Source organism: Pseudomonas sp. 8Z (assembly GCF_902506535.1).
Classification (GTDB): Bacteria; Pseudomonadota; Gammaproteobacteria; order Pseudomonadales; family Pseudomonadaceae; genus Aquipseudomonas.
The window spans coordinates 57,672-114,322 of the sequence record NZ_LR733825.1 but is presented as its reverse complement, the minus strand read 5'-3'; the positions used below and the strand labels follow the sequence as shown (position 1 = coordinate 114,322).

Sequence of the window (56,651 nt, the reverse complement as noted above, 5' to 3'; positions counted from 1 at the left end):
TGCTGATGGTTCCCGTTTCGCCTCCCGGCGACCTTCTTTTGTCAAACGCCACAAAAGAAGGCAAAAGGTCTTGGCCCTGCCATCCGGCCCCGGCTGCGCCGGGGTTCGTTCGCTACATCGTTACTCCGAGGGTCGGCTTACAAGGGCCGTCCCTGGCCCTTTAAGCCTCTCGCGGCATCCATGCCGCTCGCCCCTCTGCGCAACGATTCCACTCACCCTCCTGAAAGGGCCATACGCGCGCCTGAAACTATTGGTTTAACTCCGAAGCCATGGCGGTTGCTCTTGCTACTGCTAGACCATTCCGAACAATCTCTGGGTTACCTCGCGTTCAGGCGCGCGCAGAGCCCGCCCAGGAGGGCGAACGGAATCGTCGTGGAAGAGGTCGAGCGACATGGATGTCGCGAGAGCCGCGATGGGCCAGGGATGGCTCTTCGCGGCGGGCCTCTGGAACGGCGATGGAGTGAGCGAACCCTGGCTACGCCAGGGCCGGATGAACGGGCGGAGGGTTTTGGTTACTTTTGCCCGCAAAAGTCACTCGCCCGGGAGGGCGAAACCAAAGACATCAGCAAAAACGCGGCAAATCGGAACAGACACAAGAACAACCAGCAAGCCAACACAAACGCACCAATCCGGCATGCCCCCCACAAAACGCAAAAAGCGCCCCTAAGGGCGCTTTTCATACAACCGAGCCGCGCTTAGTGAGCGGTGGCTTCGCCAGCCTGCTGCATACGCTGCAGTTCCTGGGCGTACAGCGCATCGAAGTTCACCGGCGACAGCATCAGGGCTGGGAACGAGCCACGGGTCACCAGGCTGTCCAGCGCTTCACGCGCGTACGGGAACAGGATGTTCGGGCAGAACGCACCCAGGGTGTGGCTCATGGAGGCGGCGTCCAGGCCCTTGATCAGGAAGATACCGGCCTGCTGCACTTCGGCGATAAAGGCGACTTCTTCACCGTTTTTCACGGTCACCGACAGGGTCAGCACGACTTCGTGGAAGTCACCTTCCAGCGCCTTCTGGCGGGTGTTCAGATCCAGGCCGACGCTCGGCGTCCACTCCTGACGGAAGATTTCCGGGCTCTTCGGCGCTTCGAAGGACAGGTCCTTGACGTAGATGCGCTGCAGGGAAAATTGCGGGTTCAGCTCTTCAGCGGCGCCGCTGTTGGCTTGCTCGGTCATGGCTCGTGCCTTCCTTAAAGTGGTGGTTTCAAGCAGTGCCCTGCAGCAACGCATCGAGTTTACCGGCGCGCTCCAGGGCGTAAAGGTCGTCGCAGCCCCCAACATGGGTGCTGTCGATCCAGATTTGCGGCACAGAGGTTCGCCCAGCCTTGCGGGTCATCTCCGCGCGCAGGGCGGGTTGGCCATCAACATTGATCTCTTCGAATGCCACCCCTTTGCGGCTCAGCAACTGCTTCGCACGCGTGCAAAAGGGGCACCAGTCACTGGAGTAGATGACCACACTGGCCATATCACTTCACCAACGGCAGGTTGTCAGCACGCCAGGTGGCGATACCGCCGGCGAGCTTGGCAGCGGTGTAACCGGCCTTGCTCAGCTCTCGCACGATGCTGCCGGCATGTTGACCCATGGCATCGACTACCACGATGGTCTTGGCCTTGTGCTTTTCCAGTTCGGCGAGGCGTGCGGCTACTTTCTCATAAGGAATGTGCAGCGAGTCGACGATATGCCCCGTGGAGAAATCCTTCTTCGAACGTACATCGAGCACCACACCCTTGTCGCCGTTGACCAATGCGGTCAACTCGCGGCTGGACAGGCTCTGCCCGCCCTTGCGCAATTCAGTGACGATCAGCAGTACCAGCAGGACTACGAACAATCCACTCAGAACATAGTGATTAGTGACGAACTCAATCAGGTTGGCGAACATCTATATGGCCCAGGACGGTAAAATGTCGGCCAGTATACACAGCCCCACAGGTCGGCCAAACCCCGTCTGGCAGTGACGCGCCAGGCACTTCCCCCTAAAATGCAGGGCGATTCCAGCCCCTTCAGACGTAAAGCGAGCCAGCTTAATGAGCGCCACGCCCAAACCCTTGGTTCTGATCATCCTCGACGGCTTCGGTCACAGCGACAAACCCGAGTACAACGCCATCTACGCCGCCAACACGCCGATTTACGATCACCTGCGCGCCACCTACCCGCATGGCCTGATCTCGGGCAGCGGTATGGACGTCGGCCTGCCAGACGGGCAGATGGGCAACTCCGAAGTCGGCCACATGAACCTCGGTGCAGGGCGCGTGGTGTATCAGGACTTCACCCGCGTGACCAAGGCGATCCGCGACGGCGAGTTCTTCGACAACGCCACAATCAACCAGGCCGTGGACAAGGCCGTGAGCGCCGGCAAGGCCGTGCATATCCTCGGTCTGCTTTCCGATGGCGGCGTGCACAGCCACCAGGATCACATCGTCGCCATGGCCGAACTGGCTGCCAAGCGCGGCGCCGAGAATATCTACCTGCACGCCTTCCTCGACGGCCGCGACACCCCGCCGAAGAGCGCGCAGCCTTCCATCGAACTGCTCGACGCCACCTTCGCCCGCCTCGGCAAGGGCCGCATCGCCAGCCTCACCGGCCGCTACTTCGCCATGGATCGCGACAACCGCTGGGATCGCGTCGAGCAGGCTTACCACCTGATCGTCGACGGCGCAGGCCAGTTCAACGCCGCCAGCGCGGTCGAAGGCCTGCAGGCCGCCTACGAACGCGGCGAGAGCGATGAATTCGTCAAGGCCACCACCATCGGCGAGCCAGTGCAGGTCGAGGACGGCGACGCCGTGGTGTTCATGAACTTCCGCGCCGACCGCGCCCGTGAGCTGACCCGTACCTTCGTCGAGCCCGACTTCAAGGAGTTCGAGCGCAAACGCGCGCCGCAGGTTGGCTTCGTCATGCTCACCCAGTACTCGGCAAGCATCAAAGCGCCAAGCGCCTTCGCCCCGGAAGCACTGACCAACGTGCTCGGTGAATACCTGGCGAAGAACGGCAAGACCCAACTGCGCATCGCCGAGACCGAAAAGTACGCCCACGTCACCTTCTTCTTCTCCGGCGGCCGTGAAGAGCCGTTCGAAGGTGAAGAACGCATCCTGATTCCGTCGCCGAACGTCGCCACCTACGACCTCCAGCCGGAAATGAGCGCGCCGGAAGTCACCGACAAGATCGTCGATGCCATCGAAAATCAGCGCTATGACGTGATCATCGTCAACTACGCCAATGGCGACATGGTCGGCCACACCGGCGTGTTCGAGGCGGCGGTCAAGGCCGTGGAAACCCTCGACGCCTGCGTCGGCCGTATCACCGAGGCACTGGCAAAGGTCGGTGGCGAAGCGCTGATTACCGCCGACCACGGCAACGTCGAGCAGATGGAAGACGAGTGCACCGGCCAGGCGCACACCGCCCACACCTGCGAGCCAGTGCCGTTCATCTACGTCGGCAAGCGCCCGGCGCGCATTCGCGCAGGCGGCGTACTCGCCGACGTGGCACCAACCCTGCTCAACCTGATGGGCCTGCCACAGCCAAACGAGATGACCGGCAAAACCATCGTCGAGTTGGAGTAGAGTCGCTTCAGGCCACGGGCATCGTAGCCCAGATGCAATCCGGGGAGTCCGCTCCCGGATTGCAGGGCTACAGGTCGCTTTCGCTCTTCTTGCAGCTTGTGGCTTGCAGCTTGCCGCTGCTTTTTTAGGCATACTAGGCGCCATTGCCGCCCCGTCTCAGGTGTCGCTCACTCCATGCGTCGTTTTCTCATCCTCGTCCTGCTCAGCAGTCTTATCGCGCCTGCCTTGGCAGACCAACGCACAGACACCCAACGTCAATTGGAATCGGCGCAGCAAGACGTTGCCGAACTGAAAAAGCTGCTGGAGAAACTGCAGCAGGAGAAATCCGGCGTTCAACAGCAGTTGAAGAAAACCGAAACCGATATGGGCGACCTGCAGAAGCAGGTCAACGAGCTGCAGCGCGAGCTCGACAGCAGCGAAGCCGAAATCCAGCGACTGGATCAGGAGAAAAAAAAACTCCAGAGCGCGCGCAATGAACAACAACGACTGATCGCCATTCAGGCTCGCGCCGCCTACCAGAGCGGTCGTCAGGAATACCTCAAGCTGCTGCTCAATCAGCAGAACCCGGAAAAGTTCTCGCGCACCCTCACCTACTACGACTATCTGAGCCATGCGCGCCTTGAGCAACTCACGGCGTTCAACGAAACCCTGCGTCAGTTGGCCAATGTCGAGCAGGAAATCACCAGCCACCAGACCCAACTGCAAGCGCAAAAGGCAGAGCTCGATCAGCGTCACTCGCAACTCGCAGAAGCGCGCAAGGAGCGCCAACAAGCATTGGCCAAGCTCAACAGCGAATACGCCAGCCGCGATCAGCGCCTCAAAGCCCGCGAGCAGGAACAAGCTGAACTACGCCGCGTACTCAAGACCATCGAGGAAACCCTCGCCCGCCAGGCGCGCGAAGCCGAAGAAGCCCGTGAGCGCGAACTGGCCGCCCGCGAGGCACAGCCCAGAGCGCGCAGCCAACGCCATAGCGATGGCCCGCTGGTCAGCCCTGGCGCCGTTTACGGCGGGCCTTTCGCCAGTGCGCGCGGTAAGCTGCCATGGCCAGTCACTGGCAGATTGGTGGCAAGCTACGGAACCCCGCGCGGTGATGACGCTCGTACTAAATGGGATGGCGTACTGATCGGTGCCCAAGCAGGCAGTCAGGTACGCGCCGTGCATGGTGGACGCGTTGTATTCGCTGACTGGTTGCGCGGGGCAGGCCTGTTGGTCATCCTCGACCATGGCAACGGTTACCTGAGCCTCTATGGACACAACCAAAGCCTGCTCAAGCGGGCAGGTGATGTCGTCAAGGCTGGGGAAGCCATTTCCACGGTCGGCACCAGCGGTGGTCAGGATACGCCTGCACTGTATTTCGCCATTCGCCAGAACGGTCGCCCGAGTGATCCGGCACAATGGTGCCGCGCGCAGGGATAATCAGGTCTCCAGCCTGGTGGCGCCTCATTCATTTAGGAGTTGTGTTCATGCCCCATCGCTTCCGCCCCACCTGCCTGGCTCTGGCTCTTGGCCTGCTACTCAGCACCCCCGCCCTGCAGGCCGCAGAGCCCGCACCCGCGCCGGCGGCGAGCAGCAAGGCGGCCCCGCTGCCACTGGATGAGCTGCGCACCTTCGCCGAGGTGATGGATCGCATCAAGGCCGCCTATGTCGAGCCGGTCAGCGACAAGGAACTGCTGGAAAATGCCATCAAGGGCATGCTCAGCAACCTCGACCCACACTCGGCCTACCTTGAGCCAGAAGCCTTCGCCGAGCTGCAGGAAAGTACCAGCGGCGAGTTTGGCGGCCTGGGCATCGAAGTGGGCATGGAGGACGGCTTCGTCAAGGTGGTCTCGCCCATCGACGACACTCCGGCGTCCAAGGCTGGCATCGAAGCCGGCGATCTGATCGTCAAGATCGACGGCCAGCCAACCAAGGGGCTGTCGATGATGGAAGCCGTGGACAAGATGCGCGGCAAGGCTGGCAGCAAGATCGAGCTGACCCTGGTGCGCGATGGCGGTCGCCCATTCGATATCACCCTGACCCGCGCCGTAATCAAGGTGCGCAGCGTCAAGAGCCAGTTGCTGGATGACGGCTACGGCTACCTGCGGATCTCGCAGTTCCAGGTCAACACCGGCGAGGAAGTCGGCAAGGCGCTGAGCAAGCTGCGCAAAGATAACGGCAACAAGAAGCTGCGCGGCCTGGTAATGGACTTGCGCAACAACCCCGGCGGCGTGCTGCAGGCCGCGGTGGAAGTGGCCGACCACTTCCTCAAGAGCGGCCTGATCGTCTACACCGAAGGCCGCCTGGCCAACTCCGAGCTGCGCTTCAACGCCGATCCTGCCGATGCCAGCGAAGGCGTGCCGCTGGTGGTGCTGATCAATGGCGGCAGTGCCTCGGCCTCGGAAATCGTCGCTGGCGCCCTGCAAGATCACAAACGCGCCGTACTGATGGGCACCGACAGCTTCGGTAAAGGCTCGGTACAAACCGTGCTGCCGCTGAACAACGACCGCGCACTAAAGCTGACCACCGCGCTGTACTTCACCCCAAGCGGCCGCTCGATCCAGGCCCAGGGCATCATCCCCGACATCGAGGTGACACGCGCCAAGGTCACCCGCGAGCAGGACGCCGAAGGCATCAAGGAAGCCGATCTGCAAGGCCATCTGGGCAACGGCAATGGCGGCGCCGACCGCCCGAGCAGAGGTCAGGCAGCCCGTGCAGAACGCCCGCAGGATGACGACTACCAACTGAGCCAGGCGCTAAACCTGCTCAAGGGTCTGAACGTCACACGCGGTGACTAAGGCAAGACCGTCGAGACAAAAAAAGCCCGGACAGCGATCCGGGCTTTTTCTTGAAGCGGTGCTTTACAGGTAGTTGTTGGTCGCTTCTTCGATATAGCCCTCGGCGCGCATGGCATCCAGGGCCTTCTGCAGGCGCTGCACCACTTCGTCCGGGGTGTCCTTGTTCAACGCCAGGTATTGATCCACCTCGCTGAATGTCAGCACGATATTGAGGCCAGTGACATCCTCCTGCTTAGCCAGATAACGCCCTACCGGGTCGTTGGTGGCCCACAAGTCGATCTGCCCGCGCACCAATTTGGTCACATTCTCCTGATCGCGCAGGGCATTGATCGGGACCAAGCCCTGGCCTTCCAGATGCTGGCTGACGGCATCGTTCTTGTAAGCCCCGATGCGGTACTTGGCAGCTTCCTTCAAGCTCGACACCTTGATATCGCTACCCGGTGCAGTGAGCAGCACCCAACGCGTCTTGGCAATGGGGCCGACCCACTTGAACAATGGTTTGCGCTCCTCGGTGTAGCTGGTGGAGAACAAACCATAGTTGGGCTTCTCCAGAGTCAGGCGGTACAGGCGATCCCATGGAAAGCGCAGAGTTAGGGTGTACTGGATGTCGGCACGTTTGAACATTTCACGCACGATGTCGGCACTAATGCCATCGATCGAATCGTCACGAGCGAAGTTCTTGTCGTCTACCGCCATATTGAAAGGCGGGAAATTTTCTGTCAGCAGGATCATCTTGTAATCCGGCGGCAGCTCTGCACGAGCCAGACCCGCTACGCAGAGCAAGGCGAGAAACAAGCTTTTCTTCAGCATTTTCATCATAGACGTACCGCTCGCATGATTTGTGGTTATGCCTGCGGCATCCCAGCCCTGATCCGAGTCAGGCTATCGCTGCTCAGAAAAACCGCCATCCCTGGCAAGCGACCGGCCAAAGCCGGCGCGCCGATTCTTATAAGTACCGCCCCTGAATTTCGTCGATGACGCCCTCCTTGCGCATGCTGTCGAGTGCTGCCTGCAGCTTGGCAACGAGATCGTCAGGTGTTTCACGATTCAACGCCAGATAAAGCTCGGCACTGTCGAAACGCAGCACCGTTTTCAAACCACTGACTCCTTCCTGCTTCGCCAGGTAGCGCCCGGCAGGATCACCTGTCGCCCACAAGTCGACTTGCCCAGATTCCAGCTTGCGAGCGTTTTCCTGATCACGCAACGAAGTGCTGTGCTCGATGCCCTTGTCAGTCAGGTACTGCGAAATAGCATCACCCTTATAGGCTCCGATGCGGTATTTAGCTGCCTGCTGCAACGTATCGATACGCAACGCGCTACCAGCCTTGGCCAACATCACCCAATCATCCGGGCCGATAGGCCCGACCCACTTGAACAGCGCCTCACGCTCCGGCAAACGCGCGGTGACGAACACGCCGTGCCCCGGTTTTTCCAGGGCCAGCTTGTAGATACGGTCCCAGGGGAAACGCAAGGTCAAGCTATAGCTAACCTCTGCGCGCTTGAACATCTCCCTGACCACATCCACAGCGATGCCACTGATATTTGCATCCTGAGCGAAATTCTTGCCATTGGTCGCCATGTTGTATGGCGGGAAGTTCTCGGTCAGTAGCACCAATGGCTCAGATGGGTTCACCTCGGCGCGAGCAGCGCCAGCCAGCACCATAAAAGTGCCACCCAGCACTATCAGCAAGCGTTTTAGCATGGTATTTCTCGTATTGATCATAAGCACATCGCACGAGGATACCCGCCATATCTATCAGCGCCCAGCGCTCGCTAGCAGACTGCCAGCAAGATAGGCACGAACAGGCCAACGAGTGCTGCATAGCGTGAGCCGGTTCACACAGCAATTTTTGCACCAGGCATGCTCTACGACAGAGGCGAGGAAGGCTGCAGCAGAGGCACCTGGCATGCCCCTGCTCGATGCGGCGTCAGCGTACGACGATGCCGCGGCTGGCCAGGTAGGCCTTGGCTTCCGGCACGGTGTATTCGCCGAAGTGGAAAATGCTCGCGGCCAGCACAGCGTCGGCCTTGCCTTCGAGGATGCCGTCGGCCAGGTGCTGCAGGTTGCCGACACCACCGGAGGCGATCACCGGCACACGTACGGCCTCGCTAATGGCGCGGGTCACGCCCAGGTCGTAACCGCTCTTCACGCCGTCCTGATCCATGCTGGTGAGCAGGATCTCGCCGGCGCCCAGGCCTTCCATCTTGCGCGCCCACTCCACGGCATCCAGACCGGTCGGTTTGCGCCCGCCGTGGGTGAAGATCTCCCAGCGGCCCGGCTCACCCGGCGCGGAGACGCGCTTGGCATCGATGGCGACGACGATGCACTGCGAACCGAAACGCGCAGCAGCCTCGCCAACGAACTCGGGGTTGAACACCGCGGCCGTGTTGATCGACACCTTGTCAGCACCGGCATTGAGCAGGTTGCGAATGTCCTGCACGGTGCGTACGCCACCGCCGACGGTGAGCGGGATGAACACCTGGCTGGCCATGCGCTCGACGGTGTGCAGCGTGGTGTCGCGGCCATCGACGCTGGCGGTGATGTCGAGGAAGGTGATCTCGTCGGCGCCCTGCTCATCGTAGCGACGGGCGATCTCCACCGGATCGCCGGCGTCACGGATGTTCTCGAACTTGACGCCCTTGACCACGCGGCCGTTGTCCACGTCGAGGCAGGGGATGATGCGTTTAGCCAGTGCCATACGGAGCTCCGCAGGGTGGGTGCAACCCACCGATAAAGATTGCGTCAGTGGCGGCGGGTTTCACCCGCCCTACGGTTTAACCCTTGTAGGAATCGCAGAAGGCCTGCGCTTCGGCCACATCCAGGGTGCCTTCGTAGATGGCACGGCCGGTGATGGCGCCGATGATACCGGGCGAACGCGCCAGCAGCAGCTTCTCGATATCGCCAAGATTGTGGATGCCGCCGGAAGCAATCACCGGAATCTTGCTGGCAGCGGCCAGCGCGGCGGTGGCTTCGACGTTGCAGCCCTGCATCATGCCGTCTTTGGCGATATCGGTATAAACGATGGCCGACACGCCGTCTGCTTCGAAGCGCTTGGCCAAGTCGGTGGCCTGCACGCTAGACACTTCAGCCCAGCCATCGGTAGCGACGAAACCGTCTTTGGCATCCAGACCGACGATGACCTTGCCGGGAAAAGCCTTGCACGCCTCGGTGACGAACTCGGGCTCTTTCACCGCCTTGGTGCCGATGATCACGTAGCTGACGCCAGCGCGCACGTAGTGCTCGATGGTTTCCAGGGTACGGATACCGCCGCCGATCTGGATTGGCAGATTCGGGTAGCGTTTGGCGATAGCGGTGACCACTTCGCCGTTGACCGGCTGCCCTTCGAAGGCGCCATTGAGGTCGACCAGGTGCAGGCGACGGCAGCCACCCTCGACCCACTTGGCGGCCATGCTCACCGGGTCATCGGAGAATACCGTGGAGTCTTCCATGCGACCCTGGCGCAGACGTACGCAGGCGCCGTCCTTGAGGTCGATAGCGGGGATAATCAGCATGTCTTTTTTCCTAACGTCAAAAAGAGCGGCAAGCTGCAAGCCTCAAGCTGCAAGCAGGCGCATTCATTTCTCTTGCAGCCGAGCGACGACGCTTCAGCTACCTTTTTCGAGTGCCCAAAGGTCGCTCTCGATGCTCTCGAACCTGTCTTTCAGGTGCGCCTGCACGTCGAGAATCGCCTTGTTGTAGTAGTGCGGTGCCAGCTCGCGGGTGATCAGATCGAGCACTTCCTGCACCTCGAAGGTGCCCAGCTTCAGCTCGAAGCGCTCATCAAGAAAGCGCTGCAAAACCAGTAGCGCGGCCTGCTCCTGAGCAGGTTCCAGCGCCAGGCTCGGCACCTTGGTGCGGGCCATTACCAGCGGCCATCCCAGGCGACGAAGTTCTGCAGCAGTTGCAGGCCATGGGTATGGCTCTTCTCTGGGTGGAACTGCACAGCGAAGCGCGAGCCATCCGCCAGCGCGGCAGCGAAGTCCTTGCCATAGTGACCGCGACCGACCACCTGTTGTGGCTTGCCGGCCTCGATGTAATAGCTATGCACGAAGTAGAAGCGCGCATGATCCGGGATGTCGTGCCACAGCGGGTGTTTGACCGCCTGCGCCACTTCGTTCCAGCCCATGTGCGGCACCTTGAGGCGCTCGCCGTCTTCACTCAGATCCTTGCCGAAGAAGCGCACCTGACCGGGGAACAGGCCGATGCAATCGACCCCGTCGTTCTCCTCGCTGCGCTCAAGCAAGGCCTGCATGCCGACGCAAATGCCGAGGAACGGGCGGTCGGCGCTGACTTCGCGCACCAGCTCATCGAAGCCCAGGCGCTTGATCTCGGCCATGCAGTCACGAATCGCGCCGACGCCGGGGAACACCACCCGGTCGGCCTCGCGGATCACCTTGGCATCCGAGGTCACCAGCACGCGGCCAGCGCCGACGTGCTCCAGCGCCTTGGCCACCGAGTGCAGGTTGCCCATGCCATAGTCGATGACGGCTACGGTCTGCATCAGAGGGTTCCTTTGGTCGACGGCATCTGCCCGGCCATACGCGGATCCAGCTCAACGGCCATGCGCAGGGCACGACCGAAGGCCTTGAACACGGTTTCGATCTGATGGTGAGTGTTGTGCCCACGCAGGTTGTCGATATGCAGGCTGACCTGGGCGTGGTTGACGAAGCCCTGGAAGAATTCCTGGAACAGGTCGACGTCGAAGCCGCCGACCACAGCGCGAGTGAACGGCACGTGCATCTGCAGGCCTGGGCGACCGGAGAAATCGATCACCACGCGCGACAGCGCTTCGTCCAGCGGCACGTAGGAATGGCCGTAGCGAGTCATGCCCTTCTTGTCGCCGACAGCTTTGGCAAAAGCCTGGCCAAGGGTAATACCGACGTCTTCCACCGTGTGATGGTCGTCGATATGCAGGTCACCCTTGCAGTAGATATCCAGGTCAATCAGGCCGTGGCGGGCAATCTGATCGAGCATATGCTCGAGAAAAGGCACGCCAATATCGAATTTGGCCTTACCAGTGCCATCCAGGTTGATCGAAACCTTGATCTGGGTTTCCAGGGTGTTGCGCTCGACGGATGCCGTACGTTCGGCCATCACCAGCTCCACGAAATTGCCAACGGAAAAAGGCCAGTATTATAGGCGTGCCACGCCCGCAACGGCTACCGGCGATGGCTGGACGGCAGAAACGAAAAAGCCCGCACAGGCGCAAGGCCTGTACGGGCTTTTCCGAAGAATCGAGGTTACTGGAACAGTACGACGGTCTTCTGCAGGGTGATCCACACACCCCAAGCCAGCGGAATACCCACCGCCAGCCAGGCAGCGATGACCAGCGGCTTGCTCGACGGATCAGCCGACCACTCCAGCTCGCTCGTAGCTGGTGCCGACTTCTCGCCATGGGCGCGTTCGGCGGCCAGCTCTTCTGCGGTCATGAAGTACTTCTGCGCAACTGGACGCACCATGGCATTGCAGATAAAGCCCAGCACCAGCAGACCGGCGAGGATGTACAGGGTGATGTCGTAGGCGGCCGCCTTCTCCACACCGATGCTCAACTGGTACTCGCGCAGGTAGTTGACCAGCACCGGACCGAGGATGCCTGCAAAGGCCCATGCCGTCAGCAGACGACCATGGATTGCACCGACCATCTGCGTGCCGAACAGATCCGCCAGGTAAGCCGGAACGGTGGCGAAACCGCCGCCATACATCGACAGAATCAAGCAGAAGCAGAACACGAAGAAAGCGACGCTACCCAGATGCCCCGTCCAAGGCACCAGCGCATAAAGCACGAAGCCGAGAGCGAAGAACACAAAGTAGGTTGCCTTACGGCCGATCAAATCGGAGAAGGACGCCCAGAAGAAGCGACCACCGATGTTGAACAGACTGAGCAGACCCGTAAAGCCGGCAGCGATAGCAGCAATCTGCGCAAGTTGACCGGCATCGAGCTGGTTGAAGCTCAGGTTGTTGCCAATCAGTTTGCCAGCGAAGACTTCCTGCAACAGCGGCGAAGCCATGCCGATGATGCCGATACCGGCAGATACGTTCAGGCACAGCACAGCCCAGACCAGCCAGAACTGCGGAGTTTTCAGCGCCGTATTAACGTGCACGTGGCCTTTGGTAATCATCGCGTTATTGGCTTTGGCTGCAGGTGCAGTCCAGCCAGCCGGCTTCCAACCGGTCGGCGGCACGCGGTAAGCCAGAGCGCCACCCATCATGAAGATGAAGTAGATCGCCGCGATGACCACGAAGCTCTGCCAGACGCCAACGCTTTCCGGGGTAGCGAAATGGTTCATCAGCATCGCTGCCAGCGGCGCACCGACCATAGCACCACCGCCGAAGCCCATGATCGCCATGCCGGTCGCCATGCCACGCTTGTCCGGGAACCACTTGATCAGGGTCGAGACAGGCGAGATATAACCCAGGCCGAGACCGATACCGCCAATCACACCAGAGCCCAGCCACAACAACCAGATCTGGTGGGTGTAGATGCCCAGCGCAGAAATCAGCAGACCGCCGCACCAGCACACAGCCGAAACGACACCCGCCTTACGCGGGCCGGCATGTTCCAGCCAGCCACCCCATACGGCAGCCGAACATCCGAGGAAGACGAAGAACAGGGTATAGATCCAGCCGAGCATCGAGATCTGCCAGTCACAGTTGCTGGCAAATACCTGCTCGAAGAACCCCATGCCTGGAGCACAAGCCGTGGCGGCGGTGATACCAACCGCCTTGGACAACGGCAGCCAGAATACCGAGAAGCCATAAGCCATGCCGATACACAGGTGAATGGCCAGAGCGGCTGGCGGAACCAGCCAGCGGTTGAAGCCGGGTCGGGCGATGATGCGTTCCTTGGAGAGGAATGCAGGCTTCGCCGCGACGCCGTCCAATGCAAGCGCGTCAGTCATAGCAGAGTCTCTTTTTATGGTTGCAGACAATAGGCGCACGCGACAGCTAAACGGCGCCAAAGCTTGCAAAGAGTAGCACCAAGGCGCGACAAAACGCCGCGCTGCATGCATTTTTTTTAGATTTCTTTGCACGTTAGCCGCGATTTCGGCAAATTTCGAAAGCCTCAATCTATGACATGATAGACGGTATCAATCTAAAGCCGCACACCCACCCGCCAACGCTCAGTAAAAAGCCCAAATCCGCCACCTGCCCGAACACCCTCAACCAGCATCCAGAAGCGGAACCGCCGGGTGAAATTTCAATCAAAAAACTGCCCTTAGCCCGGCAATCGATTGCCGGAAATCACTCGCGAGCGGGGCGCTGAAGCGCGGTGACGCTATACTCGGCGCCCCTTATTCCAGCCATCGAAACAAGGACTCGTCCATGAAAGCGCTCGGCAAGATCCTGGGCCTCTTCCTTCTCGGATTGCTGCTGATCGTAGTGGCGCTGTTATTCGCCCTTACGCATCTGTTCGACCCCAACGACTACAAGGACGAGATTCGCCAGATCGCCCACGACAAGGCCAATCTCGACCTGCAACTCAAGGGCGACATCGGCTGGAGCCTGTTCCCCTGGCTCGGCCTGGAACTGACCGACGCCACCCTGGCCAGCGCCGACACACCGGACAAACCTTTCGCCGATCTGCGCATGATTGGCTTGTCGGTACGCGTAATGCCGCTGCTACGCAAGGAAGTGCAGATGAGCGACATACGTGTCGACGGCCTCAGCCTCAGTCTGCAGCGCGACGCCAAAGGGCACGGTAACTGGGAGGGCGTCGGCCGCCCAGCCAAGGCTAACGCAGACACGCCGCAGCCCGGCGAACAACCTGCCGTGGCCGACGCCCCCAGCACCGAGCAACCCAGCAAGCCCGCCAGTCAGCCGCTCAAGTTGGATATCGACAGCCTGACCCTGAGCAATTCGCGCGTTGACTACGACGACGCGCAGAAGGGTCAGCAATTCACCGTCGAGAACATCGAGCTGAAAACCGGTGCGATCCGCGAGGGCGCCAGCATCCCGGTCAAATTCAGCGCCTTCTTCGGCACCAACCAACCCCTCCTGCGCGCCCGCAGCGAAGTCGAAGGCGCACTACGTTTCGACCGCGCCCTCAAGCGCTACCAGTTTGAAGACCTTAAACTCACCGGCGAGGCCTCGGGCGAGCCACTCAAAGGCAAGACGGTTAATTTCTCAGCTCAGGGCCAATTGCTGCTCGACCAGGCGGCCAACATCGCCGAATGGAATGGCCTCAAGCTCTCCGCCAACCAGCTACGCGCCCTAGGCGAGCTGAAGGTGCGCGAACTGGACAAGGACGCCAAGCTCGCCGGCGGCATCTCCATCGCCGCCCTCGACCTGCGCGATTTTCTCGACGGCCTCGGCGTCGAGCTGCCGGCCATGCGTGACGCCAACAGCCTCAAGCAGTTCGAACTGGTCAGCCGCCTCAATGGCTCCAGCAAAGGGCTGATGCTGGAGAACCTCGACCTCAAACTGGACGGCAGCAGCTATACCGGCAGCCTGGGCGTTGCCGACTTTGCCAAACAGGCCCTGCGCGCCGACCTCAAAGGCGACAAGCTCGACCTCGACCGCTACCTGCCGCCCAAGAGCAAGGACAGCGCAGGCGCCGCCCGCCAGGCAGAGGTCAAGGAAAGCATCGCCGACGCTGGCTCCAACGGCACCACACCACTACCCAATGCCCCCACCCAGCAAGCCTGGAGTGACGAGCAGATATTGCCCGTCGACCGCCTGCGCAGCCTCGATCTGCAACTGGCACTGAGCCTGGGCCAGCTCATCTACGACAAGCAGACGTTCACTGACGTCAATCTCAAAACCAACAGCCGAAGTGGCCTGATCACCCTGGAAGAGGCACGCGGCAAACTGCAAGGCGGCAACTTCATCAGCAGTGGCAGCATCGATGTGCGCCAGATCGAGCCAATCATCAGCCTTGAAAGCCGACTCAATCGCATCCCTATCGAGCCATTTCTCAAGAAGCAAGAGCAGCCCGCCCCCCTGCGCGGCTTGCTGGATCTGGACGCCAAGTTCAACACGCGCGGCAACAGCCAGAAAGCCTGGGTCGAAGCGCTCAACGGCAACGCCAGCTTCCTGATCAACGATGGCGTACTGGTCAATGCCAACCTCGAACAGCAACTGTGCCGCGGCATCGCCACCCTCAACCGCAAGACGCTGAACAACCCGCCGACCGGCAAGGACACCCCTTTCCGCGAACTCAAGGGCAGCCTCAGCGTACGTGATGGTGTCGCACGCAACCCTGACCTGCGCGCCCAGGTGCCGGGTCTGGCAGTCAGCGGCGAAGGTGATCTCGACCTGCGCGTGCTCGGCCTCGACTACAAGGTCGGCATTACCATCGAGGGCGATCAGCGCGAAATGCCCGACCCCGCCTGCCAGGTCAACGAGCGCTACGTCGGCATCGAATGGCCGCTACGCTGCCGTGGCCCACTGGAAATGGGAGCCAAGGCCTGCCGCCTGGATCAGGACGGCATGGGCAAAATCGCCGCCCGCCTGGCCGGTAACAAGCTGACCGAGAAGCTAGAAGAGAAACTCGGCGACAAGGTCAGCCCGGAACTGAAAGACGCACTCAAGGGCCTGTTCAACCGATGAGCCCCGAGCAATTCAACGGCGCCGTGCTGGCCTGGTACGACCAGCACGGGCGCAAGGATCTGCCCTGGCAGCAGAACATCACCCCGTATCGCGTCTGGGTTTCGGAAATCATGCTGCAGCAAACCCAGGTCAGCACCGTACTCGGCTATTTCGACCGTTTTATGGACGCACTACCAACGGTGCGCGACCTTGCCGAAGCGCCAGAAGACGAAGTGCTGCACCTGTGGACAGGTCTGGGCTACTACACCCGCGCCCGCAACCTGCAGAAAACCGCGCAGCTCATCATGCGTGAGCATGGCGGCGAATTTCCGCGCAGCGTCGAAGCCCTCAGCGAACTGCCCGGCATCGGTCGCTCCACCGCCGGCGCCATCGCCAGCCTGAGCATGGGCGTGCGCGCACCGATCCTCGACGGCAACGTCAAGCGCGTACTGGCGCGCTACGTGGCGCAGGAGGGCTACCCCGGCGAGCCGAAAGTGGCCAAGCAACTGTGGGACGTGGCCGAGCGCCTGACCCCACACGAGCGCGTCAACCACTACACCCAGGCGATGATGGATCTCGGCGCCACCTTGTGCACCCGCAGCAAACCCACCTGCCTGCTGTGCCCGGTGCGCAGCGGCTGCCAGGCGCACCTGCTCGGCCTGGAAATCCGCTACCCGGAGCCTAAGCCGCGCAAGGCACTACCGCAGAAACGCACACTGATGCCACTGCTAGTCAATGACGCAGGCGACATCCTGCTCTATCGCCGCCCAGCCACGGGGCTATGGGGCGGCCTATGGAGCCTGCCGGAACTGGACGATCTCGCCCAACTCGACGACCTCGCCAGGCAACAGCAGTTAAGCCTCGGCGAGCGCCGCGAACTGGAAGGCCTGACCCATACCTTCAGCCACTTCCAACTGGCCATCGAACCCTGGCTGATCGAGGCCAACGAGCAGCCCGGCCGCGTGGCCGAGGCCGACTGGCTCTGGTATAACCTCGCCACCCCGCCGCGCCTGGGCCTCGCCGCCCCGGTGAAGAAGCTGCTCAAACGCGCGGCGCAAGCCATTACCGCTGGAGAACCGACATGACCCGCATCGTACAGTGCCGCAAATACAAACAGGAACTGCCCGGCCTGGATCGCGCGCCCTACCCCGGCCCCAAAGGTGAAGACATCTTCAACAATGTCTCCAAGCAAGCCTGGGACGAGTGGCAGAAACACCAGACCATGCTGATCAACGAGCGCCGCCTGAACATGATGAACGCCGAAGATCGCAAGTTCCTCCAGGCCGAGATGGACAAGTTCCTCTCCGGTGAGGAATACGCCCTGGCCGAAGGTTACGTCCCGCCCAGCGAGTGACGACAGCCGTGGGAGGGGCTTCAGCCGCGACAACCGCCGCATATCCATGCACGCAACCCCGGCTCACCCTCCCCGTTTTTCCCGCTCACGAACCTAAGCGCCCGAAATAATTAAATATTTTTCAAACTCACGCTTGACACTGATCCTTCAAATCCGTCTAATAGCGCCCCGTTGGCCCAGGTAGCTCAGTCGGTAGAGCAGGGGATTGAAAATCCCCGTGTCGGCGGTTCGATTCCGTCCCTGGGCACCATTAATTTCAAGAACTTAGCGCAATGCTTGGTTTAGTCCCACGCTCCAGTGGTACAGTTTCGGTACAGTGCCGACACTTTGCTAGTGGAGATGCTGATGGCGACAATCGTAAGAACCCCCTCTGGTACCTGGAAAGCTGTCATCCGCAAGCAAGGATGGCCAACGGCTTCCAAGACCTTCCGCACCAAACGTGACGCCGATGACTGGGCTCGCTCCACCGAGGACGAGATGGTCCGCGGCGTATACCTGCGTCGCTCCCCTTCCGAAAAGACAACTCTAGAGAAAGCCCTGGGGCGCTACTTGGAGGAAGTCACCCCGACCAAGAAAGCCTCCACGCAAAAAGCTGAGAAGACCAAGGCCGCCCCGCTCATCCGCCACCTCGGCAAGTATTCCCTCGCCGCCCTCTCAGCCGACGTGATCGCTGAGTACCGCGACAAGCGCCTGAAGGAAACTATCCGTACGAAATACAAGGAAGGCAGCGACGCTGCCCCTAGAACCGTCAGCGCCAACACCGTCCGCCTTGAGCTGGCTCTACTCAGCAACCTCTTCACGGTGGCCATCCAAGAATGGCGCATTGGCCTCCCCCAAAACCCCGTGCTGAATATACGCAAGCCCAGCCCCGGAGAGGGACGTGATCGACGACTCAGCCCGGATGAAGAACGGAAGCTGTTCCAGGCCGTTAACGCCTATCACAACCCAATGCTCGGCTGGATCGCCAGAATCGCCGTAGAGACCGGCATGCGCTCGTCAGAGATCACCTCGCTACGTCGGCACCAGGTAGACCTTAAAAAACGCGTGGTGAAGCTCATAGACACGAAAAACGGGGAAAGCCGAACCGTACCCCTGACTCAAGCAGCGACCCAGGCCTTTAAGGAGGCCCTGGAGAACCCCATACGCCCCATCGATACCAATCTCATTTTCTTCGGCGAACCAGGCAAGGATGAAAAGAGAAGGCCCTATGTCTTCTCGAAAGTCTGGAATGGGATGAAAAAGCGGCTCGGCATGGCAGATCTCCGGTTCCATGACCTTAGGCATGAAGCCGTGAGCAGGCTAGTGGAAAGCGGCCAGCTCACTGATCAGCAGGTTGCGGCAATCAGTGGGCACAAGTCGATGCAAATGCTCAAACGCTACACGCACCTACGAGCAGAAGATCTGGTCAACGCACTAGATAACATCGACCAATCGCGCCAGGACTCAAGACCTAGCGCCTGACTCAGATCCACTTCCGGCATCCCTGCCGGCGCTGGTGGCCAGGCCCCGGGCAAAAAGCCGCCCGGCGCCTGGCGCGGCATCCATGCCTCACCAGCTCGATTTAAGCGATCGAGCCATCACGAGACTTTGCACAGTAAGCTAGAAGCACCTGCCGAGGGCGACTTCCATGACGACCCCTGTAACGAGCACCTCAACCGCCTTGACCACCTTGGCAAGCGCCCCTCTGACCCAGGCAGCGCCTGAGACACTTATCGAGGTCGCCCTGCTCGTCTGGTACGACCCCGACCCCCTCCCCTCGCTAAAACGCACCCTGGAGGCCCTGGAGGGCATCCAGCAGCGTCGCGCCAGGTTCGCCCTGGATGTGATCCGCCGCTACCCCTGCATCGAGCTCGAACGTCAGCGGGCGCTACGCGACCTGGTAGACCTGAAAGTTAGTTTTGAGGGAGGGTCGATGGTGGATCTGCTCAATGCCTGGGGCCTGGACGAGACCGAAACCCCGAACACCAAGGCAATCCTGCCTTTCCAGACCAGGCACTACGCGGCCACGCAAAAAAAGAACTCTTGATACTCCGAACCATTTAACCATTACAAGCGCCAATCCGGACTATAGCCACATGGATTACCCACATATTGAATCTGCCGTAGCGCTCGAGGATCTAGATCATGATTGCTCTGACTTCCTAGAACTGCGCTTGAGAAAAAAAGGGATCGGGACTGCATATGCAAATCAGTGCCAGTTCTGCGGGGAATTTCGTGGTGGAGAAATAGGAAAGGCAAAAGTGAAAATTCAGCCCCCTCCTAGCGACCAAAACTTAGAAGATGCATTTATCCAAAAAAGGCTGAAGATTCTTTCATCAACAAAAAGCAACCTATCCCCTCTTCTGCATTCAAGAGACAGCAAGACCATTGATCAAAAATTGGCCGAACTTGGAGAGATCATTGATGGGTACTGCTCAGCCAATGAGGTAGAAATTTCGAATTTATTACCCACATACCTTATGCAGCAGCGCAATCGCCATATAGATGAAGGTTATTCATCTATATGGCAAAGCGAAGATGAGCTTCATGAATGGTTCATAAAAAATCTCTCAAAGTGGTTTCATATTCATCATGAGATCAATGGAACGGGCTTTGTAAATAGAGAAATAGAGCAAATAAGAATAGACTTTATAATAAAGGCAAAAGACGAACTTATTCAGCACGGGTTCACAGACAAATACATTGGCGTTGAGGTTAAACACCTAAACCCAGTAACGGGAAAAGGGTTTCACGGTAAAAGCTCCAGGGGTATCTTCCAAGCTTTAAGCTATTGGTACAGCGGAGCCAGGTGGGATTTGCCAAATGAAAAAGGAGTAGAGCTCGCCACGGTTCTAATATTCAGCAATTTATCATTCCAAGATGAGTCAACGTATGTATTTGGCAGCCTTGACTCACATTACAGAAAAGTATGGAAATCTTATCTAAGCATTGCAAATCATGCCAACGTTGGCGAGCTTTCAGTCAGAACATGGAATGAAAAACTGGAGTACTGGGCCATGGAATACAATGGCACCAAATATTACTCAATGAGCCCAGGTCGCGGTCTTACAAAAGGTAATCCGAACGTAATAAGCAAGAGAAGAATTGGCAACACTCAACGATAGGGAAAACGGAAAAAACGTACGCTAAGCGTACAATGAGTCAGGTTGGGGCTATAGTACCTGCTGAGCGCGAGCAGCGTCGAAGACTACGAAGCGCTGCTGCCATGGCATTGCTCACCGACCAACGTCGCCTGATCACGGAACATCATCAAAGGAAGACGGGGTCTAGGAGGCGCTTGCCGTTGGACACAATCGAGCTGGTGATGCAGTCAACAAAAGACGATGATACGCAGGCACGAGCTCAGGATGCCAGAAAGCTATGATTGCACCCTGGCCAAACGATATGTTGCAAAGGAGGTTTGGTGAATACCGCAGTATTTTCTCTTATCGGCCTTGTTGTAGGAGCTGTATTGCAATTTCTGTTCTCTCGGCACCTAGACAACAAAAAGCACCAACGAGATCTGAGGTCAAAGGCATACGCTGATTACTTGCTGTGTGTAAGTGAGCAAGCAAATCTCGGACACCAGAGAAGCTCCGCAGAGGGCAGACAACTTGGAGCCAAAACCGCCGATGCAAAATGTAGGATTTCTCTTTACGGCGCCCCGACGGTGGTCTCTGCTTTTGCGAAATTTGAGCGCCTAGGTGCTGCAATGAATACTGACGAACAGTGCAAGGCTTTCACCGACATGGTAGCTGCTATGCGCCGAGACGCCCTTGGCAATTCATCTGTAGCTCAGGCCGACCTAGAAGCTGTATTGCTGGGCACGCGCATAGCAACATAAAAAATCTGTTCGAGCCTCTCGCCTCATTCATTCGAGATGAACCCAAGCCAACCCTTTAGCCAAAGATAGGCCTCTAGCAATTATGAGTCGAAGCCATCGCAAGAAGCCTAAGCAAGCTAGCCGCGAACAAAACTCATCACCGACGCAAGCCTCCCCTCTGGTACGCCTTGCTTCCGCCTTTATTACCCCAGACGAGCGAAAGGTGGTTGTATTCACCGACGATATACTTCTGAACCAATTGCGCAGGGACGGCCCCAAAATTGAGGAATCATTTGACCGCCTGTGTGCGGATGACTTGTCGAAGCTGAGTTCACTACTCAGCAAGTCAACTGGCTTGGTTTACTCTGGCCTTTCCGTCGCAACTCAGAAGGAAGACGAACTACGATCTGCCTGCGCTCAGCTACTGCTCAACGCAGCCAATTCTTTTGCTGCGGCAACAGCAGTTCTCCGCATGGGTTATGTCCTTCAGCCGGGAATCATTATCAGATCACTTCTCGAGGCAGTCTCAACGACCTTGCATCTGGTACAGCATCCCAATGATCTGACTGCATACCAAAACCATACACTCCAGTCTCCAAAAACAATAGCTGCGGCAAAAAAAGCGCTTCCGCCTTTTGGCCAGCTTTATGGCCATTTTAGCGATAGCTTTGCTCACATAGGTCAACTACACAAATCCATTACACCAATCCGTGTTTTCTCCGAGCGGCACGAGGCCCTGGAAGTCAACCTAAGTTCGCTACGTATCGCTGCCTGGCTCATGTATGTCACCGCTGAGCTTGTATTCAACGAGCTGGTCACAGCGCCCAGGTATTGGCATCCGGTAGATCAAGGCTATAAGTACGAACCATCTGAGGAAGAGAAGGAATGGATGAAAATATTCTTTCAAATGAGTGATGCAATCTAGCTAGCACCGCAAGTTGCTCAGCAAAAGCTTGATACCGTAGCTTTTTTCAAGTCGCAAACCCGAGACCAAGGCAGCTCCGCTGCCGCAGCCGGTCGAGGGTTGGTACTCCGAACCCAAGCCATGGCACGTAAACGGCGGGGTCATTTTGGGCTCAGGGAGACCCGATTCACTTGGGGAGATAGAGTCCGAGTATTCAAGACAGGACGTGCAGCTCTTACCTCGACAGGACTCAAACCGCCAGCTCCCTGCCCGATCTGAAACTGACCATAGTTGCTGGACGTCTTGTTTACGCAGTGGCCTAGTGCGGCCGAGATCTCTTCTTCACTAAGCCCGGCCCGCTTCCAGTCACTAGCCACGGCATTTCGGAGGTGATACGGGCAGATCCGGAACTTGAGTCTCGGCCATAGCTTTTGTCCGGCCGACGATAGCGCTGCACGCCAGTTGGTAGTTTTCTCGATGTCGACAACTGTCTCGATCTCTGCTGCGCCCGAAGCGGCATTTCTGCAGATCTCGTAGAGAGCCCTCACCAACGGATTCTGATCGACTCGATAGGTGATCTCACGCCAGGGCTGGCCTTTCTGGTCAGTAACCTTGATTCCGTTATCAATACGGACAGTCAATAGTCCGCTCTCTTTGGAACAAATCACTTTTACGCCTTTCTCAAGCTCACCTGGTCGACATCCCGACGCTGCCTCCGCCAGATATGCCAGCTCGTACTTGCTTCCCTCAAGTTGCTTATGCAACTGATCCCGCCAATTACCAGGCAGATATTTTAAGTCAGATCGCTTTGACTTCCGCCTTACCGTATTTTCGAGAGGACACTGCCCTTTGTGCCTTTCAACAATATTCAAGATCCCGATCACTTCTTCGATCGCTGCCACTTGGTATTTGAGGGCATTCATATCACCCGCACGCTGAGCCGCATCTTGACACCGCAATGCCTCCTGAAGCTGAGCGCGACAACAGTGCATTGTTGCGGCCACTCTTCTTCGATATGTGGACTTACTTTGAGTCGCACAGATTGCTGACCATAGTTTCTCTGGATTAGCCCCTTCATCGCCAACCATGCGGTTGTATTCGCGAACATAACCATCCTCAGTCGACTTGGTTAGCCTTTTAGATTGCAGTTCATTCATTCGTTGGCGTGCTGTTCTTACGAGCTCGAAAATCTCTTCCTGGGTCTTCATAGCGTTTTTCCAGTGACCTAAGTCGCTTGAGCTGGTTGGCTGAAAGGGCGCCTTTCGCTACGCGAATCGCCGTTCCGGCGACCGGCGCCCACATTCACGCAGCTGCGTGAATGTGTTTTATTTTTAGGTCACTTACGACCTATCCTTTTTAGGTCACACATGACTAATCGCTTTTTAGGTCACATGCGACTTTTTATTTGTCTGATCCTTGTACATCAGCGATCACTTTGCTTGAATACTCTCATCGCCTTGTACAGAGAGACTTTCAATGTCATCTTCCGGATATCAAGTTGGCCTATCTGCTGGTTACGCGCACTCTCGTGCAACCCAAGCATCATACGAAGCTGCAATTAATGAATGGCGCTCGCATTCAGAGAGCTTGAAACATCAAGTAAGCGCGCTGAATGAACGCATCGAAATTATGCAGGGCCACTTTGAAGCGAATAACTATGTTTTGCTTCTGCTGTTGGAAGAGTTGAGAAAGACTTCTCCTAACTCTCCGCTACTGGCAAAGGAAAATAGAGACTCGCTTCGCCAGAAGGCCTTTGATAGATATCTGGAAGATCGCGGATATGAGGGGGCAAGTTCCCGCCCCCAGAGGTAATTAACCTCCTGGGGGCGGGCCGCCCAGTAGTGTGCTGTTGTCTGGCATGCCTCGGCCAGGAGTCCCAGTAGTAGAGCTGTCTGGCCCTTTGCCGTGTTTCGCCCCACCACCCAGACCACCAGCGGCGCCGTGCTTGCTTTCCCTAACCCCGGCCACAAACACGTCCTGCCCACCATCACCGGTGCGCTCTGCGTCCGCGATACCTCCGGTCGCGCCCTGACCGATCCAGCGCAGAATATTGTCCGGTACCCAGTGAATCAGACTGAAGACGATGTGCACGACCGTAGTCATGATCACAACGTAGATGGCCACGTAGGCGATGAAGCTCACCATGCCGGTCATGCTGTCCGCCTGGATCCCCGAGACGACAGACATGAAGGCCGCATTGATGTAGCCGACGATAGGCTGGGTGAGCAACATCCCTCCAACCAAGCCGAATAGCATCAGGGCAGGCCGCATCACGAGCGAGAGGATCATCATGTAACCCTGGCCCGCTCGTCCGACCGTGTCATCACCGTCCGGGTGAATGTGCGCGACAGCGAACAGCGGAGCGGCAATGACGGACTCCAGCACCAGAACGAACCAGTTCACGATTGAGGTCGTCCAGGTGATAAAGGGGATCATGGGCACATAGGTGCTCAACGTCACACCGAAAAAGAACAACAACAGAACCAACGTCGTCACAAGGCCAGACGCAAACTGAATTACGGCTCCTACGTCGAAGACGCTTCCCACAGTGACCTTGGCCGCCAGCGAATTTGCAGCGCCACTCACTCCGGCCATCGCAGCGAGCATTACCTCCCCTATGGTGACGATAACGTCGCCGAAGCTTTTCATCTGGCTCATGTGGTTGAGGTTGGAACCAGCGATACTCTGCGTCATCTGGTTTATCGCGCCCATGAACGGCGCGGACATCATCTTCTTGACGTACTCCCAGGCCCCCTCTCCATCACGGGGCTCCCTGACGTTGGTTTCGGCATAGTAGGTGTTCCGTACAGAGTCTACGCGGTGCTTGGCATATTCGTCTGCGGTGAGCATGACATCGGCGTAGGTCTGGAGCGTCTCCTTGGTTTCCTTGTCGACGATGGCGATCGGATCGACCGCTGGCAAACCGTTCAGCGTAGATTGCATCACGTCGTTCATCTTGACGATGTGGTTGTACCAGGTGCCGGCGAATAGCCAACCACCATCCTTGGCTGCCTTGAGGAAATCTGCTGAAGCTCGATCACTGGTTTGCATCACTGCGGTCTTCGCTGCTGCGCGAAGTGAGTTTTCGTAGGTGTTCGCTGCGGCGTCTATCACTCCTGGGGCTGGCTTTTGCCCCGCAACGATTTGCTGTGCTGTCGGGCGGACGTCCTGGATCATCTGCAGAACGGCTTTGGCATGGGCTGCCATGATCGGCTCTTTGATCACCTTTGTGTTGCTGTTGCCTTCTGAGGCCTCCCAAGACTGTTTCCAGCTGAGAGCGCCGCAAACGTCGGGGTTCATGTATGAGTTGTCGTTGGCCTTCCATTTGTAGTCGGTGACGGTGTAGCTCGCCTTGTTGTATTTCTGGACCATGTTGATGCCACCGTAGACCGGTATTGCATCGGCTAAATCGACATCGATCTCGCCGGTGTTGACGACTTTGCGGGTGGATGCGACGGCCTGGATGCGCGTCGACCGGCCGGAGGCCTCGAACTGCTTGTTCATCGCCGCGGTGCAGACTTCGAATTTCAGGATGTTTGCCGCGAGCGGTCGGGAGTCAGGAATCAGCGGCCGCGACAGCATCCCGTCCTTGCCGATCTGGTCGACGGCTTGGCTCCAGATTGCATCCCCAACGCCGACGCCTTGAATCGCGAGCCATAGCACCATGATCTGGATAAGCGAATAGCCGTGCCCAAGCGGTAGCAGCAGAGCACCGCCAGCGGCGGTACGCAGCGGGATCCAAACGTCACTCATCTTCCGGCCGAGGACCTCACCATCCTGAGCCGAGTCGACAGTGCCTTTGATCGTGGTGTAGGCGATGAATATCATCCCCAGGAACATCACGGCACCGCCGAACACGGACATCATGCTGCCCAGCACGTCCTCGGTCTCACCACCCTCCACGTTTCCGCCGGAGTGAATGGTGCCCACGATTGAGCCGAACACTTCTTCCAGGAAGTCGACCGACGTGTCACCTGGTGGCGGGGTGAATTGGCTCAGTCCGCCAGGGGAGTCAGCATGTGCTGTTCCCCCAAGAACTGCAGTCAGGAATAGGCAGAGCAGCAGTGATTTTCTCATCTGGCTGCTCTCCGCTGTGCTGGCGGTAGAACTAAGGGAGTGCAAAGAGCGTCATGCACATACAGCAGGGCATACGGGATGCCGGCGAGGGCATAAAACTGACTCCCGCCGGACAAGTACTGCTGCACGACAAAAAGGGCCAGCACGGCAGCTGTAGGGAACACCCACCAGCCTGGTAATCCACCCCAAACACGATGCTGGCCTAGTGGAGCTCCCAAGTTAGTCAGTAGCAACAATAGATAAAAGGCGCGATGCGTAAATCGCGTAAATGCAGGTGAACCTATAATTGCGTCGAAATTTACTGTTGGCATGCGAGTAGCCCCGCAATTTCTACAGTGCGATAAAGCACTCTCCGACCAACTTTAACACGACACTCACATATACCTTTAGCCAGTTCAGTTTTGCGCCATAGAAATGTGCTCAACCCTCTAGCAGTCATTCCCAATAAATCAGCAAGCTGGCTTTGGGAAACTAACGGGCCAAATCGATTCAAAAAATCCTGTTCAAATTTTGCTTTCTGGTTTTGTTGGGTCATCGTAACCGCGTTCATTTTGAGCAACCTTTGTAATATCTCGACAGGTGCTCAAATGCTCTCGATAGCCAAGCAGTACGTCAACAAGCGCAAAATTAAGTGGCTTTTGTCCCATTCGGGGTTTCCCATGGGAAAAGACCTATTAAACCCCGAGGAAAGTTTCGTCACACCGAAATTGCTCGGGGTTTAGCCCAATGAAATGCATCAAAAACCCCGAATAGAATTTATTTTTATTAACTTCATAGAATCAATAAAAAACTACAATACCCCATAAACATTCACCTTTCACCCCATATCCTTTCACCTTTGCCCCATATCCTTTCACCATGGCCCCCATAAACTTTCACCCTCCACCCCATAAGCTTTCACCTTTCGCCCCATATCTATTCACCTTAGCCCCATAAACGTTCACCTTACACCCCATAAACCTTCACCATTAGAACAAAAAATCCTTAACTAACAATGAGTTACGAACGGCAAACTCTTCTCTTTGTATGTATGTCTGTTCTTTTTTAAAAAAGAAAAAACAAACATACAGACAGACTGGACGGAAACAAGGAGGGGAAGTAGAGTACGGAAGCGGTGCTGATCGGGGCGGCAACCCCAACCAGCACCTACCACCTGAGACCGTAGGAGGGTCCACAAATGGCTAAGAAAACTATACCCGATATCGTGCTAGATGACGCACTAGTGACCGCAAACCCTCGCTTAGAGAATCCTAAGGCCGAACTCGAGCTCGAAGCCCTGCGACAGTTACTTGGCCCTGCATGCGAGCAAGTTGTTGAAGCATATGCAGCAGTTTCTAGCCAAAAAGGTGCGAAACGTGCTTTCAGACATTTCGTTCAAAACCTAATCGCCGCAGCTTAATCTTTCTCATCACAGCCCCACCCTTCTTAAGCGATTACGTGGGGCTATGAGCCACTCAAGGCTGGCCTTTATAAATTCCGAAGTCTTTACGCTGAGCCAAGATAGCTTTGACTACGAGCAACAAGGCAATACCCGACAGCAGCAGAATAAAGACCATCTCCCTGAAAGCCGAGAAAAGGTAACTTAGATCCCCCCTAGCCTTTAAGACCCCAAGGGTCATCAAGACCGTACACAGCACAACCCCGATCAGCGAACCTGCAATGATAATTTCTCTCTGCCGCTTATCGAACGGTGTATCCTGATGAAATGCGCTTATACCATCTCTTAGAGACGCCCCAAATAAAGCAAGCCCCGCAAAAGGCCAGGCTACTAGAGACTTGATCTCCTCCTTTGTTCCTCCGACCGAAAAGATAACAACCATCCAAACAGCAACAGGCAACAATACGAAGGCAACTTCATAAAATGCCTTCACTGCAACTGAAAAGTAAATCCTAAACCAGCTCCACACTTACACTGCTCTCCAATAAATAGACAACTGTATGCTGATTGATTTGTTGTTCATAGCAACCACCAACTCAACAACTCGCCCAAAGCCCTCTCACCAAATCTGGCATACCCCCACTCGATCGCCGAGCTGTAGCCGCCCCCCACACCTGCCGATGCCACAATCCTGATGTCACTCGCCTCCAAAGTTGGCGAGTTCAGCAGTTCAGCGACCAGCAGAGCGTCATCAATCGAGGACAAAACATCCTGGTACTGCACACCTTCCATGAGAAAGCTCACGGTGCAGGCACCGACCCAGTCTGCCTCAACCCTACAATCCACGTCAGAAATCCCGCCAGCCAGGAGACGACGAAAGCGCGGTGATGGATCAATTCCCTGCGTAGCTGCAAGACGAAGTTTATGGATCATTTCCCCTCCCGTAAGCCAAGGACAGGATCGCCTCGCTACCAACCTATTACTTCCGCTCGCCAATCTTGCTATGGAGGCGCGCGGTGACTATGTCACTCATCTGTTTATAACGGACTTGCCGGTTGGGTAGTATCAGCGTTCTGCCATAACACGGACGAGAGCAATGATTCTTTACAAATACTACGGACGGGCATCGGGATTGAAGGCGATCGAGAGTCGAAAGCTTGGCTTCCGCAAGCCCGGCTACTTCAATGACCCTTTCGAACTCACCGCCTTATCCAATGCAGTCGGGCCACAAGTCAAGCAGGAGACTTTGCAGGCCCGGATCGAGGCACTGAAAGATCAGTTGGTTATCCTCTGCCTTACCCGAAGCCCCTTTAATCCACTGATGTGGGCGCATTATGGCGAGAACCATGAAGGCTTCGTGATCGGCTACGACGTTAGTGGACCCTTCTTAAATTCTCCTGAGTACAACCTCATTACGGTCGATGCCGGTGACGTTCTCTACACCAATACGAAAACTCCTTTCGCACTCAACCCAGAGAGCATGGAATCGTTTTTGGCCCTGTATCAACGTGGGTTCGGTGCAGATGACCAGGCGGTTGACCAGGCTCTCGCTAGGAAATTGTTGCTGACCAAGCACGCGTGCTGGGTCTATGAAGAAGAGGTACGCGTAGTAAAACAGCTCACCAATTTCTTCACGAGTGTCGAGGAAGAGCAGGCTGACCCACTGCGCCGCTATGGCCAAATTACACGAAACCTGAGACCTGAAGAGATGCCGGGCGCTAGCTTTGAAGAGGGCTACTACGTCACCGCCGCGAACAAGAACACGCTCGAACTTTATCTCTACGAGCATCAAGTCCCCATTCGCGAGGTCTATCTGGGTGCACGAAACCAGTATCGTGAAGAACCTGGCTTCAGCGAACTGTTCCAGGCAGGCCGTGAGGTATTCCAGATGAAGGTCAATCCGGCCTCTTGGCACCTAGAGAAAGGCTGCTTGGAAGCACCAGCGAGATGACGTCGCCCAAGCGCATACGGTGATCAGACGCGGCAAGTGCGCATCAGATCTTCGGCAGATGATTTTCGTTGATTCAGGTACACTACCGGTACAGTACGGATTTTCACGACTGTGACGCATTGTGACCTAATGCGTTGATTTTATAGTGATTTACTGTAATGTACCGTGACTCATTGGAGCCTTACTGGTACCTGGTGGAATGGCGACACTGGCGAATTGAAAATCCCCGTGTCGGCGGTTCGATTCCGTCCCTGGGCACCACTGATAAATGCCAAAAAGCCTCAGCTATGCGCTGGGGCTTTTTGCTTTCTATCGTTGGCAAATTTCCCACGCCATTATTTCGCTCGCGCGACAAGCTACAGCGAACAGGCGACACCCTGGACGCGAAGCAGGCCACAGGCCAGCAAACGGCTTGGCGGTCACGGAAACGCTATGCTAGCTTGGCCGCCTGCCAGGATGGCCTGTCTTGCGCCGGAGTGCGTTGAAAGAGAAAGAGGAATCCACCCAATGGCCGAGGCAACGCCCGCGCTGGACATTCGCAACCTGCACAAGCGCTACGGCGACCTCGAAGTGCTCAAGGGTATTTCGCTGACAGCTAAAGACGGCGACGTCATCTCCATCCTCGGGTCCTCCGGCTCCGGCAAGTCCACCTTCCTGCGCTGCATAAATCTGCTGGAAAACCCGCACGAGGGGCAGATTTTCGTCGCAGGCGAAGAGCTCAAGCTCAAGGCCGCGAAGAACGGTGATCTGGTCGCCGCCGACAATCAGCAGATCAATCGTCTGCGCAGCGAAATCGGCTTCGTCTTCCAGAATTTCAATCTCTGGCCGCACATGACGGTGCTCGACAACATCATCGAAGCGCCGCGCCGCGTGCTCGGTCAGAGCAAGGCCGAAGCCATCGAAGTGGCCGAAGCCCTGCTGGCCAAGGTCGGCATCGCCGACAAGCGTCACGTTTACCCCAACCAGCTCTCCGGCGGCCAGCAACAACGTGCGGCGATTGCTCGCACGCTGGCCATGCAGCCCAAGGTGATCCTGTTCGATGAACCCACTTCGGCGCTCGACCCGGAGATGGTACAAGAAGTGCTTAACGTGATTCGTGCACTCGCCGATGAGGGCCGTACCATGTTGCTGGTCACCCATGAAATGAGCTTCGCTCGCCAGGTTTCCAGCGAGGTGGTGTTCCTGCACCAAGGCCTGGTCGAGGAGCAAGGGCCTCCCGCTCAGGTATTTGACAACCCGCAATCGGCACGCTGTAAACAATTTATGTCCAGCAATCGATAACACGGAGCAAACATTCATGCAGAGCTATAAGAAGATCCTGCTGGCCGCGGCCACCACGCTGGCACTGAGCACCAGCGCCTTTGCCGCTGACAAACTGAAGATTGGCACCGAGGGCGCCTACCCACCCTTCAACCTGATCGACGCCAGTGGCCAGGTCACCGGCTTCGACGTGGAAATCGGTCAGGCACTGTGCGCCAAGATGAAGGCCGAGTGCGAAGTGGTCACGTCCGACTGGGACGGCATCATCCCGGCCCTGAACGCCAAGAAGTTCGACTTCCTGATCGCCTCCATGTCGATCACTGACGAGCGTAAGCAAACCGTCGATTTCACCGACCCGTACTACACCAACAAGCTGCAGTTCATCGCCCCCAAAGGCGCTGACTTCAAGACCGATAAAGACAGCCTCAAAGGCAAGGTGATCGGTGCCCAGCGCTCGACCATCGCCGGTACCTGGCTGGAAGAGAACCTCGACGGCATCGTCGATATCAAGCTCTATGACACTCAGGAAAACGCCTACCTGGATCTGGCCTCTGGCCGCGTCGATGGCGTACTGGCCGACAAGCTGGTGAACTGGGAATGGCTCAAGAGCGATTCAGGCAAAGACTTCGAGTTCAAAGGCGAGCCGGTGTTCGACAACGACAAGATCGGCATTGCCGTGCGCAAGAACGATCCGCTGCGCGAGAAACTCAACGCTGCTCTGAAGGAAATCGTCGCCGACGGCACCTACAAGCAGATCAACGACAAGTACTTCCCGTTCAGCATCTACTGATCCTGACCCAGGCGCCCACAGGGCCCCGGATAACCCGCGCAGCGCGATAGCCGCGCGGCAGGTGTAGACGACACGAATTTCCACTCATGCCGAGTGGCAATTCAGCGTTTAAACAACCCGCGCCAGCATGCCAATGTTGGCGCAGGTGTTATCAGGGACGCCCAGGAAGGGCGCCACTCTAGCGACAGACTAAAAGACCATGATTTTCGACCTGCATGGCTTCGGCAACCAGCTTGCCGAAGGCACGCTCATGACCATCAAGCTCTCGCTGGCCGCCGTGTCGGTGGGCTTGCTGCTGGGCCTGTTGGGCGCCACCGCCAAAACGTCCAAGTACCCAGCCCTGCGTGTGCTGGCCACCCTCTACACCACAATCGTCCGCGGCGTACCGGAAACGCTATGGGTGCTGCTGGTGTACTTCGGCACCGTCAGCGGCCTGAACGCGCTGGGCGAACTGTTCGGCCATCCCGACCTGGCCCTGTCCCCCTTCACGGCAGGCACTGTTGCCCTGGGCCTGTGCTTCGGCGCCTATGCCACGGAAGTGCTACGCGGCGCGCTGCTGGCTATTCCCAAAGGACACCGTGAGGCAGGCCAGACGCTCGGCCTGTCGCCCATGCGAATTTTCTGGCGCATCATCCTGCCGCAGGTCTGGCGCGTCGCCCTGCCCGGCCTGGGCAACCTGTATCTGGTGCTGCTCAAGGACACCGCCCTGGTTTCGCTGATCTCCCTCGATGAAATCATGCGCAAAGCCAGCATCGCCTCCAACGCCACCAAGGAACCCTTCACTTTCTACCTGGCCGCAGCGCTCATTTATCTGAGCCTCACCGTCGTAGCTATGACCATCATGCACCTGGCGGAGAAACGCGTGAGCCAGGGCTTTACGAGGAACGAGCTATGACCGAGTGGGAACTGCTCGAAAAATGGACGCCCAAGATGCTTGAGGGCGCCCAGCTCACCCTCGAACTGCTGGCATTGTCGGCCATCATCGGCCTGATTCTCGCCGTGCCCTTGGGGATCGCCCGCGCCTCAAAGCACTGGTACGTGCGTGCGCTGCCCTATGGCTACATTTTCTTCTTCCGCGGCACCCCGCTACTGCTGCAATTGGCCCTGGTGTACTACGGCCTGGCGCAATTCGAGGCTGTGCGCAAAAGCATGTTCTGGCATTACCTACGCGACCCGTTCTTTTGCACACTGCTGGCCATGTCGCTGCACACGGCTGCCTATATCGCCGAAATCCTGCGCGGCGCCATCCATGCGATCCCCAAGGGCGAAGTGGAAGCCGCACGCTCGCTAGGTATGTCGCGCAAGCAGGCGCTGCTATTCATCATCCTGCCGCGCGCCACGCGTATCGCCCTGCCGGCCTACAGCAACGAGGTCATCCTCATGCTCAAGGCCAGCGCCGTGGTCTACACCGTGACGCTGTACGACCTGATGGGTATGGCCAAGACCATCGCCGCGAAGAACTACCAGTACATGCTGTTCTTCTGCTACGCCGGTCTCTTCTACCTGCTCATTACCCTGGTGCTGACCCTGCTGTTCCGCGGTCTGGAACGCTGGATGCGCGTCGACGCCAGCCAAGGCCGCTGATCATCATGGGCCGTCGATGCTCGACGGCCCATGACTGCCCTCCTAAAATGCGCGACTCCCAACCTCGCCCTGTTGTGCACCATGTCCGAGCCCATTCTCCAAGGCAGCGCACTGCTTGAGCGATTTCAGGCGCTCGATGCCTTTGTCGTCGAGCATCAGGCGCTCTGGCGTCCCAGACCGTTCACCGCCCTGCAACTGCCATGGGAAGCCGACTGGCCCGAACTGGCCGCCTGGCTGCGTAGTCGCACGCTGGAGCAAGCCGAGGCCGACCATGGCCAACCCTGGACAATTCCCGCGCCAACGCCCTTCCCTGAATGGGGACAGCAAGCCCAAGCCCTGACACGCCTGGGCCAACTCCCAAGAAAGGCAACCCCGCCGCCTCGCCCAGTCAGTGCAATCGCAGCGATTCCTGGGCGCAAACTGCAGCAGATCGAAGCCTTCGCCGCCTGCCTGCAATTCAGCCGCGCCCCTAATCACTGGCTCGACTGGTGCTCGGGCAAAGGCCACCTGGGACGCTGGCTAACACAAGCCGGACAGACCCTCACCTGCCTGGAATACGACCCAATGCTGGTCGAAGCCGGCAGCGCCCTCAGCACGCGACTCGGTATCAAAGCTCAGCACCTGTGCCAGGACGTCATGGCCGAAGATGCCGCTGCAAGTCTGCAACCCGAGCACAGTCCGGTAGCCCTGCATGCCTGCGGCGACCTGCACATGCGCCTGCTGCAACTGGCCAGCGCAAAAGGCTGCGCTCACCTGGCCGTCGCGCCATGCTGCTACAACCGCATCGCCGCGTCGCACTACCAGCCACTATCCGATGCGGCGAAGGCGTCCACCCTGCAACTGTCGCGCGACGACCTCGGCCTGCCGCTGAGCGAGACCGTCACCGCCGGAGCACGAGTCAAACGCCAGCGCGATCGCTCGATGGCCTGGCGCCTGGCCTTCGACCTGCTGCAACGCCGCCTGCGCGATTGCGACCAGTACCTGCCCACACCGTCACTCAGCAGCGACTGGTTCGACAAACCCTTCGCTGCGTTCTGCCACGACCTGGCAGCCCTGCGCGGCATTCCCGCACCGGGTGAGCAAGCTTGGGATGACCTGCAAGAGCAGGGCTGGCAACGCCTGGCGCAGGTACGCAACCTGGAACTGGTGCGCAACCTGTTCCGACGCCCACTGGAACTCTGGCTATTACTCGACCGCGCGCTCTATCTGCAAGAACAGGGATATCAAGTGCGCCTGGGCAGCTTCTGTGAATATCACCTGAGCCCACGCAACCTCATGCTCCTTGCCGAACGCGCCTGAGTTGCACACAAAAGCTGTGGATAACTCTGTTGATCCTTTCTGGGCAAATGCCTGCAACGACCAGATACAGCGCCCCGCCGAACGCTGATCATTTTCTGCGCAAAAGACCCAACATCAATAAAAACAGGCACTTGCAGAAAATCGTGATAAAGCGCACAACCCTTGTGCACACACCTTCACCTTGCCTTGCAATTGTGCATAAGCATTCTCCCTCTACTCGCCAAGCCGAAAAAATCCATGTCGATCATGGCTTTACTGGAGCCTGCGAATAGATATAATGGCGCCCCACTTAGGCCGGTATAGCTCAGCTGGTAGAGCAACTGACTTGTAATCAGTAGGTCCCGGGTTCGACTCCTGGTGCCGGCACCATATAAATCAACGACTTAGGCTCACCGCAAGGTGGGCCTTTTTCGTTTATGAGCTTTTTGGTCACCGTTTTGGTCACCACTTCTACTTCGGTAACTCTCCCAGCGCTCAGACTGCGCACTGAAGGCAATCCGAGCAAGGGAGAGCAAGATCATTGCAAGCCACCGCTCCACCCTTCCCTTTCGTACTAACTGACAGACAGAATGTGCGCTGTTATCAACGTATCAGGGACGCACATGCAAACGATTGTTGTTCGCTATTTCGAAACGGTGATCGACAACACCACGGGTGCGCCTAGCCAAGTCTTGCTGGGGATAGAAACTTACGATGACATCCGCGAAGCGCTGATACCTGGTATACCGCGTCATAAGGCCGGCAAAACCCCGCATCCGGTATTTATCACCAAATGCTTCGTCAACGTCAGCAACCACCTCTGGAGATTGGAGTCTGTTACAGCCACACCAGCCACTGCCCAGGGGCCAGCCGTATTCTCAGTCCTGATTCAAAGGCATGACGTGTCAAAAGAGGTCTTCCTCAATCAGACACTGAAGAAAAACAAAACCCAAACGGCTCATAAGCTTCTAGGTCGCCAAGGAACGCTGGTCGAAGTGGACTACGGGTTTGTCCAACAAACTGGACGTACCGACGCCAGCAGCAAGACCAATAAGCGATACATGGATACGCTGCTTGAGGCCGAGATGCATAAGCGGCGACTCGCTGTCGTTGTGAAAGTGATTTCTGGCAATTTAGTCCAAGTGGCACCTGTAACGTCGTCACCGACCACCCCTGGGGACAAGTCTGCCTTCAAGATTGAGCAGACAACTTTGGACAAAATGCCTCGGTACCAAAACAGCGGAAAAGATAGCTATGTGCTCTGCAGCATGCTTGAGTGCGTCTCTGTACAGCGCATTCTCCCTCCCATCAGCTACTTTGGCGGAGGAAAAAATTCCGGCAGGAACGTCAATTACACTGTCGCACTGAGCAAATCTGAAGCAAAGCTACTGAAAGCAGCCCTGATTCATGCTGTCGGTGCCTCAGGCTACGTGCCTTACAACGACGTGCTGCAAGCAGAGATCAAGGCCAATCAGCTGCAAGAAACCATCAACCAGTTGAACGCAGATCTGGCCGCCCGCACCGCCGCGCTTGCACAACTCGCTCCAGTTGAAGCTCTGGCAAAAAACTGGGCGGCATCCATGGGGCTTGATTACGATGAAGAGCTTGAATTCTGCCGTGCTCTTGACGCAGAGAACGCTCAGTAAGCCAGGGCAGGCCTCTCCCTTGGCAAACCAAACGAGTTGACACAGGCGCCGGCTGACAATAGGATGTTTGGTACATGGTCGAGCAAAGAGAGCAGGACTCTACCTCGGCGACACGGCTAATACCGTTTCCTGTGAAAGTAAAGTGTCAAAAAAACCGCCCAAAAGGCGGTTTTTTTGTGCCTGAAATTCACGGATTTTCTGCTCCGCCCTTTCCCTAGATCGATGCAAGCCTGTCCTCATGCTCCGTGTAGGGATAATCCTGGATTTGGGAGAACTCGTACGGTACGCCGCTTCGTGGACGAGCTTGGCGCTTTTCGGCAAACAGACACGGTGTGAGCTCCAAGGCCTACACCAATAACAGGCTTGATTCCACCAATACGTCATTTGGCGCTATCATGACGTCACATGTCGCAAGGGAGGAAGCAGCTATGGTAACCACTGCGGAAAAATCGGCCGGGCCGACGACCAAGAAGGCCACCATCAAGCCTACTGAGGTGCTGTTCCGAGGCCGCAAAGGCGACTCTCGCATGTTGGTTATCCAGTACGCGAAAGAAGGCTTCACCCTGAGCGCTGTTCGAGACATGCTTTCGATCTCAGATCTATTCTTAGAATACGATGTTGTAAAGCGCATCACCGGGAAGTCTGTCCGTACGCTTCAGCGCTTGGCAAAGGAGCCCAAGCCCGTACGCCTGAACCCTCAGCAGAGTGCCATCGCATTCCAGTATGCGAGGGCCCTTGAGCACGCCACCAGCGTGTTCGGTGCACAGAAACTGGCTGAGGAATGGCTTGAAAGGCCATGCAAATATCTCGACGGCAATGTCCCACTTGAGCTGATCGACAACGCTCTTGGCTTCCAGGCCGTAGAGGACTACCTGACCCGCATCGAGCATGGGGTATACCAGTGAACCCTTTGCCCTGGGACGGGACGTGGCATGCTTGGCGCTTGGATCGCGAGATCTATAAGGCAACCTGGGATAGCGGCATCGGCGCACAAACTTCCGGTGGCCGATGGAACCCGCCCGGTCGCCGGGTTATCTATGCATCGGCCGATCCTTCAACGGCAATTCTAGAAGTTGCGGCCCATGTTGGATTCGACGCACTCGACACAGTACCGCACGTGTTGACCTGCTTTGAGGTACTCGATCCAAAGCTCATTCAGGTAGTTCAGCCAGAGAACGTGCCTAACCCAAACTGGCTTATCCCATCACAGCCATCTCCGAATCAGCAGCAGTTTGCCGACCAACTGCTGGCCGAACATCCATTCGTGCTCATCCCATCGGCAGTAACACGCCATTCGTGGAATCTGCTTGTAAGTTGCGATCTGGCAGCCGATAAATTCCGGCTCGTGTCACAGGAGCGCTTCGGCCTCGATACTCGCCTGCTCAGGGCATGACTTTACGTCTAGAGTCGCGAATGTAATGCGAATTAGCCCCCTCCGGTGGAAGGTCGGACATGATGAATAATTCCAAGCTTGTTCGGATGGTGGATCGCACGACTTTGGGGAAGCTGGCAGAGGCATATGCTCATTTCTTCGAGCATTATGGTGAGCATCGCCGGGCCATGCAGATGACTTGCAAGGCAGCCATCCAAGCAGGCTTCAAGCCAGAGGCCTGCTGGACCAATGTCGCCATGCTGGCAGCTAAGCAGCCTACCCATAGCGTCGCGTTCACTAAAGGAGCCTCCCCCTCCTACCTGATCGTCATGGTTGGCCGGGTTGGAATCGACTATGAGTTGGATCCTATGTTCAGCCCAACCATAGGAACGCCCGGCTGGAAACTGATTGAGGGGGAGGCCGCCGATCAGTATCAAGCTTGGGGCCTATTCCGCGAGGCAGACGACATCGAGTATGAGATCGCTTGTTAACAACAAACGGAGACTACGATGCTCAGCAGCTTCACCGGCTTAATCAAGAACTCCCTCGGAGCCGACCTAAACGGTGGGCTTATGACCATGTTTCTGTTTTTGCACTTCTACTACGGGTTGATTGGCCATAGCTGGGAGGAGGTTGGACGGGGAGCAGTCACCGTCATTTTCGGTTCCCTCATACTTGTCCTGCTAATCGTTGTTGGAGGCCGCGGGCAGGGCCTTAAGGCAGGGCTGGCGTTGATCATGGCCGCGCTAAGCGTCGACCACTTTTTCAGGGGACAGCTCAGCCAACCAGCTACCCTCACCTTCGAGTATCTTGGCTTCGGTGCAGCAGCCCTTAACTTCGCCTCCTTTGGATTTTCGGCTGCCTGGTTGTTTTCGGCCGATCCTATGGTCTCTTACGGTCGCGATAGCTAGAAATGGTTGGATCGCTCGACTAATTGAACCAGCTCCGGGCATCCTGCTGGGCGAGGTGGAGCCAATTGCGTAATTGCACCTGACTTAACCACGCGGTTAACTTGGTCTTGACCAGCGCCTGCGCTCGTCCAAAACATCGCCCTTCAATCGGACGGGAATTGCAATGGAATGCTTTCGAATCGATGAAAGCGGTTACACCGGCTTCGACCTGCTTAACCCTGAGCAACGGTTCCAGGGGGCGGCGGCCATCGCCATCGACGATGACCAGGCCAGGCGCTTGATCCGGGAGCACTTTCCCAAGCTGCAGGCGGACGAGCTCAAGTATCGGGCTCTGGCGCGCCGCCCAGCCAACCACCCACGCCTGTTGGCGCTACTGCGCGACCTGCTAACCCAGCACAAATGCGTGACCTACGTCTGCGACAAGCGCTTCCTTCTGCTGCTGATGTTCCTGGACTACGCGGTCGAGCCGTTCTACTACGAGCGCGGGATCGACTTCTATGAGGATGGGCAGAACTACTCGCTCGCATCGCTGCTGTACGTGACAGGGCCAATGCTCCTCGGGGAAAGCGCTCTTGACCGGTTGCTGGCTTGTTTCCAACGTGCAGTAAAGGAGAAAAGCCCGGAGGCGCTTGCCGATCTGGTCGAGGCCGCTCGCGCCTCGCGCTGGAGGGAACTGCCAGAAGCACTGGGCCCCTTGGCGCAGTTTGCGGCGCCGGAATGCCTGCAAGCGATCGCCACCCCAGGTGTCACCACAGACGCCGCCCTCGTGGTACTGCAGTCGCTGATCAGCCGGATGGAAGCCATGGCCGACGGTCCCTATTGGGTCGAGCACGATCAGTCCAAGAACCTGCTCACCTACCACGACTTACTGCAGCGCTTTATTCACCACGAGGATGCGATCACGTTGCGCCAGTCGGAGATCGCAAGTATTACCTTTCCACTCAAGCTCCAGTCGGTGACACAAGTCGACTCCAAGACAAGTCCCGCGGTGCAACTGGCGGACGTAATGATAGGGGCGACCATAGAGGCAGCGAACACGCTCACGGGACAACGCAGCGGGACGCTGGATGCTCGGAGAGTCTTGGCCCTCTATGCAGATCATCAGTTGATCCACATGCTGCCTTCGATCGATTTTGAGGAACAGAAACGATTCCGCCAGGGGAGCCAGGCGGCGCAGACAATCGACTATTTTGCTCAGAACTTCCATAAGCCATAACGGCGGATGGAAATATTGCCCGACCACACGCCAAGGAGCGAGAGGCCGATCAACACCGCCACGGACGCAGCCAAAAGCGTCTTTCTGTCTAGAGGGTTGCATGGCAAGCATTCATTCGGAGTACCACCGCTTCCTTTCACACCTCGCGCAGCAAGAGGTGTATGACGACGTTCGCCGGCTCGCGCACTTGATACTCAACCATTTGCAGCCACTTTCGGAGGTCGGTGCCGCGCGCCGCGGACGGTCAACGCGCCTCGCGCCCCTGGCCGTGGCGCATTTAGCGCAGATGCCTGTAGCGTACGACGGGGATGCTCGCGGGCCTGAAACCGGGCCAGCGCTCGGGCGTCTGCACCAGCTTGAAGTGGGGCCATTTCGCGGGTTCATGCGGCAGGAAACATTCGACCTCAGCCATGACATTACCCTGGTCTACGGCGCCAACGGTACCGGCAAGAGTAGTTTCTGCGAGGCTCTGGAAGTGGCGATGCTCGGCTCCATCAGCGAAGCGCAGGTCAAGAGAGTGGACCAGCGCACCTACTGCAACAACGCCCGCCTACGTCGCCATATCGCTCCGGTGCTGTCGACTAGAGGGGCAAACGACATCGAAGTCGTGCAACCGGACGAATCCGAGTACCGCTTTTGCTTCATCGAAAAGAACCGCCTCGACGACTTCGCTCGCATCGCAGCACGGACACCGGGCGATCAGCGACAGCTCATCGCCACCTTGTTCGGCGTGGATCAGTTCAGCGAATTCGTACGTGGTTTCAATCCGTCGCTCGATCAGGATCTTATGCTTGTCGGGGCCCAGGCGTCTCAACTGGCACAGCGTCGCCTGCAACTGGCGAACTCCGAACAGACGATCGCTGCCTACCCGCAAAAGATCGCAGGGGTAGAGACTCTAGAACGCGATCTAGCGCAGCGCATGTCGCCTGGTGCGACGTACCAGGTTTGTGTCGACTGGCTGCTCGGCACATCGCAACAACAAGGACGGCTTCCGTATGTGCAAGCCCAGCTTGATGCGGTTCCGCCTACCATCCACGAGGTGACCCAGGCCCGGCTGCAAGCACCTCTGGCAGAGGCCTACCGCCTTCAGGGCCTGTGGCAGGAATCGTCCAGGCAGCTCGCGGCGCGAGCCGGCGAAGTATCGTACGCCAAGCTCTACGAGGCGGTGTTAGCCCTAGCCGACGGAGCTACAGCGTGCCCTGCCTGTGGGACAGGGCTGAGCACTGTGGCGCAAGACCCTTTTGCCAAAGCACGCTCAGGTCTGGAGCAGCTTGCACAACTGGCCGCCCTTCAGCAGCACGAAGCCAACCTTCGAACACAGTTGAACGAGGCAGTGCGAGCGCTTTGGGACGAGATTCGTCGCGTGGTCACGATTGCTGCGATCGTATGTCCTACAGAACTACACGCGGCGGGCCTGCCTGCGCTGCCACCCACTGCTGAGGGCAACTGGCTGGCCGGCTGGCTCGATGGTGAGAGGCGCGCCTGGAACGCTCTGCTGCAAATCGCCGAGATAATCGAACGCGTCGACGCACAGGCTCGCGAAGTGCATGACCAGCGCGGCGCGCTGACCCAGGAGCGGGGCAGGTTGGATCAGCATAGGCTGGAGATCGAACGACTGCGAACGATGCGCACGACAGCGGACCAGGAGCTCGCCGCAGCCCGCCAGACAGTGATCCAGTTCGACGAGGTGAATCGCGAACTGATTCAGGCCGTCGCGGCAGAAGTGCCGGTGGTGGCGCACCATCAGCGGATCAAGGCAGCCTACGACAGTTTTCTGCCAGAGATCCAGGCCTACTTGGCCGCGCTGCCGGGCGCGCTGCTCCAGGGCTTGGGAGAACAGGCCCGCAATCTGTACAACGCATTCAATCGTGGTGACCCACCCGGCGACCTGTTGCATGCGCTATGGCTTCCAGTGGCAGAGAACGGCAAGATCGAAGTGGAGTTCGCCGGGGAACCTGGCGTGCGCTATGACGCCCTGATCGTCTTCAGCGAAGGACATATCAAGTGCCTAGGCCTTGCGATTCTGCTGGCTAAGAATATTGCCCAGGGCTGCCCCGTGGTCATCTTCGATGACGTCGTTAACGCGATCGACGATGACCATCGCGATGGCATCTGGCGCACCTTCTTCGAGGATGGTCTGCTGGACGGCAAGCAAGTCATCCTGACCTCGCACGCCGAGGAGTTTCTGCATCGGATCCAGCAGGAGTTGGGTGCGCGGCGCTCCGCGGCCATTAAGCGCTACAAGTTCTTGCCGCATAACGGCGAGCACGAGCTGCGCGTCGATAGCACCCCGCCGACAAAAAATTACGTGTTGCTGGCCCAGCAGGCATTGGCGGGCGAAGAGAAGCGCGAAGCGCTACGTCAAGCGCGCCCCGCGCTGGAGAGCTTGACAGATCGCATCTGGACTTGGTTGGGTCGGCGCACCGACGGTCGCATCGAGCTCAAGCTCGGAGGACCGCGCTCGCCGTGGGAACTGAACAACAAATGCGGCAAGCTGCGGTCGGCTGTTGGCCGCATCGCAGATCACTATGCTGGTGCCACGGATGTCGTTTCCGCACTGGATAGTTTACTAGGCATCGGCGCAGGAAGTATCGAGTGGGGATATCTCAACAGCGGTGTACACGACTCGCAGCGCGACCACGAATTCGATCGTGCCACCGTACGGACAATTGTCGAATCTGTCACGGCATTGGACGCAGCATTGGAGACACTAATCAACCACTGATTGGATTACGCCGACCTTCCTCGTTACTACTGTTTCGCTCAACCCCAGGGAGTGCCGGCGTTGATTTTCATCGTGCTCCTTCCTTGTACGCAAAATCACAGATATGTGATTAACCGTACACGAAGCATCGTCATGCGGGGTTGGTTTTCTCGGCGAGAGCAGCGAGTAGGCGGGCATCCTGGAGGGCGTGGTGGGGCGGCTCGTTGCCGCTGTAGGCGGCGTTCAGGTCGATAGGCAAATGCCCAGGTTCCGGCTGTACATTTACCGGTAGGCCTGCAAGACCTGCAAGCCACAACAGCAGGGGCCAGTCATGATTGGGGGCGTCGGTGATGACCTCAACTGGCCCAAGGGCCTGCAGGAACGCCAGCAGCTCGGCCCTGGCCTGGCTGGTAGTGCGACCATATCGAGCGCGATCGAGGAGGGGGAGAACAGTATCTATCACAAACGGCGAGCAGTCTTCCGCTGACCAGGTATCGGTCAACTCGATGTAGAGCTCTGGGCCTCCAGGAACTACCAGGGCGAGGCTGATTAGCTGTGCGCGGTAGCGGTTGAGGGTGGTGAACTCAGTGTCCAAATAGACCCGATGTTTCGTCATCCGAGGTTGCTCCGTTGAGCTATGCACCGTGAGCACGCGAGCCAGTGCAGAGCCCACTGATGGCACCACGACAGGGAGAGGGCATCCAAATGAATTAGGATGCTTATCTATACATCAGCGTCGATGGAAAGGCAGAACGGTAGCGTTTCCGTCAGTCGCAATAGGGGATTTATCACGGGCAATGCTGGACTTCAGCTTTGTCAGCGACAACACAACACCATTTTGTGACAGGTACCCCTCAGAGAGCCCAGTCAGACGCTCGATATCAAATGCAGCCAAGCCGATGTAACTCGGGACTGACTCGATAGGCATAACACCAGATGAAGCTAGAAGTTCGATGGTTCTCTTGAGAAGCCGAGGTTGCTCAGGAACGCGAGCCTCGTCACCTGGTTCAGACTTCACTCCCCAGCGAGCAGAGCGTCGTTTAAAGAGAAGCGACTTCTCTTCCTGATCGATAATTCCCAAAGCATGAAGACGCATCACGATAGCAGCGACCGAGACGCCCCAGCGCTGTTTGAGTAGCAGCAAGCTATCCAAAGTGACCGGCGTCTTCACCTCAGCCGCAAAGGTCTCTGCAGGCAGCAGGAAAGCCCCAGCGAAACGATGTGCCTGATCTTCCATCTGCTTGTACCGAACTGGATCAGTGGAGCGTTCTATGCCTTTGTGGAGTACCAGGTGACCGAGCTCATGAGCCAGATCGAACCGACTGCGGAACCCGTTTGCCTTGTCTGCAGATAGCAGAATCATCGGCCTCTGCAGCGCTTCACTCCACGCTGATAACCCTTCGATAGGTGCGATGCCGGTCTCTTCGCGAACGAGGATTACCCCGGCGCCCTCAACAGCCAGCGCAAGGTCAGGAATAGCTCGCCGGCCTAGTCCCCAAAGATCTCGACACTCACAAGCAGCCTCTTCGATATCCGAAGCACTGATCTGCTCGGGCGACGCGTACCGTCGCACTGGGAGCTTGACCTCAGGGAAGTCTACGAACTCTTCCAGGGCGATGGAGATGTCTTGGGCCCACTCCAACCGCGCCTCCAACATTTGCCGGGCAGCAACATGTGCCGAAGCGTTGCTTCGGAACAGAGGCAGAGACACCTTGGCCGGTAGCGGTCGGGTAAACCACTCAGGGCTTACGTTGATAACGGAGGCGAGACGCTCTAGCGCATCAGCTTCCGGATCCTGATGCCCCGCGCGCCACTTGCTAACAGTCGCTGGCGACACGCCGATCATGGCAGCGAGCTGAACTTGAGGAAGACGACGGGCCGCGAGAGCTTGACTCAGGCGGCCCGACTGGAACCCATTAACTCCGCGACTCATGACTGATTTTTCCGCGTTTCCGCTGCCACGCCCGGCTTGAGCTTGGGTTGAGCCATGTCCGGCTGAACAGGGTTTTCGACTTCGAAGTAACGCGAGCAGAAGCGCTCAAGAGGCTCTTGGAAAATCCAGGACTTCATGTCCTTGTCGGGCACAGCGATGTAGATCGTTTGCGGAGCCTCAGGCTCGTACGACATAGAGCCACTGAACGATGCTACGAAGAAAACGGTCGCCTGGGTGATTGGCGTCGGAGCGAAGAGTCCGGGCTGAACCAGCTGCTCAATTGCTTGGTTTGCCTGGGCAAGTTGGCGGCGCATAGCGCTACGACGACCGTTGTTCCAAGAGCGGGCGGATACGTTGAAACGGCTCAACGTCAGCATGCCTGCGCGCCCAACAACTAGGCTGTTGCCCTTGATAGGAGTGGGGTTCGCTCCGCCAGCGACCAGAGCGTCGTTAAACGTCTCGTTCATGTGAAAAGCGCGCATTTGGCCGACCGCGTGTTTGACATGGCCAGTGTGCATACTTCTGGCTGCCGAGAATGCACGTGCAGCCCCCACATTCAGGCCTTCCTCGATACCCAGCAGGAGGTCACGAGGGATGTTCTGCATGATCAGTTCAGCAATGGCCTTACGACTAGGCTGCGACATAGTACGCACTCAAGCGGATTTCGTTAAACGCGATTCTACACCCTAAAAGTTTCGTGTAAAGGGTCTTAGGCTATAGTTGGAGATGCTACTTCCTTCGCTCACAAGTCAGGGAGTCAAGCGATTTCGCCTGGGCGCTCGTCCATTCAATCGACTTTTCGCTCGTGGGCACCCAAGCTCCAAAGCGCTTTTCGGCGAGCTTCTTCTCGGGCTTTGAGGTCATCGCGCCATAAATCACTTGGCTGGCTCATTCGCGCACCTCGTAATTTGTAACTGTGATTTGAGATTTAATCTCAGCCAAAACATCGATAATCCGAGCCTGCTCACGAGGATCGTGGGGCGCTGAGGCAGCTGCTACGGCTTTAGGGTGATCAACGAGACTACACAGCGCTTCCAGATCGTTGGCGTTCAAATCGAGATTCAACGTGAGACGCATGGTCATTTTGTGGCTCCGTGCAGATAGAGTTGAATTCCGGCCGACTTGCACTTCGCTAGCTTCGCGGAATTGTCGTGTGAAAACAGCTCAACTCGATCCCGGACGTTGCTGGGGGCGTCGTCGAACAGGGCGTTGCGCAGATCCAGGAGAACGGCCTCGGTCGGTGGCCACGGACTGAATAGCGCCAGGTGCCAGCTGGTGTTGGCATCAACAGGTAGATCGAGGATTTGACTCGGTACGACAAAGGCGGCGCTGACAGGCACTACCAGGTTGCAGATCGTCATCGTCAGGATGAACGGGCCAGCCAGGCCGTTGCCTGGTGAAGCGCGCAGCTCCACGAGTTGCGCCTCCAGGTTCGCGATTTGGTGATCGCGCATGCGCTCGGCCAGGCGCTGGATTTCGCTGAGCGTGTCAGACACCGGCCACCTCCAGGATTCGCGCGTAGGCGTGATCCTGGCAGCGAGTACGCAGCCAGCCGCGGCCGGCAGAGATTGGCGTTATCAGACACAAGGGAGCGCCTGGAAGGTCGCCAGCGCTGATATAAAAATAGGTCATCACATTGACCTCCCCTGCTCTCTAAATTCCTCGACGCCCTCCAAGGCGGCAGGCTGTTGAGCGGCCACCGGCTGGTGGGTTTTCGCCTGTTGATCCCACTCCGATGCAGCCTGCGCCGGCTTGTTCTGGTGACGCTGCAACAAGTCGTTGGGATCCTCGCCCTCAGCCATTTTGTAGTCGTCACGGCGATCAGCGACCGGCAGGTCGGGAGCTTGCTCGGCGAGCAGTTGCGTCAACGCTTCGGTATGCCGGGTGCCTGCATCGTCCCTGTCATAAACGAGATCGACCTGCCGAGCACCAGTACGGTTGGCCAGGCCTCGCAGTGCACGGGCGGTATCATCGGCCGGGTTTCCGCCTGAGCTGACGTAGAGCGTGCAAGCGCGCTGTTCTGGTGTATCGAGCTGGTAGAGACTCAGGGCATCGAGACCGCCCTCTGCCACTTTGATTCGCTTCGGGTTCTCGCAGCTTGGGTTGGCGATGTAGACGCCTCGCTCGCTCTTCGAGAAAAGCGCAGGACCATCCTGCTTGCGTTCGAAACCAGTGAATTTCCCGTCTTCGCGCACATGCGGAAAAACGGCGTTGCCGTGCCGGTCAGTGCGCCATTTCGTTTCGGCGAGGGTCTGCTCGGAGATGCCGCGAGCCAGCAAGAATTTGCTCGGCTCTGCCAAGGTGCGCTGGTACTGGCGGAAAGCCTCTGCACGTCGGACCTCAGTCTTGAGGGCCTCGGCCTGGCGCTGCTGCTCGATACGCGCTTCGCGCTCGGACGCCCCCATGCCCTGGTAACGCGCCCCAGCGTCGAAGCCCTTATTGAAGGCCAGCTTGCGCAGTTCGTCGCGGGTCTCCAAGAAGCTCTGCCCGGTGACGCGCTGGTGGAGATGGAAGACGTCGCCACCGAGGCCTGAGCCAGTGCCGGCCTTGGTGGCAACCCAGCTCGGCTCGCCTTTAGCATTCGGCTTAAGGGTAATCTCGCGCATCGGGTCTGACTTATCGAGCAACTTGTTCTCCATGCGTACGCGAGCACCCGATCCACTCATCTGAACGTAGCCGAGGCGCTCAGCGTGAACGCGCAGCTCAACGCAATCTCGGATCGCCTGCGTTTCACGCTGCTGCTCGCCCTTCGTCCAGACTCGACGTGGCTTAGACATATCAGAACCTACTTGGCCTTGGGCGGCGGCACAGTCCCGTCGCATTCCAGCAGCAGCTCGTCCACGATCACGTGCATGATCTTGCAGAACACCCGTACGTCCCCGCCCTGTGTCTGATGCCAGACGGCATTCGGACAGATTGCGCAGACCGTCTCGGGGATTGGCCCGCGCAGATTCGCGAGGGTCTTCGACCGGGTGGTGGGCGAACAGACCGGCGCGCTCGGCGTCGGCAAGCTCTCTGATACGATCGGGGGCTCGCTCTCGGTCGGCTCGAAATAGTCCAGGTCGCTCATTTTCAATTTCCTGTTTGGGGGGTGGGGGCAAAGGCAGTGGTTCGGCCAAGAGTGCGACGCGCTTGGCATTGGCCGGTAATTCGTAGGGTTTCCCGGGTTTCTGGCGGGTGTCGGTCGGCTGATCGATTAAAGTGGTTACCGCGAACCCGCGGGCGACGGACAAGTCATGGTCGGCCTGGGTGGCTGGCATGACCTGGATCTCGGGCGATTTTTTGGGCTCGGCCTTTGGCTCGGTCGGGTACTCGAAGCGCTCGCCTGCTTTCTCCAGTAGATCCTTGGTGCTCGGCTGCTGGGCCTTGATCGGCTGATCTTCGTAAAGGCCGGCTTCAGCGTTGGCGCGGATCAGGGCGCGGAACTCTTTATCGGCGTCCAGGGCGCAGCGTTTGCTCTTAAAGCATTCGGTGTTGCGCGCGAGGGTGTCGAGCGAATCCTGGTCATTCGCGGTGTAGAACGCGCAGGCATAGCGCGATCGCGTAAATGCCACATAGGCGAGGCGGCGATCAGTCGAATCGGAAACGAGGTAGAACGCGCGGTCGACGGTGAGCCCCTGGGACTTGTGCACGGTCATCGCGTAAGCGTGATCGATCGCCGCGTAGTCAGACAGATTCCAGCTGACCTCTTTTTTGGTGCGATCCAGGCGAGCAGTTATCCTAGTGTTGTAGATGGGCTCACCGTTATCGTCGGTGCCGGTTTGTACCCGCTCGATCCTGGTGAGCGTGGCGCGGTCGCCGTTGTAAACCGGCTCGCCGTCGAGCTTCTGGTTTTTGCGCAGCATGATCCGGTCGCCCGGCACCAGATCGAGGTCTGCGTAATCGCCTCGTCCAGTCTCGACCGGAATTCGGATTTGCTGGGTTTTGTTCAACTCTCCGATCTCGAACCGGTGATCGCGGACCTTGTTGTTCAGAGAACGAACGGACTGGTTACGGTCAGCCAGCAGCAGGATTTCTTGCCAGTCGGTGCCCTCTGAGTGAGCCTGCAGGGCATCGCGCATCATCAGATCGAGCGGCTTATCCTTGGTGCCCTCGGCCGGCATTTTCAGCAGGCCGCGAGCCTTCATCATTTCCAGGGCGTCAGGGCCGCCCTGCTCTGTCGGCCCCTCGAACCAGGCCTGGGAGATCGCGCGGTCTGCTGGGTCTTTCTGGCGAGCAATCTGGACCAGTTCGGCGCAGCCGACCTCCTCGGTGAGCATGTCCAGACTGGATGCCGAGCCGACAGCCTCAAGCTGCCGGCCGTCACCGACCAGGATGAGTTTTGAGCCTGCTGCTTCGCAGAACCCAGCCAACTTGTGAAGAGTGCGCAGATCCGCAAGGCCGGCTTCGTCGCAGATGATCACGTCGCTAGCCTTGAGCTTTTCGCGGTACTGCGGATTATCGTTTTCGAGACGCATCAGAAGCGAGTGGATGGTGCGCGCCTGAATTCCTGCGGAGTTCTGAAGCTCAGCTGCAGCCGCCCCAGATGGCGCCAGGCCGATGACACGGTTACCGGCAGCCTCATACGCCTCGCGAAGCGCGGACAGACTGACGGACTTGCCCGTGCCCGCAGCGCCCTGGATGATCTGGAATCGAGCACCGGAAGTACAGAGTCGAACGACTGCGCGCTGTTCATCGCGCATCGGGTAACCCTTCTCGCGCTCGATACGCGCAATGGCCATCTCCACATCAAGCTGCTTAAGCGTGAAGCGCGCCTCAGGCCGCTGAGCAGCATGGGAGTATGCCTGCAGCTCACCTTCGAGCTGGCGGTAGGTTTCAGTCGTGAATTCACGGAAGCGGCCTTCCTGGGGGAGTTCGACAATGCCGAGCTGGCGGATAAGCGCAGATTTAATTGCCGGGATGGCAGGCTCGCCGCCATGCAAGATGGCGAGCTGTGCGGCTGCTCGGTCGAGGGCGTGCTCACCAAAAACTGAGGAGTTACGGAATACGAGCTGCTCCGCGAACAGGCGGGTTTCTGGGCTCAGGTCACCGCGCTGCAAATCCTGGTGGAGGTTGCTGAGTTGCTCGCGCCATTCAGCGCGTAGTTCGTCTGAGTCACGCTCCTTCTTTCCCTCGCGTGTGCGCTTAGCTGCGCCGCGCGCTGAATCAGCGCCACTAGCGCCCATCTCGGCGAGAGCCTTGAGGATCTCGATGCGGCGAGTGGAAAACTCCAACACGGTTTCGCGGGAGATGCCTGCCACGCGCAGACCGTTGCGCTCTAAGTCGACTTCAAAGTACTTAGCGAGCTGAGGGATATCACGGCTCAGAGCATGGGCCAGGTAGCAGTCCCAAAGCGCTGCCAGTTCGGCTTGCCTTTTATAAAGCTCGCCGCCATCTAGCGGGCGCCACTGCCCATCAGTGCCAAGGCAGGCGTTCGGGATCTCGACGTGAACGTGGAGGTGCGGCTCCTGGTTGCGGTTGGTGAAGTGTAAATAGCTGGCAGCCATGGCCTTGCCGGCGTAACGGTCTACCCCTTGGGCCCCGAGCCGATACCCGAAGTATCCCTGCGCTTCGGCGTACTCAACAACGCGGCGCGACGCCTCCATCAGCGCTCGCTCGAAAATAATCTGCTGCTCGCGTGGCAGTGAGGCGTAGACAAGGGAAAGAGTCTTGTCGGCATTGAAGCTCGTGGAATAACCGGCCACGCCAGTTCCGCGCTCAAGCTCTCCCTGGCGACGCGTAGGTACGTACGATTCCCCTGTACGTGGATTCGTGCCGGCCATCAGTGCGGCGTAGTCCCCATCTTGCGGAGTGATTCCCAGCCCCATTGCTTCGGCACCCTGGCCGAGGTACTCGGTCAGCAGCGTGTCGTTTCCGGGCATGTGGTAGTAGTCCTCCCCCCCGGTAGACAGCACCTGATCGTGCTCGTCGTCGAGAATCCGCCCCTCGCCCCGCTCGAAATAGTCCGCTCGCGCACCGATATCGCCGCCGGTGAATTTGTCGATGGTGAAGATCGCCATCACGCCTCCTCGGCGAACAGAGCGTTGAGCTGCTCAGCCACCGCGCGTTGCGCTCCGAGCCGGCTCGCGTCCGCGATCCGGGACCCCAGAAGGGCGAAGGCGGATTCGATTTCGGAGCGAACTGCGATTGCTGCGTCCGGCTCCAGGGCGACGGTTTTAGCGTCGTGCAAAGCAAGATCACCTCGCACTAGGGCGACAAGATCCGAGGTCGGAACGGCCTCCAGGATCGCCTGAAGAACGCCTGATTTCGGCACACGAAGATCGCGAGCAAGGCGCTCGAAGGCAGCCTGCGCCGCCTCACTCACCATGCTTTGCGTGTGGTTTTTACGCTCGAAACTCATCGCCATCTTCCCCTTCAGGGGGTGGCTACTACGGCTTTAGTAGTCCACCGATCTCGCTCTCTGCCCGGCTGGCTGGGCTGACACGACTGCACCTCGCGAAGCGAGTGCAGCCGTGTTCAAGCCTCATGCAACAAATACAACCACAACCATCCGTTTACCTCAAGTTTTAATTGACTAACCACAGTTTACAACTATTATGACCAGCAAGACGGCAGGAAATGACCATCCTCGCTTCTCCGTTTGAAACCGTAAGGCCTAGAATTAGGCAGCACTTTGCAACTAACGGCAGGAGAACGACTGATGACTCAGGAAAAGCCAAGCACCAAGGACCCGATTGAGAAAATCGAGGAGTTCATTTCAGAGATGAATCGCGAGCGAGACGCGCTGACAGCGAAAATCGAGGCCGAATTTGAGCGGCGTCGAGCGGAGGCGCTGGCTCAGACGAGAGGGAAAAAAAACGTGCGTGGTAGCGCGACACAAATCTTATTGCCGCGCCTGGATGTCCTGCGGAAAGCAACCATCGCAGGGACACCGATTACACAACAGAAAGAAGCCCTGGAAGCCGCCGGCGTGTACGTGTCGTACAACAGCTTACGAAAGTTCATTCAAAAGTATTTGGCCCCTGAATACCGAGAGTTTCTCGCGAACTCCAGGACTACCGGAATGCCGCTGGATCAGGGAGAAGCGCCCTTATCAGAAGGGGAGCAAGCCGAAATCGATGCGTTTCTGAGCGGCAAAAAAACTGAGAAAGCAACACCTGTACCCGCTCCCGCAAAGGAAAAGAGCACTGAGCACCTCGCAAGTCCAAGCAGTACGCGAGCCGCCCCAGCAAAATCGATTCGGAAGCTGAAAGAAAAAGCGGACGCGATCGACTACGACGAATTCCGCGAATAGGCGCGGAGAACATAGAAGGAAGGAAACATGCGCATTGCGATCGTCAACCTCGGCGGTAATCAGGGCAAAACCACCCTCGCCGTTAATTTGTTCGCTCCACGTATGCCGGAGGCGAAGATCCTCGCCGTCGAAACAATCAATGCCGCCGGCGGCGACCTCGGCGCCGAGGTCGAGAAACTGCGTGGCGAACAGTTTTCGCGCATCTACGCCGAACTGGCTGCGGCCGACGACCTGATTCTCGACGTGGGTGCTTCGAATATCGAAGACTTTCTCGAAGGTCTGGAGCGTTTCGAAGACGGCCACGACGAGGTGGACCTTTTCGTGATCCCAGCGACCCCAGCGAAGAAAGAGCGCACAGAGGCCATGAAGACCGCGCAGATGCTGCACGAGTTGGGAGTGGCAGGCGAGAAGGTTGCGTTCATTTTCAATCGCTCATCTGACGTCGAGCAGGATTTTAGCGACGTGTTGCGCTTCGCCGAAAAGACCAGTGTAGCCCGCGCCGACGTCGAGGCTTTCGTGCCGGAGTCGGAGCTCTTCACGCTTCTCGCCGACAAGAAGCTCAATATCGCGCAGGCGCTGGCAGATGAAACAGACTGGAAAGCCCATCTCAAAGCGGCTTCTAAGTCAGGCGACAAAAAAGGCTTCGACAAGGCTGCTGACATGGTGGCGATCCAAAAAATGGCGCGTTCAATGGATCGACAGCTGCAGCATGTTTTCGAATCGCTGACTGCGCCGGTAGGTGCATGAGATGAACACGCTCCCGCCGAATCCTAGCGATGCTGCTCTCAACCGGGAGCAGATCATGCTGCGCGAACTATTCGAGGATCATTACAAGCTGGCTGATCGTTTCGAAGCCGCGGCACAGCAAATCTCGATAGTAGAACGCAGCCTTCACGGAACCGAAGGTCACCAGGGCACCACCGAGCTGCTACTCAATGCTGCAGAGCAGTGTAGGCTCGGGGCAGCTGCAGTATCTCAACTCAATGTCGTCGAGCTCGCGGCAGCGGTAGCTCAGCTAAATGAGCAGACAAAAGCGCTGCCTCACCAACTTCTCCGCCCTGAAGAGTCGCAAGCGTTTCGGGAATCTCTAGAGCGCGCATTGCTCTCTGACACCACTCGAATTCTGCGAGTCGCATATGAGGCGGCCATGAAATCTGGCTGCCTCGAAGCGGTTGAAAATGCGCTCACAGAAATGCAAAAGCGTATCGACATCTCATCGTTGGAACGATGCCAAGCAGCAGAAGAGCGGAGCAAAGCATTGCAAGCTGAACTGGATCTTCTGACTGCTCGATTTGATGAGCACTGGGCGGCAGCACGCAAGTGGAGCCTAGGCAAATTTGCTGCCGGGGCTATCCTTGGAGCCGCGTTATCCATCCTCTATCTAGCGTTCTGACATCTAAAATCATTTACAAACCGATCAGCGAACGGCATTAAAAACGCCAAAACCACTGTAGCTAAACGAGGAATTTCGCATGAGCAGTCGTGACGGAGATGGGGATTATCGTGCCCAAAAAAGTCTTTCCATTAATTCTAATGAAAAAGCCAAAGTTGATGAGAACATCATTATTTCTGCGACAGCAATAGTTGACCACTTTATCGGTCTCGCAGAGAACCGAACGTTTGAATCACGTGATGAAGACGCGCTTGGCATATTCAACCTTAGTCAACCAGGTCAAGCAGTGATGCACATAGGACTGATTGCTGCGGATTACCGGATTGGCCTGCTAGAAGCTGAGAACCGTGCACTGCGGAGCGCTTATGCAAGCGGAACGTCGCTGAACGAAAGTAGCCGTGATTTATTCCCAGACCTGAGGGCATTAAGAGACGCTTATCTTTCAGATTTACTGACAATCCAAACAGGCCGCATGCCTGAGCTAAGTCGTTTCGAGCGGCGACTATGGAACGCTGATACAAGAGCGAAAATTATCGATGCAGCTCGTGCACTACAAATAGCAAACACCCCCTTAAATACTCGCAAGCCTGCAGACATAGTAGAACGGCAACAATAAAGCGCAGCTCAATTTCTAAAAAAGACAAAGGGCGCATTACGCGCCCTTAATAAGGCAGAGCTAATACTTATTGCAACCAAGACTCGACGACCTCGGCACCATATTCTTCTTTCCAAGCCTTCAGGACCTTATGGTTACCACCCTTAGTTTCCACGACCTCACCAGATTGAGGATTCTTGTAGATCTTCACTTGGCGCGTACGGCGCTGGCCTGTAGTTACAGGAGCAGTAAGTGGTGCGGGATCCAAGATAGCGACCACATGCCTCAGACTCATCCCATACTCAGCTAACAGAGTGCGTAGTTTTGTCTCGAACTGGATTTCTTTCTTCAGTTCGTCATCATTCTTGAGCGCGTCCAGCTGTTGCAGTTGAGCTGCGAGTTGTGCCTCAAGACGTTTGAATTCTGCAAGCTTACTCATCTTTACTCCTTGGATAGGTAACTAAATTCATCCCCATCAGCCTACCTAATCAAGACCGAGAAGCCTAGGGCGATTACCAATATTTATTTTCAAACAAGCGTTTTACTGGTGTTACGCAATCACTTATAAATATATACCCGCGCAATTCCAAAAGCACACCACCTAAAAATACTCACCGCGCCTATCTTGAAAGCCTTCCGAGCATGCTTAAAATAACTAAACGCCCAGCTTAGCCAGTATTTATAACTTTTCAAGGCAAGCCCAAATGAAGAACATCAAGAGCATATTTTACGCTTTAAATATCATCTCACTCATACTCACAACCCACATTAGCAAAACCATAAAAAACATTACCCCAAAACAATACAGAACCATCATCAGAGCAGTGATTTTATTTTGCATTCTAACTGTATTTTTTGGCCCTCCACGAATTGCTCCAGAGCTAAAAATTTTCTCACCCAAAAACTCACAGCACGCCAACAACACACGACCTACCGAATTCAACTTTCCACCGCCTCCACAAATACCTGACTTCACTAAGATAGGATCGCAGCAATGAACAGCTTTTCTACGCTAGTATTAGTTTGGCTATTTGGAACATGGATGTTTGATCAGAGTGAATTAATCGGGATCGGCAGTACCCACACAACCGTGGTAACCCCTCTAACGATATTTGCCAGTTATTTTTCCATTGTAGGCCTTGCCGGTTTCGGGATTCTTGCTTCTTGGGCGATGTTCCTAGGAATATTCCGGCTTCGCCAGAACGGGAATTTCTTTGGTTCCCGAGACGGCAATGAAGCCTTTTTCTATCCGCTGCGAGTCGTCGTCGCCCTGACTCTGTGTGCGCCCGTGATTCCCGTAGCAAGCGCCGGAGGCCAGTCAGTTGTCCTTACTCCTGGACATAGCTTGATTGCTGGTATTGCAAAAAATGGCAGCAAATGGGGTGATGATGCGCAAACGAGCAGCTTTAAGCTCATGCATGCCTACAATCTCTTTCACGAGCCGAACTATGAAGTATCCGTTAATAGGCCTGAAGCAAAAGGAATGATTGTCAATTGGCTTCAACTCGCTACGGTCGCTACTGGTTATTACATACACAAAAACCCAACTAACGCTCTAAAAGACATCACCGCAACCCAGCTTGCGGTGATGCTCGCGGAAGGAGCTTGGCGTCGCCAATATACGGATAGCTCAAAGCCTGGCTACTATGGGGCCTCCAGCACTACAGCCCCTTTTATCAATCAAATCCTGAACCACACAGCGATTCCACTGATTCCTCCGACGGATGCAATTGCCGCGGCGATCAAGCACAGCGACAGCAGCATTCCCAAAGATGCCGGTGAAGACACCGTAGGCCGCGAAATGGACTCAGAGAACTTCCTTTGCAAAGGGAGCGGAACATCTGGCTTCGCAGCATCAATCGTGTGCTCTGATGAACAGATGGCGCTGCGCGTTACGAACGACAAATCTATTTCCCAAGGCCTTGCCGCGGCACAACGCCAAATGTGGCAACGAATCGTGCAGGCGCAGTTCAGCCGGCATATGGGCTTTAAAAACAATCAAAACGCAGAAGAAGCTAACGCACTCGCTGCAGCCAGCAAGACGTATCTTGAGAAAGAGGTCGATTGGTACATTGCAAATGCGCAATTTACGATTCGGACCGCAATAGCATCCCAACTCCTAGCCGAGTCGGAGCAATTCTTCGCGTCACTGGAGGAATGGGGCTGGATGATGGGCGGGACCTTCGTCCTCCGCGCAGCGAACGATTTCACCAAGGCGCAGAGTTATGCCTCTGAGGGTACGTCAAAACTTTACCCGACCAGCGACCTGGCTGACCTCACCTTTGGTGACGACCTCACAAAGCTGACCATGAACAAGGTTGAGCGTGAATTGGAAGATAGCGGTGACTCTACTGATCTGGCGGATCTTCTTGGCCTGGACATTCTTGGAAAGGATCCTTCGCAAGCCAACCTCTATACGGTCTCGGCCTTCGGGCGCGAACTTGCTGGCACGGGCCTGATGTTCATAAGCGGTAGCGGCCTCTCCTGGATCGCAAGCAAGGCGACCAAGGGCAATGGTGGAATGACAAAAGCTCTGTTCATGATTGGCGTGGTCTTGCTGATTGCAGGGGCCATGATCGGATACGTGCTGCCGGTCGTCTTTGCGATCTTCGGCCTGATGGGCGTTATCAGTTGGCTGACCTTCGTAGCCTCCGCATTTTTTGGCGTAACGCTATGGAGCGCGGCCCAGGCAGCCCCGAAGGGTGAAGAGCATACGTCCCAGATGGCCGGCAAAGGCTGGAACACACTCATCTTCATCGGGTTCTATCCGGCACTTGCAGTAGGCGGCCTTGCAGCGGCCGTCACCATCACCAGCATCGGCCTGCCGATCGTCAATACCATGATGGCAGGGCTCTGGGGAATGATGGACAACGGCGCAGCAGATCTCAGTCAGCCCTTCGACGCGATCGCAGGACTGCTTATCGGCTCTATCATGATGGTGCTGCTCACCTGCATGCTCTTCTGGTCGGTGTGCATGACTTCCGCGTCCCTGATCACCAACTTCCCGCGGACCGTGCTGAACATGATCTCGTTCTCCGAGCCAGGGCTGAACCCGTACGAGAATACGGCTCAAGGTGTTATGGGAGGGGTCAGTGGCTTGGTGAAAGCGCCTTTGTCGATTGCGACGCAATCTATTGTTCGCAGGATTGTCCAGCCAGGCGGGCCTCGATCACCTCAAGGCGGTGGTGAGTAAGAACAAAAAGGCCGCTCAAGCGGCCTTTCGATCCGAAGAGACTACAAGTAATCGCGAAAGAATAATGGATAATTATTCATCAGGGCCTTGTACACACCGTGTCCATCTTCATGCTTGGTCGCGACCTTATATCCTTCACGCCGTGTATAAACGACATGTACCCCATCGAGTTGCACAGCCGAAACACCACCGACCTTGTGTGCACCGTTCGGCCTC

55 protein-coding genes and 3 tRNA genes (1 of these 58 only partly in view) are annotated in these 56,651 nt (G+C 57.3%); 34 read left to right on the top strand and 24 right to left on the bottom strand.

Translation table 11 applies throughout. The annotated features are described in order from the left end of the window. Positions 1 to 695: 695 nt before the first annotated feature. The 3 genes from secB to AERO9A_RS04775 are packed head-to-tail and all read right to left on the bottom strand — an operon-like array spanning position 696 to position 1,879. On the bottom strand, positions 696 to 1,175 hold the full coding sequence (gene secB / locus AERO9A_RS04785; protein WP_159970787.1) for a protein-export chaperone SecB: 480 nt from the start codon (positions 1,173 to 1,175) through the stop codon (positions 696 to 698). Positions 1,176 to 1,203: 28 nt separating this feature from the next. Continuing rightward, positions 1,204 to 1,464, bottom strand: a complete 261-nt coding sequence (gene grxC, locus AERO9A_RS04780) for a glutaredoxin 3 (protein ID WP_159970786.1) — start codon at positions 1,462 to 1,464, stop codon at positions 1,204 to 1,206. 1 nt (position 1,465) lies between these two features. Continuing rightward, complete coding sequence (locus AERO9A_RS04775) at positions 1,466 to 1,879, bottom strand: rhodanese-like domain-containing protein (protein WP_159970785.1); 414 nt, start codon at positions 1,877 to 1,879, stop codon at positions 1,466 to 1,468. A 145-nt stretch (positions 1,880 to 2,024) separates the two neighbouring features. Between AERO9A_RS04775 and gpmI the strand changes: the two genes are divergently transcribed. The 3 genes from gpmI to AERO9A_RS04760 all read left to right on the top strand — a co-directional run bounded on the left by gpmI (position 2,025) and on the right by AERO9A_RS04760 (position 6,331). Continuing rightward, a complete protein-coding gene (gpmI, locus tag AERO9A_RS04770; RefSeq protein WP_159970784.1) occupies positions 2,025 to 3,557 on the top strand; it encodes a 2,3-bisphosphoglycerate-independent phosphoglycerate mutase in 1,533 nt (510 codons plus the stop codon). Positions 3,558 to 3,731: 174 nt separating this feature from the next. Next, positions 3,732 to 4,973, top strand: a complete 1,242-nt coding sequence (locus AERO9A_RS04765; RefSeq protein WP_159970783.1) for a murein hydrolase activator EnvC — start codon at positions 3,732 to 3,734, stop codon at positions 4,971 to 4,973. A 47-nt stretch (positions 4,974 to 5,020) separates the two neighbouring features. Further along, the gene (locus tag AERO9A_RS04760) at positions 5,021 to 6,331 is read left to right on the top strand and encodes a S41 family peptidase (RefSeq protein ID WP_159970782.1); all 1,311 of its coding nucleotides are present in this window, start codon (positions 5,021 to 5,023) and stop codon (positions 6,329 to 6,331) included. Between the two features lie 63 nt (positions 6,332 to 6,394). On the opposite strand, the gene AERO9A_RS04755 is transcribed toward AERO9A_RS04760, so the two are convergent. From AERO9A_RS04755 to AERO9A_RS04720, 8 genes are all read right to left on the bottom strand, one after another. Beyond that, the gene (locus tag AERO9A_RS04755) at positions 6,395 to 7,150 is read right to left on the bottom strand and encodes an ABC transporter substrate-binding protein (RefSeq protein WP_159970781.1); all 756 of its coding nucleotides are present in this window, start codon (positions 7,148 to 7,150) and stop codon (positions 6,395 to 6,397) included. Positions 7,151 to 7,277: 127 nt separating this feature from the next. Continuing rightward, a complete protein-coding gene (locus AERO9A_RS04750; RefSeq protein ID WP_159970780.1) occupies positions 7,278 to 8,033 on the bottom strand; it encodes an ABC transporter substrate-binding protein in 756 nt (251 codons plus the stop codon). 226 nt (positions 8,034 to 8,259) lie between these two features. Then, entirely contained in the window at positions 8,260 to 9,030 is a 771-nt protein-coding gene (hisF, locus tag AERO9A_RS04745) for an imidazole glycerol phosphate synthase subunit HisF (RefSeq protein ID WP_004374000.1), read from the bottom strand. 76 nt (positions 9,031 to 9,106) lie between these two features. After that, positions 9,107 to 9,844 (bottom strand): 1-(5-phosphoribosyl)-5-[(5-phosphoribosylamino)methylideneamino]imidazole-4-carboxamide isomerase, encoded by a 738-nt coding sequence (gene hisA / locus AERO9A_RS04740; RefSeq protein WP_159970779.1) that lies wholly within the window; start codon positions 9,842 to 9,844, stop codon positions 9,107 to 9,109. A 93-nt stretch (positions 9,845 to 9,937) separates the two neighbouring features. After that, a complete protein-coding gene (locus AERO9A_RS04735) occupies positions 9,938 to 10,195 on the bottom strand; it encodes a DUF2164 domain-containing protein (RefSeq protein ID WP_159970778.1) in 258 nt (85 codons plus the stop codon). Then, entirely contained in the window at positions 10,195 to 10,833 is a 639-nt protein-coding gene (gene hisH, locus AERO9A_RS04730) for an imidazole glycerol phosphate synthase subunit HisH (protein WP_159970777.1), read from the bottom strand. The genes AERO9A_RS04735 and hisH overlap by 1 nt, the downstream gene beginning before the upstream one ends. Then, positions 10,833 to 11,426, bottom strand: coding sequence for an imidazoleglycerol-phosphate dehydratase HisB (gene hisB / locus AERO9A_RS04725; protein WP_159970776.1), 594 nt, complete (start codon positions 11,424 to 11,426; stop codon positions 10,833 to 10,835). The genes hisH and hisB overlap by 1 nt, the downstream gene beginning before the upstream one ends. 146 nt (positions 11,427 to 11,572) lie before the next feature. Continuing rightward, complete coding sequence (locus tag AERO9A_RS04720; protein ID WP_159970775.1) at positions 11,573 to 13,231, bottom strand: OFA family MFS transporter; 1,659 nt, start codon at positions 13,229 to 13,231, stop codon at positions 11,573 to 11,575. Positions 13,232 to 13,655: 424 nt separating this feature from the next. Here AERO9A_RS04720 and AERO9A_RS04715 point away from each other — a divergent pair, with 424 nt between their 5' ends. The 9 genes from AERO9A_RS04715 (at position 13,656) to AERO9A_RS04675 (ending at position 21,941) form a co-directional block, all read left to right on the top strand. Then, entirely contained in the window at positions 13,656 to 15,881 is a 2,226-nt protein-coding gene (locus AERO9A_RS04715; RefSeq protein WP_159970774.1) for an AsmA family protein, read from the top strand. Continuing rightward, positions 15,878 to 16,945 (top strand): A/G-specific adenine glycosylase, encoded by a 1,068-nt coding sequence (mutY, locus tag AERO9A_RS04710; RefSeq protein ID WP_159970773.1) that lies wholly within the window; start codon positions 15,878 to 15,880, stop codon positions 16,943 to 16,945. Before AERO9A_RS04715 ends, mutY begins: the two co-directional genes overlap by 4 nt. Next, complete coding sequence (locus tag AERO9A_RS04705) at positions 16,942 to 17,214, top strand: oxidative damage protection protein (RefSeq protein WP_159970772.1); 273 nt, start codon at positions 16,942 to 16,944, stop codon at positions 17,212 to 17,214. Before mutY ends, AERO9A_RS04705 begins: the two co-directional genes overlap by 4 nt. A 174-nt stretch (positions 17,215 to 17,388) precedes the next feature. After that, positions 17,389 to 17,464, top strand: a tRNA-Phe gene (locus AERO9A_RS04700). Between the two features lie 95 nt (positions 17,465 to 17,559). Continuing rightward, on the top strand, positions 17,560 to 18,675 hold the full coding sequence (locus AERO9A_RS04695; protein WP_159970771.1) for a site-specific integrase: 1,116 nt from the start codon (positions 17,560 to 17,562) through the stop codon (positions 18,673 to 18,675). A 166-nt stretch (positions 18,676 to 18,841) separates the two neighbouring features. Next, positions 18,842 to 19,240: a hypothetical protein gene (locus AERO9A_RS04690; protein ID WP_159970770.1), complete on the top strand. Its 399-nt coding sequence runs from the start codon at positions 18,842 to 18,844 to the stop codon at positions 19,238 to 19,240. Positions 19,241 to 19,289: 49 nt separating this feature from the next. After that, complete coding sequence (locus AERO9A_RS04685; protein ID WP_159970769.1) at positions 19,290 to 20,318, top strand: hypothetical protein; 1,029 nt, start codon at positions 19,290 to 19,292, stop codon at positions 20,316 to 20,318. Between the two features lie 299 nt (positions 20,319 to 20,617). After that, positions 20,618 to 21,037 carry a hypothetical protein gene (locus AERO9A_RS04680; RefSeq protein ID WP_159970768.1) on the top strand — a complete coding sequence of 140 codons (420 nt, stop codon included), beginning with the start codon at positions 20,618 to 20,620 and terminating at the stop codon, positions 21,035 to 21,037. Between the two features lie 202 nt (positions 21,038 to 21,239). After that, positions 21,240 to 21,941 carry a hypothetical protein gene (locus AERO9A_RS04675; RefSeq protein ID WP_159970767.1) on the top strand — a complete coding sequence of 234 codons (702 nt, stop codon included), beginning with the start codon at positions 21,240 to 21,242 and terminating at the stop codon, positions 21,939 to 21,941. Between the two features lie 140 nt (positions 21,942 to 22,081). Here AERO9A_RS04675 and AERO9A_RS04670 read toward each other — a convergent pair whose 3' ends face one another. Then, positions 22,082 to 23,128 (bottom strand): hypothetical protein, encoded by a 1,047-nt coding sequence (locus AERO9A_RS04670; protein WP_159970766.1) that lies wholly within the window; start codon positions 23,126 to 23,128, stop codon positions 22,082 to 22,084. Between the two features lie 268 nt (positions 23,129 to 23,396). Here AERO9A_RS04670 and AERO9A_RS04665 point away from each other — a divergent pair, with 268 nt between their 5' ends. Further along, positions 23,397 to 23,732: a hypothetical protein gene (locus AERO9A_RS04665; protein ID WP_159970765.1), complete on the top strand. Its 336-nt coding sequence runs from the start codon at positions 23,397 to 23,399 to the stop codon at positions 23,730 to 23,732. Here the strand turns inward: AERO9A_RS04665 and AERO9A_RS04660 are convergent, their stop codons facing one another. Then, positions 23,733 to 25,997, bottom strand: coding sequence for a DotA/TraY family protein (locus AERO9A_RS04660; RefSeq protein ID WP_159970764.1), 2,265 nt, complete (start codon positions 25,995 to 25,997; stop codon positions 23,733 to 23,735). 1,177 nt (positions 25,998 to 27,174) lie between these two features. Here AERO9A_RS04660 and AERO9A_RS04655 point away from each other — a divergent pair. Further along, positions 27,175 to 27,396: a hypothetical protein gene (locus AERO9A_RS04655; protein WP_159970763.1), complete on the top strand. Its 222-nt coding sequence runs from the start codon at positions 27,175 to 27,177 to the stop codon at positions 27,394 to 27,396. Between the two features lie 55 nt (positions 27,397 to 27,451). Here AERO9A_RS04655 and AERO9A_RS04650 read toward each other — a convergent pair whose 3' ends face one another. Together AERO9A_RS04650 and AERO9A_RS04645 are read right to left on the bottom strand one after the other, a co-directional pair. Further along, positions 27,452 to 27,904 carry a hypothetical protein gene (locus AERO9A_RS04650; RefSeq protein ID WP_159970762.1) on the bottom strand — a complete coding sequence of 151 codons (453 nt, stop codon included), beginning with the start codon at positions 27,902 to 27,904 and terminating at the stop codon, positions 27,452 to 27,454. Between the two features lie 50 nt (positions 27,905 to 27,954). Further along, positions 27,955 to 28,308: a hypothetical protein gene (locus AERO9A_RS04645; RefSeq protein WP_159970761.1), complete on the bottom strand. Its 354-nt coding sequence runs from the start codon at positions 28,306 to 28,308 to the stop codon at positions 27,955 to 27,957. Between the two features lie 163 nt (positions 28,309 to 28,471). On the opposite strand from AERO9A_RS04645, the gene AERO9A_RS04640 reads away from it, so the two are divergent. The 15 genes from AERO9A_RS04640 (at position 28,472) to AERO9A_RS04570 (ending at position 42,108) form a co-directional block, all read left to right on the top strand. Then, a complete protein-coding gene (locus AERO9A_RS04640; RefSeq protein WP_159970760.1) occupies positions 28,472 to 29,326 on the top strand; it encodes a DUF2971 domain-containing protein in 855 nt (284 codons plus the stop codon). Positions 29,327 to 29,519: 193 nt separating this feature from the next. Further along, positions 29,520 to 29,587 (top strand) — tRNA-Phe (locus AERO9A_RS04635). A gap of 246 nt (positions 29,588 to 29,833) precedes the next feature. Beyond that, positions 29,834 to 30,607, top strand: a complete 774-nt coding sequence (locus tag AERO9A_RS04630) for an ABC transporter ATP-binding protein (protein WP_159970759.1) — start codon at positions 29,834 to 29,836, stop codon at positions 30,605 to 30,607. 16 nt (positions 30,608 to 30,623) lie between these two features. Beyond that, positions 30,624 to 31,376 carry an ABC transporter substrate-binding protein gene (locus AERO9A_RS04625; protein ID WP_159970758.1) on the top strand — a complete coding sequence of 251 codons (753 nt, stop codon included), beginning with the start codon at positions 30,624 to 30,626 and terminating at the stop codon, positions 31,374 to 31,376. A 199-nt stretch (positions 31,377 to 31,575) separates the two neighbouring features. Next, the gene (locus AERO9A_RS04620; protein ID WP_159970757.1) at positions 31,576 to 32,271 is read left to right on the top strand and encodes an ABC transporter permease; all 696 of its coding nucleotides are present in this window, start codon (positions 31,576 to 31,578) and stop codon (positions 32,269 to 32,271) included. Beyond that, positions 32,268 to 32,960: an ABC transporter permease gene (locus tag AERO9A_RS04615; RefSeq protein ID WP_159970756.1), complete on the top strand. Its 693-nt coding sequence runs from the start codon at positions 32,268 to 32,270 to the stop codon at positions 32,958 to 32,960. The genes AERO9A_RS04620 and AERO9A_RS04615 overlap by 4 nt, the downstream gene beginning before the upstream one ends. Positions 32,961 to 33,041: 81 nt before the next feature. Then, positions 33,042 to 34,259 (top strand): methyltransferase, encoded by a 1,218-nt coding sequence (locus AERO9A_RS04610; RefSeq protein WP_159971628.1) that lies wholly within the window; start codon positions 33,042 to 33,044, stop codon positions 34,257 to 34,259. Positions 34,260 to 34,552: 293 nt separating this feature from the next. Then, a tRNA-Thr gene (locus tag AERO9A_RS04605) sits at positions 34,553 to 34,628 on the top strand. A 233-nt stretch (positions 34,629 to 34,861) separates the two neighbouring features. After that, positions 34,862 to 35,884, top strand: coding sequence for a type II toxin-antitoxin system PemK/MazF family toxin (locus AERO9A_RS04600; RefSeq protein ID WP_159970755.1), 1,023 nt, complete (start codon positions 34,862 to 34,864; stop codon positions 35,882 to 35,884). A gap of 428 nt (positions 35,885 to 36,312) precedes the next feature. Then, on the top strand, positions 36,313 to 36,789 hold the full coding sequence (locus AERO9A_RS04595) for an antitoxin Xre/MbcA/ParS toxin-binding domain-containing protein (RefSeq protein ID WP_159970754.1): 477 nt from the start codon (positions 36,313 to 36,315) through the stop codon (positions 36,787 to 36,789). Further along, positions 36,786 to 37,277: an RES family NAD+ phosphorylase gene (locus AERO9A_RS04590; RefSeq protein ID WP_159970753.1), complete on the top strand. Its 492-nt coding sequence runs from the start codon at positions 36,786 to 36,788 to the stop codon at positions 37,275 to 37,277. The genes AERO9A_RS04595 and AERO9A_RS04590 overlap by 4 nt, the downstream gene beginning before the upstream one ends. A 59-nt stretch (positions 37,278 to 37,336) precedes the next feature. Then, on the top strand, positions 37,337 to 37,747 hold the full coding sequence (locus AERO9A_RS04585; protein WP_256665861.1) for a hypothetical protein: 411 nt from the start codon (positions 37,337 to 37,339) through the stop codon (positions 37,745 to 37,747). A gap of 18 nt (positions 37,748 to 37,765) precedes the next feature. Beyond that, positions 37,766 to 38,167, top strand: a complete 402-nt coding sequence (locus AERO9A_RS04580; protein ID WP_159970752.1) for a hypothetical protein — start codon at positions 37,766 to 37,768, stop codon at positions 38,165 to 38,167. A 163-nt stretch (positions 38,168 to 38,330) separates the two neighbouring features. Further along, entirely contained in the window at positions 38,331 to 39,383 is a 1,053-nt protein-coding gene (locus tag AERO9A_RS04575) for a DUF3800 domain-containing protein (RefSeq protein WP_159970751.1), read from the top strand. A 100-nt stretch (positions 39,384 to 39,483) separates the two neighbouring features. Next, positions 39,484 to 42,108 carry an AAA family ATPase gene (locus tag AERO9A_RS04570; protein WP_159970750.1) on the top strand — a complete coding sequence of 875 codons (2,625 nt, stop codon included), beginning with the start codon at positions 39,484 to 39,486 and terminating at the stop codon, positions 42,106 to 42,108. A 130-nt stretch (positions 42,109 to 42,238) separates the two neighbouring features. Here the strand turns inward: AERO9A_RS04570 and AERO9A_RS04565 are convergent, their stop codons facing one another. The 7 genes from AERO9A_RS04565 to AERO9A_RS04535 all read right to left on the bottom strand — a co-directional run bounded on the left by AERO9A_RS04565 (position 42,239) and on the right by AERO9A_RS04535 (position 50,360). Next, entirely contained in the window at positions 42,239 to 42,703 is a 465-nt protein-coding gene (locus AERO9A_RS04565) for a hypothetical protein (protein ID WP_159970749.1), read from the bottom strand. A 114-nt stretch (positions 42,704 to 42,817) separates the two neighbouring features. Further along, positions 42,818 to 44,020, bottom strand: coding sequence for an XRE family transcriptional regulator (locus tag AERO9A_RS04560; protein WP_124180462.1), 1,203 nt, complete (start codon positions 44,018 to 44,020; stop codon positions 42,818 to 42,820). Beyond that, complete coding sequence (locus AERO9A_RS04555) at positions 44,017 to 44,664, bottom strand: hypothetical protein (protein WP_159970748.1); 648 nt, start codon at positions 44,662 to 44,664, stop codon at positions 44,017 to 44,019. The genes AERO9A_RS04560 and AERO9A_RS04555 overlap by 4 nt, the downstream gene beginning before the upstream one ends. Before the next feature lie 244 nt (positions 44,665 to 44,908). Beyond that, the gene (locus AERO9A_RS04550) at positions 44,909 to 45,103 is read right to left on the bottom strand and encodes a hypothetical protein (RefSeq protein WP_159970747.1); all 195 of its coding nucleotides are present in this window, start codon (positions 45,101 to 45,103) and stop codon (positions 44,909 to 44,911) included. Continuing rightward, positions 45,100 to 45,516: a hypothetical protein gene (locus AERO9A_RS04545; RefSeq protein ID WP_159970746.1), complete on the bottom strand. Its 417-nt coding sequence runs from the start codon at positions 45,514 to 45,516 to the stop codon at positions 45,100 to 45,102. Before AERO9A_RS04545 ends, AERO9A_RS04550 begins: the two co-directional genes overlap by 4 nt. 135 nt (positions 45,517 to 45,651) lie before the next feature. Further along, positions 45,652 to 50,019, bottom strand: coding sequence for a MobF family relaxase (gene mobF / locus AERO9A_RS04540; protein WP_159970745.1), 4,368 nt, complete (start codon positions 50,017 to 50,019; stop codon positions 45,652 to 45,654). Further along, a complete protein-coding gene (locus AERO9A_RS04535; RefSeq protein ID WP_236080587.1) occupies positions 50,019 to 50,360 on the bottom strand; it encodes a hypothetical protein in 342 nt (113 codons plus the stop codon). Before AERO9A_RS04535 ends, mobF begins: the two co-directional genes overlap by 1 nt. Positions 50,361 to 50,660: 300 nt before the next feature. On the opposite strand from AERO9A_RS04535, the gene AERO9A_RS04530 reads away from it, so the two are divergent. From AERO9A_RS04530 to AERO9A_RS04515, 4 genes are all read left to right on the top strand, one after another. Beyond that, on the top strand, positions 50,661 to 51,254 hold the full coding sequence (locus tag AERO9A_RS04530) for a hypothetical protein (protein WP_159970744.1): 594 nt from the start codon (positions 50,661 to 50,663) through the stop codon (positions 51,252 to 51,254). Between the two features lie 27 nt (positions 51,255 to 51,281). Further along, a complete protein-coding gene (stbB, locus tag AERO9A_RS04525) occupies positions 51,282 to 52,001 on the top strand; it encodes a StbB family protein (RefSeq protein ID WP_159970743.1) in 720 nt (239 codons plus the stop codon). A gap of 55 nt (positions 52,002 to 52,056) precedes the next feature. Beyond that, entirely contained in the window at positions 52,057 to 52,647 is a 591-nt protein-coding gene (locus tag AERO9A_RS04520) for a hypothetical protein (RefSeq protein ID WP_159970742.1), read from the top strand. 79 nt (positions 52,648 to 52,726) lie between these two features. Continuing rightward, positions 52,727 to 53,263, top strand: coding sequence for a hypothetical protein (locus tag AERO9A_RS04515; RefSeq protein WP_159970741.1), 537 nt, complete (start codon positions 52,727 to 52,729; stop codon positions 53,261 to 53,263). A gap of 67 nt (positions 53,264 to 53,330) precedes the next feature. On the opposite strand, the gene AERO9A_RS04510 is transcribed toward AERO9A_RS04515, so the two are convergent. After that, positions 53,331 to 53,681 (bottom strand): histone-like nucleoid-structuring protein, MvaT/MvaU family, encoded by a 351-nt coding sequence (locus tag AERO9A_RS04510; RefSeq protein ID WP_159970740.1) that lies wholly within the window; start codon positions 53,679 to 53,681, stop codon positions 53,331 to 53,333. A gap of 555 nt (positions 53,682 to 54,236) precedes the next feature. Between AERO9A_RS04510 and AERO9A_RS04505 the strand changes: the two genes are divergently transcribed. Then, complete coding sequence (locus tag AERO9A_RS04505; RefSeq protein ID WP_159970739.1) at positions 54,237 to 56,435, top strand: hypothetical protein; 2,199 nt, start codon at positions 54,237 to 54,239, stop codon at positions 56,433 to 56,435. A 41-nt stretch (positions 56,436 to 56,476) separates the two neighbouring features. On the opposite strand, the gene AERO9A_RS04500 is transcribed toward AERO9A_RS04505, so the two are convergent. Continuing rightward, positions 56,477 to 56,651: the final stretch of a hypothetical protein gene (locus tag AERO9A_RS04500; RefSeq protein WP_159970738.1), read on the bottom strand. Its footprint extends 251 nt past the window's final position; only the last 175 of its 426 coding nucleotides appear in the window; the start codon falls outside the window, past its right edge; the stop codon is at positions 56,477 to 56,479.

Coding starts and splice junctions, on each gene's coding strand:
- AERO9A_RS04630 (WP_159970759.1), top strand. CDS start 29,834: ATGGCCGAGGCAACGCCCGCGCTGGACATTCGCAACCTGCACAAGCGC.
- AERO9A_RS04610 (WP_159971628.1), top strand. CDS start 33,042: ATGTCCGAGCCCATTCTCCAAGGCAGCGCACTGCTTGAGCGATTTCAG.
- grxC (WP_159970786.1), bottom strand. CDS start 1,464: ATGGCCAGTGTGGTCATCTACTCCAGTGACTGGTGCCCCTTTTGCACG.
- AERO9A_RS04515 (WP_159970741.1), top strand. CDS start 52,727: ATGAGCAGTCGTGACGGAGATGGGGATTATCGTGCCCAAAAAAGTCTT.
- AERO9A_RS04720 (WP_159970775.1), bottom strand. CDS start 13,231: ATGACTGACGCGCTTGCATTGGACGGCGTCGCGGCGAAGCCTGCATTC.
- AERO9A_RS04595 (WP_159970754.1), top strand. CDS start 36,313: ATGGTAACCACTGCGGAAAAATCGGCCGGGCCGACGACCAAGAAGGCC.
- AERO9A_RS04775 (WP_159970785.1), bottom strand. CDS start 1,879: ATGTTCGCCAACCTGATTGAGTTCGTCACTAATCACTATGTTCTGAGT.
- AERO9A_RS04575 (WP_159970751.1), top strand. CDS start 38,331: ATGGAATGCTTTCGAATCGATGAAAGCGGTTACACCGGCTTCGACCTG.
- AERO9A_RS04550 (WP_159970747.1), bottom strand. CDS start 45,103: ATGACCATGCGTCTCACGTTGAATCTCGATTTGAACGCCAACGATCTG.
- AERO9A_RS04555 (WP_159970748.1), bottom strand. CDS start 44,664: ATGTCGCAGCCTAGTCGTAAGGCCATTGCTGAACTGATCATGCAGAAC.
- AERO9A_RS04690 (WP_159970770.1), top strand. CDS start 18,842: ATGACGACCCCTGTAACGAGCACCTCAACCGCCTTGACCACCTTGGCA.
- AERO9A_RS04520 (WP_159970742.1), top strand. CDS start 52,057: ATGCTGCGCGAACTATTCGAGGATCATTACAAGCTGGCTGATCGTTTC.
- AERO9A_RS04655 (WP_159970763.1), top strand. CDS start 27,175: ATGGCTAAGAAAACTATACCCGATATCGTGCTAGATGACGCACTAGTG.
- AERO9A_RS04585 (WP_256665861.1), top strand. CDS start 37,337: ATGATGAATAATTCCAAGCTTGTTCGGATGGTGGATCGCACGACTTTG.
- AERO9A_RS04560 (WP_124180462.1), bottom strand. CDS start 44,020: ATGAGTCGCGGAGTTAATGGGTTCCAGTCGGGCCGCCTGAGTCAAGCT.
- gpmI (WP_159970784.1), top strand. CDS start 2,025: ATGAGCGCCACGCCCAAACCCTTGGTTCTGATCATCCTCGACGGCTTC.
- AERO9A_RS04530 (WP_159970744.1), top strand. CDS start 50,661: ATGACTCAGGAAAAGCCAAGCACCAAGGACCCGATTGAGAAAATCGAG.
- AERO9A_RS04660 (WP_159970764.1), bottom strand. CDS start 25,997: ATGAGAAAATCACTGCTGCTCTGCCTATTCCTGACTGCAGTTCTTGGG.
- hisB (WP_159970776.1), bottom strand. CDS start 11,426: ATGGCCGAACGTACGGCATCCGTCGAGCGCAACACCCTGGAAACCCAG.
- AERO9A_RS04755 (WP_159970781.1), bottom strand. CDS start 7,150: ATGATGAAAATGCTGAAGAAAAGCTTGTTTCTCGCCTTGCTCTGCGTA.
- AERO9A_RS04685 (WP_159970769.1), top strand. CDS start 19,290: ATGGATTACCCACATATTGAATCTGCCGTAGCGCTCGAGGATCTAGAT.
- AERO9A_RS04640 (WP_159970760.1), top strand. CDS start 28,472: ATGATTCTTTACAAATACTACGGACGGGCATCGGGATTGAAGGCGATC.
- AERO9A_RS04510 (WP_159970740.1), bottom strand. CDS start 53,681: ATGAGTAAGCTTGCAGAATTCAAACGTCTTGAGGCACAACTCGCAGCT.
- AERO9A_RS04645 (WP_159970761.1), bottom strand. CDS start 28,308: ATGATCCATAAACTTCGTCTTGCAGCTACGCAGGGAATTGATCCATCA.
- hisF (WP_004374000.1), bottom strand. CDS start 9,030: ATGGCACTGGCTAAACGCATCATCCCCTGCCTCGACGTGGACAACGGC.
- AERO9A_RS04625 (WP_159970758.1), top strand. CDS start 30,624: ATGCAGAGCTATAAGAAGATCCTGCTGGCCGCGGCCACCACGCTGGCA.
- mutY (WP_159970773.1), top strand. CDS start 15,878: ATGAGCCCCGAGCAATTCAACGGCGCCGTGCTGGCCTGGTACGACCAG.
- AERO9A_RS04505 (WP_159970739.1), top strand. CDS start 54,237: ATGAACAGCTTTTCTACGCTAGTATTAGTTTGGCTATTTGGAACATGG.
- hisA (WP_159970779.1), bottom strand. CDS start 9,844: ATGCTGATTATCCCCGCTATCGACCTCAAGGACGGCGCCTGCGTACGT.
- AERO9A_RS04735 (WP_159970778.1), bottom strand. CDS start 10,195: ATGGCCCGCACCAAGGTGCCGAGCCTGGCGCTGGAACCTGCTCAGGAG.
- AERO9A_RS04760 (WP_159970782.1), top strand. CDS start 5,021: ATGCCCCATCGCTTCCGCCCCACCTGCCTGGCTCTGGCTCTTGGCCTG.
- stbB (WP_159970743.1), top strand. CDS start 51,282: ATGCGCATTGCGATCGTCAACCTCGGCGGTAATCAGGGCAAAACCACC.
- AERO9A_RS04620 (WP_159970757.1), top strand. CDS start 31,576: ATGATTTTCGACCTGCATGGCTTCGGCAACCAGCTTGCCGAAGGCACG.
- AERO9A_RS04705 (WP_159970772.1), top strand. CDS start 16,942: ATGACCCGCATCGTACAGTGCCGCAAATACAAACAGGAACTGCCCGGC.
- AERO9A_RS04600 (WP_159970755.1), top strand. CDS start 34,862: ATGCAAACGATTGTTGTTCGCTATTTCGAAACGGTGATCGACAACACC.
- AERO9A_RS04695 (WP_159970771.1), top strand. CDS start 17,560: ATGGCGACAATCGTAAGAACCCCCTCTGGTACCTGGAAAGCTGTCATC.
- AERO9A_RS04570 (WP_159970750.1), top strand. CDS start 39,484: ATGGCAAGCATTCATTCGGAGTACCACCGCTTCCTTTCACACCTCGCG.
- secB (WP_159970787.1), bottom strand. CDS start 1,175: ATGACCGAGCAAGCCAACAGCGGCGCCGCTGAAGAGCTGAACCCGCAA.
- AERO9A_RS04580 (WP_159970752.1), top strand. CDS start 37,766: ATGCTCAGCAGCTTCACCGGCTTAATCAAGAACTCCCTCGGAGCCGAC.
- AERO9A_RS04670 (WP_159970766.1), bottom strand. CDS start 23,128: ATGAAGACCCAGGAAGAGATTTTCGAGCTCGTAAGAACAGCACGCCAA.
- AERO9A_RS04535 (WP_236080587.1), bottom strand. CDS start 50,360: ATGAGTTTCGAGCGTAAAAACCACACGCAAAGCATGGTGAGTGAGGCG.
- mobF (WP_159970745.1), bottom strand. CDS start 50,019: ATGGCGATCTTCACCATCGACAAATTCACCGGCGGCGATATCGGTGCG.
- AERO9A_RS04615 (WP_159970756.1), top strand. CDS start 32,268: ATGACCGAGTGGGAACTGCTCGAAAAATGGACGCCCAAGATGCTTGAG.
- hisH (WP_159970777.1), bottom strand. CDS start 10,833: ATGCAGACCGTAGCCGTCATCGACTATGGCATGGGCAACCTGCACTCG.
- AERO9A_RS04715 (WP_159970774.1), top strand. CDS start 13,656: ATGAAAGCGCTCGGCAAGATCCTGGGCCTCTTCCTTCTCGGATTGCTG.
- AERO9A_RS04565 (WP_159970749.1), bottom strand. CDS start 42,703: ATGACGAAACATCGGGTCTATTTGGACACTGAGTTCACCACCCTCAAC.
- AERO9A_RS04750 (WP_159970780.1), bottom strand. CDS start 8,033: ATGCTAAAACGCTTGCTGATAGTGCTGGGTGGCACTTTTATGGTGCTG.
- AERO9A_RS04665 (WP_159970765.1), top strand. CDS start 23,397: ATGTCATCTTCCGGATATCAAGTTGGCCTATCTGCTGGTTACGCGCAC.
- AERO9A_RS04765 (WP_159970783.1), top strand. CDS start 3,732: ATGCGTCGTTTTCTCATCCTCGTCCTGCTCAGCAGTCTTATCGCGCCT.